Consider the following 57,671-nt stretch of genomic DNA (forward strand, 5'->3'; position numbering starts at 1 on the left):
TCTGCTGGGGTTGGTGATTTTATATGCTGCCGCTGGGCTACTGCTTAAAGCCAATCGTCAGGAACAGGTGGCGAGTCGCGCTAGCTTTGTCTTGTTTGGTGGCTTGTCGGGTTTCTTGGGGGGATTGTTTGGCATTGCGGGGCCGCCGCTTATCTATCACTACTATCGTCAGCCGCTAGAACTCATTCGTATTCGAAATACCCTGATACTGATGTTTGCCGTCACCTCGGGGTTACGTACCCTGTTTGTGGTGGGACGAGGGGAAATGAATATGGATATTCTCACGCTTACGGTTTGGGCATTCCCGGTGATAGCGGTGGCCACTTGGATTGGTCGGCATTGGCCGCCGCCATTCTCTGTAGCAACCATGCGCCGTTTGGTGTTTATAATACTGATGCTAATTGGTGTGTCACTGATCGTTGCCGGCTTATTTAGCTGATCCCAATCTGGAAAACTAACTGATCAAGGTCTTTTGCAACGAAACCCGCGAAACCCACGGAAAAATAGTAATCAGATCAGAAAGTACTTTTTATAGTAAGGACGGGTCTGGCGTTTATCTTTACGCCGTCATCCTGACGAAAGTCAGGATCTCGTTTTAGGGTTTTATACCAATTATACTAAAGATATAGTCTAATATAATTACTAGGCTTTTATCGTTATCGGTACTTAACTATGTCCGACTCTATCAAGAATACCGACTTTGTGGCGCTGGCCAAGGCAGAAACCAATGCTCGTAAACGTATGCGACTACTCGCATTAGCGCATTTCCAAGAAGGTCATTCCCGAACTGATATCGCGCGATTTCTCAAAGTTAATCGTAATAGTGTTAATCGATGGGTAGCCAATTTTCTACTTCATGGCTTAGCGGGACTCGACAGTGTTCGCCCTTCGGGCTGTCCAACTCACCTTACAACTGAACAACTATCTCAACTGAGTGACTATATCGAACAACAAAGTCGAGATACCAGTGGTGGGCGGTTACAAGGACTGGATATTCAAGCCTATATTGAGAAAGAATTTGGTGTGTCTTATCAGATAGCCAATATATATCGTCTGGTCCACCAACTCGGGTTTTCTTGGATAACCAGCCGTTCACGCCATCCTAAGGGGGATGAGTTAGCACAAGAACTTTTTAAAAAAAGTTCAAACTAGAGACCATTCTTAGCATTCCCGGCCACGTTGCACTCAGCAAAGTCGATGTTTGGTTTCAAGATGAAGCTCGATTTGGGCAGCAGAATACGACCACGCGTTTATGGGCTAAACGCGGCAGTCGACCAAGGGCCGTTCAGCAGCAACAATTTGAGTATGCGTATCTTTTTGGTGCTGTGTGTCCAGCAACGGGAGCGACAGAGGCGTTACTGAGCCCAGTCGTTAATCGAGAGATGATGAAAGTACATTTAGCGCTGATATCAGCCCGTACCGAGCCCGGTCGACATGCCGTGGTCATCATGGATGGCGCGGGGTGGCACACTGCTGAGTGCGCCAATGCGTTTCCCAATCTCACTATGATTAAGTTGCCCCCTTACTCTCCTGAACTGAATCCTATCGAACAAGTGTGGAGCTGGCTCCGGCAACATACACTGGCCAATCGTTGCTTTAATGATTACAACGACATTATTGATGCCTGCACATCAGCATGGCAGCACTTTATTACCGACGTAGAACGGGTGAAGTCGCTTTGTCATCGAAGCTGGATAAATCTGACTTAATAATTAATGTAATTGGTATTAAAGCAAAAGCAGATACCGGGACGGGCCCGGTAAGACGGTATAGGGCAGGTTCGGTGTTGGTCTTGAGCTCGGCGCTGTTGCTGTTAATACTTGTCGCACGTGAACTGCGTCCGTGACTCTCGTAAACAAAGAAGCGTGGCAAAAATGGCTCTTTAGGTTTGGCGCTATGATTTTTGGCTTAATGTAAACAGAACACATACTTACTTAGATTGGTATGACATGTAGTAAGAGTTGATAAGGGCGGAAGGGCTCCGCCCATTAGCACAGTGATATTAATTGGAGTAGTTGTTAGGGGAGTTATTAGCTGTTGGGTGACGACAGTTTCCATGCACCAGCTTTAATCGGCAGAAACGCGGCAACCGCTGCGGTAGCGATAACGTGGGTATTGTTGTTATCAGAGTCATGAACATTCAGACCACCGTGCACCGCGGTTACTTCAGCACGGCCGCGAGGCAGGGTAGCGGCAACGGTGGCGCAATCTACTTGATCGGGTCGTTGCACGCCAATCGTTACTTGCACCCGCATCTGACTGTGTTCATAGCCCAATGATTTGAAAAGCACGATTGATGAGTGGCGCAGCGCATCTTGTACCGCACGACAAGCGGCTTCAGTGTAGTCTTCTCGGTACAGCGAATTACCACTCCCCATCTCCAAAATAATGCGTTGTTCAGTCATGATTGGGCTCCATATCGAAGGAAACAATAATCGCAGCATTAGCGATGACGCAAGTACCACTGCCATCGGGTTTGTCGATATCTAACCCGCCTTTGGTCACTGTGATTTGTGGTTTGCCATAGGGAAAGATGCCCAGTAGCGCCTGAATGTCCACTTGTTCAGGTTGTTGTACGCCGAGCTCAACGTCAATCAACATGGCGTCGCGAGGAAAGCCGAAAGCGTCGGCGACATTCAGAGAGTTATGCCATAACGCATCGCGAATGGCTCGGGCGCAGGCTTCGGTGTAATCGAGGCTGCGAATGGAGGTGCCCATGCCAAACTGGTGCACTAAACGAGTCTTTGCCATCAAATGGTTCCTCTAGTAAGTCAGTATTAGATGTGTGATTGCACCGAAAATGCGCGAGCAAAGGGCTATTAACGGCGTTTACGGTGGCCAATCAACTGTACGATTTCATCAAATAGATGACTGTCTAGCGCTTGTGACATATCGGTAGCCAGACAGTGACGATAAAACGGGCTCAAATCTAGGCCCACACCTAACCCCAAAATATCAACTTCATTTTGGCGTTCGCGGCGGGCGAGCACCTCTTTCAGGTGGTTATCAAGGTAATAAGCGTCGTTGGTTAGGTTGGTAGCGCTGTCTGCCGGACTGCCATCGGAAATCACAATGAGGATTTTTCGGGCTTCACTGCACGCTAGCAAACGGTTGCAGGCCCAGTCTACAGCCTCACCATCAACACCTTCACGAAATAGATCGCCTTTGAGTAGGGCGGCAATATCACGACGAGAGCGACGCCAGCCACGATTAGCCTCCTTAAACACCAGGTGGCACGTTTCATTGAGCCGGCCGGGATAGGGTGGCCGGCCTTGGCGCATCCACTCTTTATAAGGTTTACCGCCGTTCCAAGTGTTGGTGGTAAAGCCCAGTAGTTCGCTGCTGGCACCTATCATATCTAGGGCGCGGATCAAGCAATCAGCCAGCATGGCAATGGGCTCAATCTGGTGGCGCATGGATCCTGAGCAGTCAATCAAGATGCTGACCACGCAATCGGCAACGGGTCGTTGACGCTCCTGATAGAATAGACGCCGTTCGGTGGGCGAGCTTACCAGTTGCGCCAAGCGGCGACCATCAATGCGGCCCTCTTCCTCGCCGTATAGCCAGCCATCACGTTGGGGAGTCGCTAATATCGCAGCGAGCTGGCGTGCCAGCCGCTGGATATTTACGCCCTGTTCGCTAATGCCTTTATCTAGGCGCTCTCGATATTCTTCCAGTTGCGCCGCACGTACCAAACTGGTGGCTTTTACTTCGCGGTCGTAAGCGGAGGTATATACTTGATAGCCCTGTTGGTTCTCGCCATAAGCTCTGCTGGCACCACTGCGCGCAGTGGCAAAGCCGTCACTGTCATCACCGTCCTGATCAAAATCTAATAGCAGAGCAAAGCCTGATTGTACGTCTTGGTCTTCGTCGTTGCTGTTGTCATCGTCTGTGCCTTGCTCAGCACGTTGGGCTTCTATAATACTGTCCACCAGCTCGGCAATAGCCAGCGCGTGAGGAATAAATGCCACTTGTTGATGTCGATTTCGGCGTAGCCCCGACAGCGCTGTTCCCATCGAAGAAGCCAGCGAAAAACGGGTACTTTCGATAAAATCTTCCGTTTCCTCTAGCACCTGGCGGGCATTAAGCCGTGACCAACACATTTGCGCGACCGTGTATAAAAGAATACCGCTGTTGCTCTCGGTGTGACCGGAGCGGTAAAAGTCTTGGGACCAACGCACAAAACGATCTTCCACGTTGGCGGCTATGCCAGTGAGTTGTGCAGGTACCAATGCCTCGACGCGCAATTGCTCTAGCAGCTCGAATACCAGCCGCGCAACGGGTTTGGGCGGGCAGTGCGTTCGATGTAATTTGGTATCGCTGTACATTAGACGCAAAGCCATGCCATCCGCTGCGGCACGGCAATCGGCAAAAGAAGCTACGGCGGTATCGATGCGATGATGGGGCGCATGCATGGGTAGACTGCGCTCGCCCTGATACAGCATTTTGCCACGAAAATGCAGATCCGGGTGACCACTAAGGGCTCGTATGGAGGCGGCGCACAGCTCTTCAACCCGTTGCTGGCGGCGGGCCTGTTGCTGGGCTAGATTGCTCATATGCTAAGTGACTCCCTGAACCAAGATTCGTCCAGTTCTTCATCAAAGCAGCGTTGATAATATTCGGCCACAATCTGGCGTTCGGCATCGTCGCATTTGTTTAGGAATGACAGCCTGAAGGCCACCGCTGAGTTACGGAAAATCTCACAGTTTTCGGCCCACGTAATCACGGTGCGGGGCGACATCAGCGTGGAAATGTCACCGGCGGCAAAGCCTTTGCGCGTTAAGTCCGCCACGCTCACCATCCTATCAATCAGCTTACGGCCTTGTTCGGTATTTTTTTCCGGCACCCGGGCCAGTACGATCGCCGCCTCTTCTTTGGCGCTCAGATAATCCAGTTTTGCCACAATATTCCAGCGGTCAATTTGGGCATGGTTCAGCACCTGAGTGCCTTGGTACATGCCAGACATGTTACCCAAGCCGACGGTGTTGGCGGTGGCGAATAAACGAAAACTGGGGTGTGGCTGAATGACGCGGTTTTGGTCCAGTAGCGAAAAACTGCCATCACGCTCCAGAATACGTTGAATAACAAACATAACATCAGGTCGGCCAGCGTCGTATTCATCAAAAATTAGCGCGATTGGGCGCTGCAGCGACCAAGGCACAATGCCTTCTTGGAACTCTGTGACCTGAACACCGTCTCTGACCACAATCGTATCTTTGCCAACCAGATCAAGACGACTGATATGACCGTCTAGATTGACTCGTAAGCAAGGCCAGTTTAAGCGCGCCGCGACTTGTTCGATATGAGTGGATTTACCGGTGCCGTGTAGACCCTGAACCATCACCCGGCGGTTACGGGTAAAGCCGGCGAGAATAGCCAAGGTAACGTCTGGGTTAAAGCGATAGGCCTCGTCAATATCAGGAACATACTCATTCCGCTCGCTGAAAGCCGGCACCTCTAAGTCACTGTCGATACCGAAGAGTTCACGTACCGAGCGTAGGGTGTCGGGCTGTTGGCTACCTAGCAAATCTGTCATGTGTTGCTCCTTGAGACGAACGCAGAGTTATATTTTATAAATTTAGCTTAACTTACCAGTATAAACATTAAAAGTGGAACGTTATGTTTCATTTTTAGTTAAAACTGTGTCGTTGCTTGGTTTGTTGTTATTGGTTGCGAGATTGTTAGTTTTTGGCCCAAACAATGTGTTGTAACTGGCACTAATGAATAAAAAAACGGTGACGTAGACTTGTTTGCACTCGATTTGCCACGTCTTAGGGCGCGAACAATCATTACCAATTTATTTTAAGTGGAGTTCACTATGAGCCAACCTACTGTTGCTTTTCTTCAAGCTTTCGGCGATGCCCTCAACCGTCATGATATTGATGCGCTGTTAGACATGATGACCGACGATTGTGTGTTTAACGGCGTGGCCGGCAATGAGTTGCATGGTACTAGCTTTGTGGGACCCGATGCGGTGCGCCAAGGTCTTTCTACCGCGTGGAAAAATGCGCCGGACGCCTGCTGGGTAGATGGAGAATATTATGTGATTGGTGACAAAGGATTTATGGAAACCACCTATAAAGGCACCACAGCTGACGGCTTGCGTACCGAAGCGCGCATGATCGATGTATTAACATTTCGCGATGGAAAAATAGCCATTAAGAATGCTTTCCGCAAGAATCGCCCGCCTGTTAACGCTTGAGACTCTTGCTCTAAAGCTTAACAACTCGATCATAGGGAAACGGTCATGGAAACTGTAGATTTGAACAATCAAGCCGGTGTAGATACTGAACAGCGCACCGCGCCGTTGAAGCCTTACGATCCCACTTACGATCCGCTTACCAGCGAGACGCCGGGTCAGGGGCGTGACTATGCACCAACATATTGGATTGGCACTGCAGGTGAGCCACCCGCAGATGACGGTCCGGTGCAAGGTGATATGGACGTAGATGTCGTGATTGTTGGTGCTGGCTTTACTGGGCTGACGGCTGCCATTTTCTTAGCAGAAAACTACGGCATTAAAGCCACTGTGTTGGAAGCGAATCGCACTAGTTGGGGTTGTTCTACCCGTAACGGCGGGCAAGCACAGTGTGCGACAGGCCGGCTAAAACGTTCACAGTGGATTGACCGTTATGGTTTGGATATTGCGCATAAACTGCATCAAGAATGTCTTGATGGCATGGCAAACTTTAAAGAGCTGATCAAAGATATTGATTGTGAACCGCAGCCCGGTGGCCACTTATATATAGCGCACCGCGATCGACAGATGCCAATCTTGGAAAAAGAAGCAAAACTACTGCGTGAAACCTTCAATTACGATGCGCAGATTATGGATGCCGATACGGTTAAGCGTGATTGGTTTGGCGACCAAGAAGCGGTTGGCGCCATGCATGAACCAGAGGGAATCGGTATTCACGCCGGTAAGTTGGCCTTCGGCTATCATCGTAAAGCGCGGGCTTTGGGGGTAAAAATTCACCCTGCCAGTCCGGTGCAGAGTTGGGAAACGCGCGGCGGCGTGCATTATTTGACGACGCCTGGAGGTGTGGTGAAAGCGCGTTCAGTCGGGATGGCGACCGGTGGTTACACCTCTCAAGGTTTGCACTCTCAGTTAAAAAACCGTCTGCTGCCCGTGTTATCTAATTCTATTGTGACTCGTCCACTGACCGATGAAGAAATTGCAGCTTGTAATATGCACACGCGACAGGTGATTACCGATACCCGGATCTTACGCCATTATTATCGGTTGTTACCCGACAATCGGTTGCAGATCGGCAGTCGCAGCGCCATTACCGGCCGCGATGCTCCGCAGGAAAAGTACAAGAATATGCTGATCAGCGATATGCATCGTAAATTTCCGTTGCTGCAGGGAGTGAAGATCGACTATTCGTGGTGGGGATGGGTGGATGTCAGTCACGATATGATGCCGCGAATTTTTCAACCCGATCCGAAAGAAACGGTGTATTACGCACTGGGTTACGGCGGTAACGGTGTTATGTACTCGGCGCAGGCGGGTAAGCGTTTAGCCCAGCTGATTGCGGGTGATAAAATAGACATGAGTCTGCCTATTTTCAACTCTAAACTACCTTTCCCCAATGTGAAGGAAATGGTCGAGTCTCAAGCCTTTGCGCCGTTTCGTCGATTGGGTCAGAGCGTCTTGTATCGCTGGTACAGCCACCAAGACGAGCGACCATAAATTGGCTTAGCGTTCGCGCATCGCCAGCGGTACCAATCGAGCCAAGCGTTCTAAGCCTGGCTCGATTTTTTCTGCCTGTATGGCGGAAAAACCGAGTCGTAAATGCGCACTGCATGACTTATCAAAGTGATGAATATCGCCACACTCAATCAAAATGCTCTGTTTTCGGGCTAACGCTTGTAGCTTACGAAAATCCAGACCTGCTGGCGCTTTCAGCCAGAAGCTAGTCCCCCCGATATTAGAGTGGGTACTGAACTGGGGCAGATGGGTTTGCAAAGCCTTGCTCATGCACTCCCAGCGTTGTTTAAGTGCGCGGTGGATCTGGCGCAACAAGACATCGTGATAGCCGCGTTCAATAAACAATGCCAGCGTGTGCTGATTGTTAGTGGGCGGATGACGCAGCATCAGACGCCGTATCGCACGCACTTCTCGGATCAATTTCGGATGCGCCACCATATATCCTAGACGCAGCCCAGGTGCGAGTGTCTTTGACAGACTACCCACGTAAATAACTCGCTCATGGCGGTCTAGGCTTTTAAGCGCCGGGGTAGGATTACTCTCGTAGTTTATTTCGCTGTTGTAGTCGTCTTCAATGATCAGAAAGTTATCTTTTTCTGCTAGATCCAATAGCTGCCTGCGTCGCTCTAGCGGCATGGTGACGGTAGTCGGGCTTTGGTGACTCGGTGTGACATAAACCAGTTGGCACTCAGACAAAGAGTCATCAATCTGCATTCCTTGGTCATCTACTGGCTGCAATTGGATATCTTCGGTCAACAGGCTCGCAATATTATACATGTCTACGTAGCCGGGATTTTCCATAGCAAAGCGCCGGCCAGGTTTGAGTAATAGCTGAGCCACCATCCACAGTGCTTGCTGGGTGCCAACCGTAATTAGGATTTCTTCCGGTTTAGCCCACACTCCGCGTCTTGGCAGCAGTCGGGTACGGATCTGTTCAATCAGTAACGGGTCGTCTTCATCAAAGTGATCCACTGACCAGGTGCGTATGGCCCGTACATTCATGGAATCTCGGCTGCACTCGCGCCAGTGCTGGGTCGGGAACAAAGCAGGGTCAAGCTGGCCGTACAGAAAAGGGTAGTCGTAATTATACCAGTCCTTAGGTTTGCGAATATTTTGCTGTAATGAAGGACGGACCGTTAATAGTGTCTCCCACGACATGGGCTTGGCATCAATATCGTTAAGTCGTATTTGTTTTTTTGCGTGACCTTGCAGAATGTCTGCGTTGACGAAATAACCGCTGCGACTTTTCGCAATCAGATAGCCGTCATCAAGTAACTGTTCGTAGGCCAGAACTACGGTGTTACGCGCGATTTTTAATTCATTAGCGAGTTTGCGGCTGGAGGGCAGCGCTTTATCCAGAGGGATCTGCCCGTCGAGAATGGCATTGGCTATTTTCTCGCGCAACTGGCGTTGCAGAGTTTCGGTCAGATTAGGGTCTAGATGAAAAAGGAGCATGTTGCATGGGCCCTATTCTTGTTGGATATGGTGGCGCTCAAGTATGACACAGTGATTAAGGCTAATGAAAAATAAGTACTGGGGATAAAGAGATAGATTTTTACGCTATTAGATAGGTCTGGCCCAACACATGGTTGCTGGTTGGCTCTATGGATTAAAGGCAGGAATGGGTAAAAAGGAAGTGTTAACAGTAATTAACACCGTTAAAACATTTAAAACTAATTAGTAACATAGATAGCGTAAGCGAGCTAAGGAAAGAGCAGGTGAGATAGTAGTAGAGCTAAACCCTCACAACAACAACAAGAACAGGATATATAACTATGCGTACATATAAATTAGCACTTCCTGCCATTGTTTCAGCGGCCTGTCTGGCACTAAGCGCCAATGCTATGGCTGAAACCTGGAAAATGGCCATTGGTGATTCTGCGGGTGGAACCCAGTATGAACTTGGAGAAAACTTTGCCGAGGAGATGGAGAAACGTACCGACGGTAAGATCAAAGTTAACTTATTCGCCAACAGCCAATTGGGTAGTGAGGAAGATACCATTAATAATGCCAGCATGGGATTGCTTGACCTTTCTATTTTGGCCATTAATAACATCACACCATTCTCGCCTACGGTAGGCGTTTTGACCTTACCTTACGTTATTCACGGAGCGGAAGATGCCAAACTTCTGACTCAAGGTGATGTCGGCAAAGAACTAACGGAAAACACCATTCGTGATGCTGGCGTACGTATTGTGGGCTGGGCTTACTCGGGTTGTCGCCGACTGACCAACTCGGTCAGGCCAGTGTCATCCCCAGCAGATCTCAAAGGTATGGTCATTCGAGTACCGAAGAACGAAATTATGATGTCCTCTTATCAGGCCTGGGGTGTTAACCCTAACCCGATGGCTTGGTCTGAAACCTTTACTGCATTGCAACAGGGTGTGGTACATGGCCAAGACAACCCCTACATCACCATTGATGCGATGAAGTTCTACGAAGTTCAGAAATATATTACCGATAGTTGTTACGTGTTTTCACTGGAGCCGCTAGTCATAGGTGAAGGTAAATTTCAGAGCCTGAGTCCAGACATGCAAACCACAGTGCTTGAAGCCGGTAAGGCTGCCACTGACCACAGCTATGATTATTTGCTGGCCCAAGAGGCAGGGATCAAAAAGAGTCTGGTAGAAGAGCATGGCATGACGATTACCGAGCCTGCCGATAATGAAAGCGAGTGGATTGCGAAAGCCTCTACTATTTGGCCAAAATTTTATAAGAGCATCGGCGGCAAAGACAAGTTAGATAACGTATTACAAGTTCTAGGCCGTGAGCCGGCACCGGAAAAGTAACCCAACAACTCACGCAAAATCGTTGCAGCTTCCCAAGCTGATCTATCGGATTGGCTTGGGAATTGCGACGGGAGTCTTTTCTTTAGGTGACCGCTGGTATGAAAAAAAATCTGTTCAAATTCATCGATAATATCGAGAACTATCTTTGTCAGCTGCTCTTGGTGGTCTTTGTTATTTTATTGTTCCTCCAGATTGTGCTGAGAAATATATTCAGCTATTCAATACCGTGGGGAGATGAGCTGGCGACCTATGCTTTTGTCTGGTTTGCTTATTTGGGGGCTGCGTATGCCACAAAGATGTCCGCTCATAATCGAGTTACCTTCCAATTTAAGTTTTTCCCCCCTTGGGTAGAGACTTTTTGCGGTGTACTCACTGATCTTATCTGGATTGGCTTTAACGCATTTTTTGTCTATTTAAGTTACGACTTCGTATTCAATAAAATGAATTTGTTCTGGAAGTCCCAAACCATGGGCGTTCCAATGAAATACTTCTACTTTATTCTGCCCATTGCCTTCACTGCTATGACGCTACGCATTATTCAGAATAATTATCTGCATTTTGTGAAGAAGGTAGACCTTATCGATCCTGAGGCTAAAGCCCTCGATGAGATGACCAAAAGTGAAGCCGCACGCGAAAATAACCAGTCCATGGGGGAAAAATAATCATGGAATCCACACTAATCTACGTCCTGTTCGGTGCGTTTTTCTTGCTGCTGGTGTTGGGTGCTCCCATCGCTGTCTCCTTAGCTGTGGCAGCTCTGGCAACCTATCTGGCCCTAGGTGAAAACCCACTGGCTTTTGTACAAATGGCCTTTACATCAGTGGGCGCTTTTCCATTAATGGCACTGCCTGCTTTTATTCTGGCGGGGGCCTTGATGGAAGCAGCCGGTATATCTAAACGGCTGGTGGACATCGCTGAGGCGTTTGCGGGCCCCATGACCGGTGGCCTAGGTGCGGCAACCATATTTGCCTGTATGTTCTTCGGCGCTATTTCTGGCTCCGGCCCTGCCACCACTGCTGCAGTAGGGATGCTGATGATCCCCGCGATGGCGAATCGCGGTTATAACAAAGGCTATGCGTCTGCGGTTACTGCTTCTTCGGGGGGATTGGGGGTGGTGATTCCGCCGTCAATACCGATGGTTATCTTTGGTATTTCTGGAATGGGTTTGCAGCCACCACCGGAAGCCGTGGCTTTGCACGGTAGCTTCCAGACGTTGTCTATCCCTAAATTATTTATTGCCGGTGTGGTACCGGGTATTGTTATGGCCAGTTTTCTGCTGCTCGTTAACTACGTTATTTCGCGCAAGAAAGGCTACCGAGGGCTGAGTGATAGCTGGTCCTTTAGTGACATTAAGACCGCGCTGCGCAAAGGCTTCTGGTCTATGTTGGCCCCAATTATCATTCTTGGCGGTATCTACACTGGACTGTTTACACCTACCGAGTCGGCCATTGTGGCTATTGTGTACACGCTAATTGTGGGTGTCTTCCTGCATAAAGAACTGCTGCTGAAGTCGGCGTTACGAACGTTGGAAACCACCACTTGGATTACCGGACGGGTGTTACTGATTTTGTTTACTGCGACCGTCTTTGGCCGCCTGCTGGTGGAGAACCGGATACCGGCGATCATTGCGGATTCCATGCTGGGCTTTACCGATAACACCTACCTTATCTGGGCGATGATCATCTTTTTCCTGCTCTTCGTCGGCATGTTCATGGAAACACTGGCCGCGATCATGATTTTGACCCCGGTACTGCTGCCCATTATGTACATGTTGGGTATGGATCCTGTGCATGTGGGCATTGTGGTGGTGTGCTCGTTAGCTATCGGTTTCCAGACGCCGCCATTGGGTGAAAACCTATTTGTGGCCTCGGGGATCGGGGGGGCCTCGATAGAAGAAATATCGATTAAAGCGCTCCCGTTCGCAGCAGCATCCATTACGGCGGTGTTTGTTATCGCCTACTTCCCGCAATTGTCACTGTGGTTACCTTCCCTCATGGGCTACTGAGTTAGCACCTTTAATTACACGGTTAGCGATGTTCAGCGAGTACTGAACATCGCTTAGGAGACGAACATGACGAAGAAGATCAACCGTATTTTATGCAGTATCGGCATGCGGGGTAATTGCGATAACGTCATTGAACATGGCATCAATCTCGCGTTGGCCACAGATTCCAGCCTGAATATTCTGCACGTGGTTAAATCATTGGCAGAGGATGTGATGAATACCCTGAAAGTGAATATCCGGGATCGCGATGTGCTCGGTTCACTCATGGAGCAGCGTATCGAGCAATCCCGCGACAAGTTAGCCGCGGAGCTGGAGGCCTTTTGGGTGCGATTCCCCAAGATGCGTGAGGCGATGAAGGATCGCGAGATCACGCTAACGGTCTTGGAAGGAGATCCCGCATCAGTGATCACTCATTTTGCCAATATCGGTAAGTTCGATTTGATTGTGATGGCGGCCAATAAACGCAGTTATATTGCGACGTACGCCGGCAGGGTCACCAAGGGCGTGATCAAACGAGCCAAAGTCCCAGTAGTGGTTGTTCCGGTTGCGCGGCCATAGGAGGCAAAAAATATGTCCACGATTGAAATGTCTAAGTATTCCTTTAAGCGGTTGATTGAACCAGGGCAGCGCTTGATGCCCGGCGTTATCATCTGTGTCACCATTGCCTTAGCGACCACCTTTATTGCGGATCATTATGGCGGACCTACATTACTGTATGCGCTGCTGTTTGGTATGACACTGCATTTTCTTACCGAAGAAGGGCGCTGCCTCGCCGGTGTGGAATTTACCTCGCGCACTATACTGCGGCTTGGCGTGGCGTTGTTAGGGGTGCGTATTACCCTCGATGAAGTAGCAGCACTGGGTATTGGTCCAATATTGATGGTGATCGCGGGCGTGACCTTGACCATTGCCGTCGGGGCTCTGTTAGCTCGCATTCTGGGTTTAAGTCGTGATATGGGGCTGTTGACCGGAGGCTCAGTGGCCATTTGTGGTGCGTCCGCGGCATTGGCCCTGTCGGCGGTGATGCCGCGCAATGAAACCCACGAGCGCAACACCATTATGACTGTGGTGGCGGTGACGACCCTGTCTACCGTGGCGATGATTGTCTATCCGCTGATTGTGGGCATGCTGGGGTTAAATGATAGCGAAGCGGGTATTTTTCTGGGAGGCACCATTCACGATGTAGCGCAGGTCGTGGGTGCTGGCTATATGATTTCCGAAGATGCGGGTGCTGTTGCTACCTTGGTTAAGTTATTACGGGTCGCTATGCTGGTGCCGGCGGTGGTCGTGTTTATATTCCTGTTCCGTAAAAGCCGTGCTGAGGGGAGTAGCGGCAAAGTCCCTATGCTACCGGGCTTTCTTGTCGCCTTTGTGCTGATAGTACTGATCAACAGCTTAGGCTGGATCCCCGCTATGGCAGCCGAGTTGGCCACTGATTTATCACGCTGGTGTCTGGTAGCGGCCATTGCAGGACTGGGTATTAAAACCTCGTTCCAGAAACTGGCGGTGGTGGGGTGGAAGCCGGTGATCTTAATGGTCGCAGAAACGGTATTCCTGTTAGTGTTTGTGATGGCGTGTATTTACTTCGGCTTAGGGGGTTTGTGATGGCAGTTTTATTCAATGCCAAGACCAGCGAGATGCCGATATAAAATAAACGAGACTGGCAACAGAAGCCTGCCTTTATAAGCGAACACCATTCAGTTAAGCGTGGTTAAACGCAAGGGTGTACCGAGCTTTTGATATTCGAACGGTCCTATTTAGGGGCCGTTTTCTTTTTTAGGCAGAAAATAGCGCTTCACACGCTCAGGCATGGCCCATAGTTTGTTCGGGATACTGCAGGGCGAGGCTATCGCTCATCACTTGATCCTGAATGTCTCTCAATACCCTCATAAAGCTGATCCGAAAAGTAAAAACCTCCGCTTCGTGAACGATGCGACGGATCTCCACGCGCAGCAGATTGTAGGCAAGTAAAGCTCCCAAAGCTCCTGTGTTACTCCCAGAGTTGACTGACTACGCAACTCAGTATGAGACAGTTTTACTGTGCTTGATGTAGCCGAAGTGGTCGGCTACATCAGAGGTATCGGCAGTACTAAACAGGGTTCCGTCTACAGAGGAGAGTTGCAGCCCATGCCAAGTATCCTTGCTGTCTTCTTCCTCAGCCCTGCGCGCATCCGTGAGGGGTAAACAAGGCTTCTAATGGCTTGCGGGTATTGCTTAAGAATTATCTATGATTACTTTAAGTGCCTGCTCTTTGCTAGCATTGCCAAATACCTCGTAAGCGCGCATAAAGTCGCTAAAGGCGAAGCGGTGGGTGATGAGTTCAGCCGGTCTTAATTTACCCGACTGTACGTTTTTCAGCAGCATGGCGGTGGTGTTAGTGTTTACTAAGCCGGTAGTGAGAGTGATGTTTTTAATCCACAGCTCTTGCAGCTGTAAATCCACACTGGTGCCATGTACGCCAATATTGGCGATATGCCCACCCGGGCGTACTACGCTTTGGCAGATATCGAATGTGGCAGGTATCCCAACCGCTTCCATCACCACGTCAATGCCGTCTGTGGTCATGGCCATGAGTTCGGTCACGGCATCTTGAGTCGCGCTATTGATGGTGTGGGTGGCACCAAAGGTTTTAGCCATGGCAAGGCGTGAGTCGTCTACGTCCACCATGATCAGCTGAGCCGGTGAATAAAACTGAGCCGTTAATAAGGCTGCCATCCCTATGGGGCCGGCACCAATAATGGCGACCGTATCACCCGGTTGTACAGCACCATAGAGCACACCAATCTCAAAGCCTGTGGGTAGGATATCGCTGAGCATCACTAGCGCTTCTTCGTCGGCGCCATTGGGTACATGATATAAGCTGTTATCTGCATGGGGGGTGCGTACATACTCAGCCTGAGTACCATCGATCAGGTGGCCTAAAATCCAGCCGCCATCTTCGCAATGAGCATAGAGCTGTTTTTTGCAGTAATTACACTTACCGCAGGCACTGACACAAGAGATCAGTACTCGGTCACCTTTTTTAAAGCGGGTAACGGCGCTGCCCACTTCTGCTACTACGCCGACTCCCTCATGGCCTAAAATCCGACCTTGCGTCACTGCTGGCACATCGCCTTTAAGAATATGTAAGTCGGTGCCACAAATCGTGGTTTTAACGATTTTTACGATAGCATCGGTTGGTTGCAAAATTTTGGGGGCCGCGACAGTCTCTAAAGATTTGACACCTGGGCCACCGTAGACTACGGCCTGCATTTTTTCTGGCATCATCATGACAAGTTCCTCATTTACATCCTTGTTTGAAGTTAGCCTTAGGATTCTCGTTATATAACCCACCTATATTGAGATTGAGCGGCTGGCTCGGTTAAGCTTAGTTAGTCACCTTTAATTAATAAGCAATGGGACTCGATTTTAGGATCTAGTCGATTAGCTGCTCCTTTCAGCGTCAAAAACTGCTTGGAGCTGTATTTGAAGCACACAGCCACTTCTAATTTTCTCATATGGAAAATTATTACGTTCTTACTGCTTTGAGCTAATATTAAGCTACAGGGCGAAAAATTTAATCGACTACCCTGAACCTTATTTATAGATGAAGGTGTTGGAGGCGACTCCAAGGAGATAAGTATGTTAAGCAGAATGCGCAGTTATACGCTACAAAATGGTGACTGCCACGCCAATATTATTATCAAACCTTGTGGCACGATAGAGGTAGATATTCCTGAGAAACATCAGCACCTTACTGTTGAATTAGAAAGAGTGCACTTCAAGCTGAATCAACAGGGTGTATTATTAGTATGTAGTGAAAAAGGGTGTGGTGTAATTGAGGATGTTAGCTTACAGCTATCCCGTAAAGATGCTTTTAATCTTTATGACGTGGTTGATGACGTTATTCAAGAGTACGAAAGGTTAATGTCAGACTTATAAGGTCTCCATATGGATTTAATAAGAAATTATTTATAAAAAGCACCTGCTTATGATGTTAGGTGTTTTTTTGTTTTTTATAGCAAGGTAGGAGAGGTGAGTGAGTCTGAAAATTTTAGCTATGCGGCTATATAGTCTTCTTAATATGCTCTGCTTTCCAACAATACTGATCTTGGTTATGTCTGCTTGGTGCATGTTTAACCGTCGGAAGTGTATGCACTCTTGCTGACTTATTGTGAACAAAGCCTACAGATCACGCGATGTGGGAGGTTGGAGCTGTTGGCTTGCAAGTACTTATAAATGATGTACTATTGAAAGGCTGTATAAAAAACGCTCTATTTGTTGGCAGATGTTTTATTTATTCTCTTGGAATATATCAAGAGTAAAGGAGACAACCATGTTAGCGAGAAAGTGTCGGTATTCGCTGCAAAGCGATGCTACTATTTATGCTGAGATTATAATTAAGCCCTGTTGTACTATTGTAATATCGGTTCCGAAAATGGGTCAGAGAATAAAAAGTAAGTTGGCGTTAATACATTTTACGCCGAGTGAAAAAAATGTATTGTTAGAGTGTTACGCAAAAGATACTGTTGAGTCGAAGTCTATTATTTTAGATCTTTCTTATCGCGATGCTCTTGAGCTATGCCAAACTATTGATGCAGTCAAAGAAGAACATGAAATTTTAATGTCTGATTTATGCTATTAGACTTATTTTATATTGCATGGGCCTGAGATATTCAGGCCCTTTTTTTAGTGGGATTTGGTGAGCATCAGTATTTAATCTTTGAGGGGTAGAGAAAATATAGTGGCTAGAACTAATCTTAACCTTACCTGATTACGTATGAACCTCAGCCATAATGCACCCTGTTTCGGTTTGTTCTTTGTAGCTGCCAAATTTATTCGGCAGGCCAGCTCTGCTGGCTGTTACTGAGGTTTAGATTTAAACCAAAACACCAAACCGGGCCGAATAAATTGGCCCCTACAAGGTCAAAATACCAAACTGAGCCTCATATTTTTACCGAAGAGGCAGGCACATCCTTGTAACCTAGTGAATTTATGGGTGCTGAATTCACTGAAACATGGCTGAACTTTGTGGGTAATCAGGTAACCTTAAGGCGAGCTCCAGAGGTGTGTCAGGAAGATGACCAAAATACAGCTGTCATATAAACATAGAGCCAATAACAGACGAGATGGTGTTTGGTTGTAAGTTTGTTGCTGAATTTGTATCCATTTTTACTTTTTTGTGTTTTTTACCGCTTATTTAAAGTTAGGTGTTCTCTTGGGTCCCTTTGTTTTTTTAGCATCGCCTTAGTGGGTACTGTTATACATCTGTTTTTAATTGTATTTAAATATACTTTAACTACTTAATAATACTGATTATTTTTATGAACGTCATATGGGGTACTTGTTTAATAGCAACTTTTTTTAACTTAGCTAATCTTAACTTGTGTATGAACAACAATCTATCTTGATTGTGTACAGCTGAGGACCTATTTGGCTGTCGTAAAAAGGAGTTAATGATGTTAGTCAGAAAATGCTGCTATACCTTGAAGGGCGACACCGAGCAGCTTGTTAATATCAAGGTTCATCCGTGTTGCACTGTGGAAATTGAGATACCCGCAGTGCAGCATCGTATTTACAGTGAAGTGGAGCAGCTACACTTTAAACTCACCTATGAGGGTATGTTGTTGGTGTGTGATAAGCAGGATAACGGTGATGTACCGCTGCATTTCTCACGCAAAGATGCTTTGGCATTGTGCCAGATGATTGATGATGTGATGGATGAGCACGAAGAGCTGATGTCTGATTTATGCTGAGGTTAGCCTGTGTGCTGGGTTGGCGCTGAGTACTGGTGCTGTTTAATAAAAGGCGCTTGTATAACAAGCGCCTTTTTTGGCTAAGCTTAGCGAATACAGTCGATAAAATACTGAGTTTGCCCTTCATGCTCTTCGGTCACTAAGCCGTGAATATAGGTTTCAAAGCCCGGAAAGCGCAGGTTGAATTCCCGAGCAAATTTCAGGTAGCTAATAATAGTGTCGTTAAACACCTCACCTGGGATCAACAGTGGGATCCCTGGTGGATAAGGAGCCACCATTACAGCCGTAGTGCGACCGGATAATTCGTCGATCGGTACCCTGTCCATTTCCTTATGGGCCATTTTGGCGAAGGCATCGGCAGGTTTCATCGAGGGAATTAAGTCTGACAAATACATTTCAGTGGTCAGCTTAGCCACGTCGTTTTCTTTGTAGATCTGGTGAATTTGGTCACACAGATCACGTAAACCCACGCGCTCATAGCTAGGATTGCCTTGAATAAACTTAGGCAGCACTTTCCACAAGGGCACGTTGTGGTCGTAATCGTCTTTAAACTGCTGCAGCTCGGTAACCATGCTGTTCCAACGGCCTTTGGTAATACCGATGGTAAACATAATAAAGAACGAATATAGGCCGGTTTTTTCGATAACAATACCGTGTTCAGCCAAGTACTTAGTGACCACCACTGCAGGCATACCGGTGTCGGAAAAATTGCCTTCCATATTAAGGCCGGGGGTTAATATGGTGGCCTTGATAGGGTCGAGCAAGTTAAAGCCTGGCTCCACATCACCAAAACCATGCCAACTTTCACCGGCGTGCAGCATCCAGGCATCGCGGTCATCTAAGCCATCGTCGGTTAAATCATCGGGGCCCCACACTTTAAACCACCAGTCGCTGCCGTATTCATCTCCCACCTTGCGCATGGCACGTCTAAATTCCAGCGCCTCAGATAAGGACTCTTCCACTAAGGCGGTGCCACCTGGCGCTTCCATCATGGCGGCGGCCACATCGCAAGAGGCAATAATGGCGTACTGGGGGCTAGTTGAGGTGTGCATCAAATACGCTTCGTTAAACACATCTCGGTCTAGGTGGTTGTTGGTGCCATTTTGCACCAGTATTTGTGATGCTTGCGATAATCCGGCCAGCATTTTGTGGGTCGACTGGGTAGAAAAAATCATCGACTTTTCACAGCGTGGACGGTTTTCGCCAATGGCGTGGTAATCCCCGTAAAAATCGTGGAAGGCGGCGTGGGGGATCCAAGCTTCATCGAAGTGCAGGGTTTCGATTTCGCCGTCGAGCAGGGTTTTTATCTCTTCGACGTTATACAAGATGCCATCGTAAGTGGACTGGGTAATGGTTAATACCCGAGGTTTGAGATCGGGGTTTTTGGCTAACAGTTCACGACAGAAAGGGTTAGCCAGCATTTTTTCACGAATGCGTGCAGGCTCAAATTCACTGCGTGGAATGGGACCAATAATGCCGTAGTGGTTACGGGTGGGCATTAAGAATACCGGTACCGCGCCCGTCATCATAATGGCGTGCAAAATCGACTTATGGCAGTTGCGGTCCACGACCACGATATCGCCGGGTGCGACTGTGGAGTGCCAGACGATTTTGTTAGAGGTAGAGGTGCCGTTGGTCACAAAGTACAAATGATCGGCGTTAAAGATGCGCGCCGCATTGCGCTCACTGGCGGCCACCGGGCCCGTGTGATCCAGTAACTGGCCCAGCTCGTCGACTGAGTTACAGACATCGGCGCGCAGCATGTTTTCACCAAAAAACTGGTGAAACATCTGACCAACGGGGGATTTTAAAAACGCCACGCCGCCGGAGTGACCGGGGCAATGCCAAGAATAAGAGCCATCTTGCGCATAATGGGTGAGAGCACGAAAGAAGGGCGGCGCTAGGCTGTCGAGATAGCTTTTCGCTTCACGAATAATATGGCGCGCCACAAAGTCAGGCGTGTCTTCGTGCATATGAATAAAGCCGTGCAACTCGCGCAAAATCGCATTAGGAATATGGCGTGCGGTGCGGGTTTCACCGTACAGGTAAATAGGAATATCTGGGTTGCGATGACGAATTTGTTCTACGAAGCGATGTAACTGATCGAGCACCGATTGGGCTTCTTCAGGGCTACCTGCTAATTCTTCATCATCAATTGATAGCACGAAGCCGGCAGCGCGACTTTGCTGCTGGGCAAACGAGGTTAAATCACCGTAACTGGTGTATCCCACTACATCCATGCCGGACTTTTCGATGGCGGCAGCCAGCTCTCGAATGCCTGAGCCGCTGGTGTTCTCGGTGCGAAAATCTTCATCAATAATGATGATGGGAAAATAAAATTGCATCGGGTTTCCTAGGGTTGCCAGACGTGCCGGTTCGGACATGCCGTTTTTTGGACGTGCAGTGTAGGACAGTCTGGTAAAGAAGCTCGCTAGCCGAGCGGGTACTGAGTCTATTCTACTGTTTAGTATGCGAGCTGACAAAAATGCTTACACAGACTCGCTGAGCCATGGCCCATTATGAGCCTATAGCAGAGCGCTAAACTGGAAATATAGGTACACAGTTGGCACTATGGCTAACTCTGTCACTCTCTTGGCGCCCTATATTCATGAATAAAATTATCAAAGCCACCGCTTGGTTCTTGGGCACGCTTTTGCTCACCAGTTGTGCCACTGCACCACCGCGTAATCCAGAAAATATCTGTGCGATTTTTAAAGAGCACAAAAGCTGGCATAAGTCGGTCGAGAAATCCCGTAAAAAATGGGGGGTGCCGGCGCACGTGACAATGGCGATGATGTATCAAGAAAGCAGCTTCAAACATGATGCCCAGCCACCGATGCGTTACTTTTTATTTATTCCCAGAGGTCGCGCCTCTGATGCCTATGGCTATGCGCAGGCTAAAAAAGCCACTTGGGCAGACTATCAGCGAGAAACGGGTAATGGCTGGGCCAGTCGCAGTAACTTTGATGATGCGGTGGACTTTATGGGCTGGTATATGAGTAAAACCAGTAAGATTAATGGCGTGTCTAAGTGGGATGCCTATAACCAGTATTTAAATTATCACGACGGCTGGGGTGGTTATCGCCGCGGTACCCATAACAAAAAAGGTTGGTTGTTGAAGGTATCCCGCAAAGTAGAGGGCCGCGCCAAACGTTACGCAGACCAATACTGGCAGTGTAAAGACAGTTTAAACCGTGGCTGGTTTGGATAGCGAGCAGCACCAAGCTAAACATAGGGATTGAAAGATCCAATACGAGAAATTTATTTGCCACGGAATACACTGAATAAGAGCGACAAGATAAAAGAGATGGGATCTTTACCAATAAACTTATTTTTCTTAATCACTTTTTTCCGTGATCTTCCGTGTATTCCGTGGCAGAAAGTGCTTTTAGGTTTGTGTCGTCCTATTCACCCTTTACTCTTCACAAGCGAGAGCGGCAGCTTGTGCCAAGTATTGTGCCATTTCAGCTTGGGGTACCATGCCGCCGCCGGTGGCCCATACCAAGTGATGGGCGTTCGCTAAGCGCTCAGGCGTTAATCCTAGACGCTGCAAATAGCCTTCATCCTGTAACACCCGCCACGGCCCTGGCATGCCGGCCAAGGCCGAGGGCTCGAGTTTAATACTCTCTTGCTCGTTTAATAGCCCTAGCAAGGACAACATATCCTCATCACTCAAGGTATAAAAGCCGTCGAGCATGGGCGACATTAAGCGACCGACGAAGCCAGAAGGGCGTCCCACCGCTAAGCCATCGGCGGCGGTGATATTATCTATATGCAAGTCTTGTACCGAAATTTGGTCGTGCAAGCCACTGTAGACGCCGAGTAGCATGCACGGCGAATGGGTGGGCTCGGCAAAGATGCAGTGCACCGCATCGCCAAAGGCCAGTTTTAAGCCAAAAGCCACGCCACCTGGGCCACCGCCCACGCCGCAAGGTAAGTAGACAAACAAAGGATTGGCGCGGTCGACTTTAATGTCGGCTTGCTCAAACTGCGCTTTCAACCGTTCACCGGCCACCGCATAGCCCAAAAACAACTGCAATGAATTCTCATCATCCACAAAATGGCAATACGCATCGCCTTCAGCCTGCGCGCGGCCCTCGGCAACGGCCACTGAATAGTCGCTGTCGTATTCCACTACTGTTACGCCTTGAGCGCGCAGTAACTGTTTTTTCCAGGTTCTGGCTTCTGCCGACATGTGCACGCTGGTTTGAAACCCAAGCTTGGCACCTATCATGCCGATCGATAAGCCTAGGTTACCGGTTGAGCCTACAGCCAGTCGATATTGACCGAAAAACTCACGAAATGGCTCGCTGTGCAATTTGGCATAATCATCAGTACGTTGTAATAAACCGGCTTTAAGGGCTAGCTTTTCGGCGTGCTGTAACACTTCATAAATGCCTCCCCTCGCTTTAATGGAGCCAGAAATGGGCAGTTGATTGTCCATTTTTAGCCATAACTCACCGGGCAACGATTGTTGAAATTTCGCCTCTAGCGCTTGCTGCATGCGCGCAATCGGTTGAATGGGCGACTCTAAACGCCCTTGGCTAATGGCAGTTTCTGGAAAGGCCACGCTAAAGTAGGCAGCAAAACGGTCTAAACGCTGGCTGGCATCTTGCACATCCTCAGCGGTAAGTCCTACGGCTGCGAGCGCTTGCTCGACGGGTAGGCGTTCTGGATTAAACCAAGTGACGGGGTTAAGGGCTATCAGCTGATTCAATAACGGATGGGCTTGGCAGAGCTCGCTAATGGCTTCTGCAGAATAACGGGGATGAGTATACATATCGTAGAGTCCTGAAGGTGAGCTGAACACATTACAGTATATCAGTCCTTGGTAGAAAGTGCGGCTATCAAGCAACAAGCAGGCCTAACTGCCTGCTTGTTGGGGTTACTGACCGACTACACCTGCGATATTGTGGTGTGAGTCGATGTTATGTTAGCGCTTTTTATTGAGCGCCTTTTGATCGGCGAAGTAGGCTTTGGTTAACCTAAATACCACTGGGCTTAGCAGCGCCAAGGCAATCAGGTTAGGAATGGCCATCATGGCGTTTAAGGTATCGGCCAACAGCCAAATAAATTCCAGCGATTGAGTCGCGCCTATTGGTAAGGCTAATACCCAGAGTATGCGAAACGGCAAGATAGCTTTTACGCCAAACAGGAACTGCACACATTTTTCACCGTAAAAACTCCAGCCTAAAATAGTAGTGAAGGCAAAGATAGCCAAGGCCAGCGAGACGATATATTCCCCGCCCGGTATGGACATGGAAAATGCGAGCGCGGTGAGCGAGGCACCGGTTTCACCACTGGTCCAGCTGCCGGTGACCACTATGGCTAAACCGGTAATAGAACAGACGATAATGGTGTCGATAAAGGTACCCAGCATGGCAATTAAGCCTTGGCGCACTGGGCTGTCGGTTTTTGCGGCGGCGTGTGCGATAGGCGCACTACCCAGACCGGCTTCGTTCGAGAAAATCCCACGAGCCACACCAAAGCGAATGGCCATCCATACTGCAGCACCGGCAAAACCACCTTGAGCGGCAACAGGGGTAAAGGCGTGTTCGAATATGGTGCCAAAAGCGGCCGGTAACGCAGGTGCGTTCATTCCCAAGACGACAATACCCGCCACGAAGTAGGATACCGTCATTAAAGGCACTAACTTACCTGCCACTTCTGAGATCCAGCGAATGCCGCCGATTAATACCAAGCCCACCAGCACCATTAACACTATGCCGGTGCCCGAGTGTGAGATGCCAAAAGAGCTACTTAATGCATCTGCCACCGAGTTGGCCTGTACCGTATTACCGATACCAAAGCCGGCTAAGGCACCAAATAAGGCGAATGTTACACCTAGCCACGCCCATTTCGGACCTAAGCCATTTTTGATGTAGTACATAGGGCCGCCGACGTGGTTACCCTTTGCGTCGGTTTCGCGAAAGTTAACCGCGCACACGGCTTCTGCATACTTGGTGGCCATGCCCACTAAGGCAGTCATCCACATCCAAAACAACGCACCTGGGCCGCCTAAGAAAATAGCGGTAGCCACGCCGGCAATATTACCCGTGCCTATGGTGGCCGCCAGTGACGTCATCAAGGCATTAAAGGGGGAAATTTCACCACTACCGGTTTCTGTTTTAGTGAATAATAATTTGAAGCCGGTGCCTAATTTCCGAATGGGCATAAATCCCATTCGCAATTGCAGATAGAGCCCTATGCCTAAGATACCCACGAGCATGGGTACGCCCCATACCACGCCATTTACTGCCGTTAATAGATTGGTCAACCATTCCATAGCTAGACTCCTACAATATATTTAACAGTGAGTTAACACTGTTTTCCTGTAAAAGCCTAGCTGGGATATTAAAAATTGCGCTATAGATTCATGTTTCGGATGGAACTTAAAAAAAGGCTTGCATTAACTGGCGGCACTGAGATATGGCAGTTTTATATCCGCTGAGTTGCCACTTTTTCGCAACTAAAGTCGGTTGTGCGCTTGGATCGAGCAGGGCGGACAACAGTCGTTGTTCTGAGTTTGAAAGTGGTTTCAATGGAGTATGACTTGCCACAAAGCGCGCCAAGGCCGCTTGATCGGCGCTTAAATCTCGATGATAAAAAGCAAAGTCATAAGCTATCTGTCGGTCTTGCGCTCGGGTATCGCTGGGCGGCAGCAGCGTTAACACCTGATAAATGGCGGCCCTATCTTTTTTAATTAAGTATTTGCCATCCTCAATTAAGCATGTGTCATCGTCAGTTAAGGATGAACCCGAGCTAAAGGGCGATGTGGCGCATGGATGGCTGTGCACATTGGCACTAAATTGGCCCTGCCAGAGCGGCAGCTGCAGCTTGGCGGCGGCTGAGCTTGGCCATAACATCATCACCGCCTGTAAACCACTGACCGCATCTCGGCTTTGGCCCAGACGCACCGCACTAAAACCATTGGCTTGCCAAAAGTTAATCAGCTCAGGGCTGGCGCCAAAACTGGTACCGATAAAATCACCTGTTAGTGCTGGCTTTGCGGAGGGGGAGAGGGCTGTGGGCTGCGTTTGTTGTTGCAGCCAAGAGAGTAATTGGCTGCCTAATCCGGCGTGCTGGCAATCGGGATGCACGACTATGCGCATCACTCTGTGATAACGAAACTGGCAAGCCTCACTTAAGCCGCCGTGAAAGGCCAAAGATTGTGGCAACAAGTGACCCCGCGGTCGGCGTTGGCCGCGCCAAATAGCCAGACTAAGAGCAGAGGTTAAAGGATGAGTGTGGGTTTGCCCTTCGGTGACCAATAAGGCCACGGCCACGGGGGTGGATTGGCGAAACATCACGGCTAAATGTAGCCCGGGCGCATCCAATAACTGGCGTAAATCACTGGGACTGGTTTGATAATGGGCCAAGGTCAGCAGGCCAAACAGCTGGCTTAATAACATATCATCGTCGAGCAATTGATCTTGGGTTACCCCGCGTATTGTCAGCTGGCCGTGACGATCAGGCGTGACTGCAACCGCATTGAGTGCTAATAAGCGAAACAATAACGGCTCCAATGGATCTGTACTGCTCCAACGCGCCGGCGTGCGCAGCTGAACTTTTTGGGTGCGCGGTTGCACGCGCAACAGTTGTGGCTGAAATTTTAATTGAAAGCCAAGGCCGGTGCCCTCGTAGCCGTGCTCGGTGCTGGCAAACACACAGCAATACTGACGCGCCAAACGCAGCAGTAGCGTTACCGGAATGGCGGCGGCTTCATCAATCAATAAAATATCCGCAGTGGGCCGCTCAGCGAGCAGCGCATCGGGCGCCATAAAGACTAAGGGTTGTGCACAATGGGCCAGCACTTGGCTAACGGCATGGGGGCTGGGTGCTGTGAGTAAAACCCGTAAACCGGCTTTGAGTAAACGACCTGCGGCCAAGCCCAATAAGCTGGATTTACCACGGCCCCGATCGGCGGTTAGGATCACCGGAATTCGGCGGCGAGCGCTGTGCAACAATACCGCTAAGGCGTGGCGTTGCTGGGCATTTAGGCAGCCTTGTCGGTCTGAGTCCGGTTGCCATGGCGGTGTTTCGTCTATCAATGGCAAAGCGGGAAAAGCCGCACCTTGTGGCCAATGCAATACTTGTGTGTCTTGTTGTAATACTTGAATAAAACGCCTTAAGAAACGGCTCTGTAGATCCCCTGCATGCTCCGGCTCGGCCACATAACGTACAAGATCGGGATCCGCATACTGAGGCCAGTCCGCAAGCGGTGGGCACAGCAATATCAGTACACCACCGGCCATCAAGGTGCCGGCGACGGCGGCCAAGGCATCAGGATGCAAACCGCTAAAAGCGTTCACTACTAGGGCACCGTATGCTTGGCCTAACACGGTTTTAAACTTATTGGTGGGAGTGCCAGTCTGGCTGCTAAGAGCTTGGCCTAGCCAGAGAGTATGAGGCTCAGCGCAAGTGAGCTGCTGGGCTTGTGCCATGGCCCAGTCTTGCTCTCCGGCCATAACTAATAGCCGCCGCTCCCCAGTTTGACGTAACTGCTGGCGCCACGTTTGCCACGCCAATAAATCGCCAGCTGTTAACGAGTGGTGCACTAACGGATTATCAATGAAAGAGCCGGTTGCCATGTTCGTCTATCACTCGCTTGGCTTTGGCTATCATAAGCTCGGCGGCTTGCTCGGCCGAGGGTAATAAATCGGCGCGCACCAAGTCATAACTGTGCTCGGTGCCGTCTATGACTTGAGTAATGTGGCCATTGATTCGATATTGGCCGCCTTCCGCAATCGGGCCCGGATGAATGTCGTAGCCCTGATAATTAATGGGTGCAAAGTCAGAACCGACGGGGGCAGATGGTGAGCTAAAGGCCCATTTTTTTAACCAGTTAAGCATGCGTGCAACTCTACATTAAAGGCTTAAGCGTAAGGTGCAGATGTGATGAGTAACGCATCATTATCCTGCTAGTTTTTGGTGTTTTTTGGCTGATCGTTTAAAGCCGATCGCTGCCGAAAGCGCTACTTTCTCACGCTTAATATGGCGTCTGTAATTAAAGTGACGGCGCCGTTGTATTTAGTCAGTTCTTTGATCTCGTCCATATTGGAAATGATCACCGGCGTTAAGGTGGACGTGGCTTTGGCTTCTAATAAATTTAAGTCGAATTCGAGAATCACATCACCGGCTTTCACGGCTTGGCCCTCGTGGGCGATGCGTGTAAAACCTTCGCCCTTGAGCTCCACGGTATCGATACCTACATGGATAAACAGCTCTAAACCTGAGTCACTGTTCATGGCAAAGGCATGATTGGTCTCAAAAATCTTACTGATCACCCCATCACAAGGGGCAACAACTTTATTGCCGCTGGGCTTAATGGCGATACCATCACCGATAATTTTCTCAGCAAATACCACATCTGGCACATTTTCTAACGCCACTATCTCACCGGAGAGGGGGGCCAGTAGCCGAATGTTCTGCTTACGAACGGGCTCGTCAGACACCATTTTTTTTAGTTTATTGAACAGACCCATAATCTTAGCTCCCATCAGTAATGAAGAATCACGATGATAACAGTGGCCAGAACTAAGCACCAAGCTTACCTAGAATGCCGGAGGGTAGAATATGGCATGCATAATCGCGAATAAAAAAGCGCAGGCTGTTTAATAAACAGCCTGCGCTTCGTTCACTAAGCCCACCATGGATGCTGGGCAGTGTTATTTAAGCCGGTAACTCTTGCTCAGTAAAAATACCCTGAAACAAGGCCGTGCTTAAGTAGCGCTCACCGGAGCTTGGCAAGATAACCACGATAGTCTTGTTGGCAAACTCAGGCAGCTCTGCCAAGCGGTTGGCGGCAACCACGGCGGCACCTGAACTAAAGCCGGCTAAAATACCTTCGTCTTTCATCAAGCGACGCGCCATGTCTATGGCTTCATCACTGGTGACTTGCTCCACGCGATCCACCAAAGACAAGTCTAAGTTGCCAGGAATAAAGCCAGCACCGATACCTTGAATTTTATGAGGACCAGGTTTGAGCGGCTCACCGGCCAAAGCTTGGGTAATGACTGGCGATTCAGCAGGCTCAACCGCGACCGTGATAATGGCTTTGCCTTTGGTGTTTTTAATGTAGCGAGATACACCCGTTAGCGTACCACCGGTACCCACGCCTGACACAAACACGTCAATTTCACCGTCAGTTTCATCCCACAGCTCAGGGCCAGTGGTTTTTTCATGAATTTCTGGGTTGGCAGGGTTATTAAATTGCTGCAGCAATACAAATTTTTCTGGGGCGCTGTCTCTCAGCTCCATGGCCTTTTCGATAGCCCCCTTCATGCCTTGGGCGCCTTCGGTGAGCACGATATTCGCGCCCAGTGCTTTGAGCAGTTGGCGACGCTCCATGCTCATAGTGTTTGGCATGGTCAGGGTAATAGGGTAGCCACGAGAAGCCGCCACAAAGGCCAAAGCGATACCGGTGTTGCCACTAGTGGGCTCAATCAACTCTTTACCGGCGACCAATTCACCGCGCTTTTCTGCATCCCAAATCATGTTGGCACCGATGCGGCACTTCACACTGAAGCTGGGGTTGCGGCTTTCTATTTTAGCCAGTACGCGACCTTTACTAACGCGGTTCAATCTTACCAAAGGAGTGTTTCCAATGGTCAGCGAGTTATCTTCAAAAATTTTGCTCATGTGACTATTCCCGTAGTTCGCTAGCATCCAGTTCGCTAACATCATGATTATTGATATGCAGCCAGCTTAACCATTCTATTTAGAATGAGAAATGACAAATTAGAATGAGAAGTGACAAATTGTTATAACCATAGGTTATTACATGCTCGAATCATATGCATTTATGGCAGCAAGATAAACAGCAGAATAAATGGAGCTTTCACCGTAAATTTGTTATCAAGGTGCCAGTGTGCAAGGTTTTGTCGTGCAACCAGTGAAGAGTCGTTTTTTTATTAAAGCCAGTCAGCAGTGTGATTCAAGGAATGGGTGGACATTTATATGATAGGCAGTAAATGGGTAACAAAATGTCGTGCCGCAGGCGGACTTTGGCTATTAGTGTCGCTAACCATGGGCAGTGCCAATGCCGCAGGTTGGCAAGACGAGCCCAAGGCTCGCGAGCAATTGCATCAACTGGGCTTAGAGCTGGCCTTGGCGGATGTGCACCCCAATATTACACTGTGGTGGCAACAGGCGGTGTCAACCGACACGGCGTCAGATCAAGCCGATGACCGCTTGCTACTGGGATTACAGAGCTTTTGGCGCCATTGGTCGGGCTTATCTTTTTATGATCGCCAGTATTTGCGTACTCACAAAGTCAACTTATCATTCTCTGACGTCGATAAAACCAATTTACGTTTGGCCAATGAGTTAGGCAGCCGTGAACAATTAGTTGCACGACTCACGCCGGGTTATGGGGATCATAAGCAGTTAGCACTACAGCTGACTCGCCTGCTTGCGCTGAACGATCAGCCTTGGCCGACTTTGCGCGGTGCCACCCTAAAGCCTAACGAGTATAATGCACAGGTGATCGGCATTCGCCAACGGCTGCAATTGTTGGGTGATATGCCTGAATCGACGCTTATAGATTTGCCAGCGGTGCCGAGTCTCAATCTTGTCTCAAAGAATGAGTTAGACAAGGTGCTGGATAATAGCGGAGTGCTGGATGATAGTAATGTGCTGGACAATAACGGTGTGCCCGAGGGAGTGAGCTTAGCGGCAACCGAGGTCGCCGACCCAGAGTTAACCCATCCCGGACTCCTCACTCCTGAATTAAGCGAGCTTGACCTCACTGAAGCTGATTTAATTGCGGCCGGCGTGGTTGAAGGCGACTTAGGGGTCACTGAACAGGATATCGAACTGCCGAGCCTTGCGAGTGCTCGCCCTGAGATGGATGTGTTATCGGGCTTAAACAATAGCCCTGTGGCCGCGTCTGTGTTTCTCGATATGGAGCACTACGATGCAGACTTGGTTGCTGGCGTAAAACGTTTTCAAGCGCGTCATGGCTTAACCGTTGATGGCGTGATTGGCCCGCAAACCTATGCTTGGCTAGATACCTCACCGTTAAAGCGCGCCCAATTGTTGATGCGTAGCATGATGCGCACCTTGATCAGCGATGAATTACCGCCTTCTTATCTGTTGGTCAATATCCCCGAATATCATTTACGCCTCTACAAGAATCAAGTCTTGGTATTAGAGAGCAATGTGATAGTAGGACAAAATCAGCGTAAAACGCCAATCATGGCCAGCAAAATCACCAGTGTGGTGTTTAATCCACCTTGGAATGTGCCGCGCTCCATTCTGACGAAAGATATCTTGCCTAAGCTGCATCGAGATCCGGACTATCTGGATCGCCAAGGATTTGAAGTGCTGGACAGCTCTGGCACCCAAGTGATTTCTCGGCATGAATGGCAAACTCGGCTGGAAGAGGGGGGTGGCTTTCCTTATCGGTTACGCCAGCGCCCAGGTCGCGGTAATGCGCTAGGAGCCTTTAAATTTCATCTGCCCAATAGTGATGCTATTTATTTGCACGACACCCCAGGTCGCGGCTTATTTGCCCGTGACAGCCGCGCGCTGAGCTCGGGTTGTGTGCGCGTTGAAGGTGCGGAGCAACTGGCCGACTGGTTAGTGGCAAGCCAGATGAACGGAAGTCGCTTAGCCGCGCTAAAGGCCAAACCAGAGACTCGCTGGATCAAAGTCAACGAGCCGCTACCCTTATTTATGGTGTATTGGCCCAGCTGGCTGGGTGCCGATGGCAAACCGCATTTTCGTAATGATATTTACGGTTTTGATACCAGCCTAACCAGCCCTTTTAGCGCCGGCTAACCCGCTTACAGACTGATGCTCAGCGCTATTTAAGCCTGTGGGCTGAGCATCGAATAGAAATATTTCAGGTAGTTTGTGTTGGTTATTTAGACGTTTGTGGCGTATTTTATATACACATTTTAGGGTTAAAACCCATATTTTAACCCTAATCAGATGAAAACCAGCAGTAATGAAAAGTAGTGACCGTAAAATGTAAAGCCCCCAGTAGCACAGCCCTTAGCTGCGCCGCTTGTTGTTAACTACCAGCCAGTCGAACACCACCTTTACCGGTGGGTTCGACTTTTGTTTTGTGATTTATGGTTTCTGGAGTGGATAACAAGCGCCGATCTATCGGCTGCTGCATGTTTATTGTTTAAAAAATGAGTTTAGAACTATGTTTGACTTCAAAAGAGAAAAACAGGCCATCGATCAGCAACACGCCGCATTGACACAGGGTGCGTCCACCTTGGGCGTAAATCGCCGTCGTTTTTTGCAAGGGTTAGGAGGACTCGGCGCAGTGGCCATGTTACCCATGCCTGCCTTAGCCAGTCGGTCGGCACCGGTGCGCAAGCTCAGCCTGCACAGCATTAATACCGGCGAGCAAGTGACGGCCAGTTTTTGGGAAGAGGGGCGCTACCTCAAGGAAGGTTTAAATACCTTGAATCGCATCATGCGCGATTACCGAGCAGAGGAGCAGTCTGAGATAGACCCTAAGTTGTATGATCAGTTGTATTTACTGCAACATCGTTTGGGCAAAGTCGGTGAAATTCAAATTATTTCTGGCTACCGCTCGCCCAGCACCAATGCCATGTTGCGCCGCACTAGCAGCGGCGTGGCGAAAAAGAGCTATCACATGAAAGGCCAAGCCATTGACTTGCGCCTACCGGGTGTTCCGCTTGCTCAGCTGCGCCAAGCCGCCTTAAATCTAAAAGTGGGCGGCGTGGGTTATTATCCAAGCTCCAACTTCGTTCACCTAGATACGGGTCCGGTACGCAGCTGGGTGTAATGATCCACCCACAGCGCCGTAGCACCACAAATAGCCACCGGTATGATCAATAGATTGATCAGCGGTATGCTGGAGCATACGGCCACGCTGGCGCCAAAACTTAAGTTGAGTTGGCGCTTTTGAGCAAGGGCACGACGCATCACAGCAAAATCAATTTTGTGGTTATCAAACGGATAATCACAATATTGGATGGCCATCATCCAGGCACTAAAAACGAACCACAGCACAGGTGCTAAGGTTTGTCCTACCAGCGGTATCAGAAATAACAGCAAGCAGCCCAAAGCGCGCGGCAGATAATACATTATTTTATGTATTTCTCTGGCCAGCATGCGCGGCGTGTCTTTTACTAATCCTTTCCAGCCATCATCCGGTAGCGGTTGTCCCGTGAGCTTTAGCTCTACTCGCTCGGCCAGCAAGCCATTAAAAGGCGCAGCTATTAGGTTCGCCACACTGGTAAACAGCAGCGAAAATACCACCAGCATCACAATAATGGCCAATGGCCACAGTACAAACCTAAGCCACTGTAAGTAACTGGGAATGCTCTCGTTAAACCAAGCAAACAGGGTATCCAGTTGCAAAAACAAAAAGTAAAAGGCTCCACCAAATAACAGCAGATTGACCGCTAATGGGATCAACACAAACAGGCGTAAGTCTGGCTCCACAATCAGCGACAGGCCTCTGAGTATATAATGCGGACCACTGGCCAAATGAGCCGGTGCAGACGAGGGGGCGGGCATATTAGGCTTCCTTACAAATAAAACGGCATGTTAGAGAGCAATCGATCCGCTGCCAAGTGCTTATTGCTAAGCTGAGTCCTATGCTTAGATGCTCGAGTGGCGAGCAGTAGGGTGTCGGATTCGCCTTTGAGGGGCATCATTAGACATTATTGAGTCTGGTGATGGGTAACTAGCGCACTTTAGCGCCGTAATTTTGTACAGTTTTATTGCGACTTTAACCCGTTGACGACAATAAAGGCCGCTAGCACATCTAAAAACCGTCAAAATGTAGGCTTTTCTCTATTCCTCACCCAGATGACACTTGTCAAACCTTGATGGTAAACATACCCTTGTCCTTGTCTTCAATAACATTGCGGCGCAAGGCGGTCTATTTTTCCTTGCCACAGCGACATGGTTTAACGTAAGCAAAAATATTTAGAGAAACGATAATGCAGGATTTGCGAATTATCTTGATCATTCTAGGCGCGGTAGCAATAGCTGCCTTACTGATCCACGGTTTGTGGACCAGCCAGAAAGGACGACAAAAACCCATGCGCGATAAGCCCCTTAGTAAAGTGGCGAATCAGGCACCGGAAAATACTGACGACCAACTCGATGAGTTTGATAGCGACGGTATTGGCAGGGTCAGAGTGGCGGGCCACCACCAAGCTGCGTCTTTGTCTCGGGATCACGAGATAGACGATGATTGGCAAATTAGTCCGCATTTTTCGGCCATGAGCGATGATGACTCCGATGAGCCGAGCTTAGGCATGCCCCCCACTTTGTCGACCAGCGTGTTTGCAGAAGATCCCAATGACGAGCATAACGAGGCTCCTGATTTTGTGTCTCAGCCTGCTAGTCGCAGTGCCTCGCCCAGAGAGACCGCTGCCGAGTTGCGCGCCCGTCAATACCGCCAAGGTGAGATAGACCCTCTTTTTGATAATCATGAGCCTGATAGCCGTGCGCGTGCTAATAAAGCAACGGAATCCCAAGCAACGGAACCCCCAGCTGCAGCATTGCGTCACCCCGCAGCGCCAATCGTTAATCCGGAGCCTGCAGTAGCGCCGACGCCTAGCGCACCAGCACCTAAAGTGACGCGGGATCCCGTTTACTCAGAAGAAGTGGCGGAGCCTGCTCCTGCAGTAGAAACCGTCGTTGAGCCGGTGGTTGCCGCGCCCATCACCAAAACCTGGCAAGACGTATATGTGGTCAATCTGATGGCCAAGCCCAATCAAACCATAGCGGGCATAGATTTAATACGTGCCGTGACGCAAGTGGGCTTTGTTTTTGGTGACATGGATATTTTCCACCGTTATCAAGGCAGCAGCACTCAAGGCGAAGCCTTGTTTAGCTTAGCGAATATGGTTAAACCGGGCACCTTTACCCCTGAAGCCATGAGAGACTTTACCACGCCGGGAGTATCTATCTTTATGCAGCTGCCTAAGCCTGGTATGGCGAAAAATCACTTTAATATGATGATCCAAGCGGCAGACAACATGGCCGAAGACTTAGATGCGATACTGCTAGATGGCCAGCGCCACCCCTTGGCGCTTGATTACCTAGTGCGTTGTCGGGCCCAGCTCAGTGACTTCGACAGCCAAGTTCAGTAATTTCGTCTCTTATTATGTGAAACTAACGTGCGGCCGCTGGCCGCATTTTTTATTTAAGAGATAGCTTAAAATACCGTGAAGGGTGAGGCGTAAAGAGTGAAGGGTTAAAACCTAGCGCCCTGCTAGAGTCGAGCATCCCTCCTTTGTCACTAAGCCCTCGGAACATTAAGCTTCATCCTTGCGTAAAGCTTACCGCTATATTTACACCGAATTACTTAAGTGGACACTGCTCGATGAATGATGCCAAAGCTCAGATTCACGCTCTGCGTGAGCAACTCGAACGTTATAACCAGCAATACTATGTGATTGATGCGCCCACGGTGCCGGATGCGGAATATGACCGCGTGATGCGCGAGCTGATAGCCCTAGAGCAAGCGCACCCTGAGCTGTTAGATGCAGACTCACCCAGTCAAAAAGTGGGCGGTGCGCCGATCTCGGCCTTTACACCGGTTGAGCATGCGCAGCCCATGTTGTCGTTAGATAATGTGTTTAGCCTTGATGAGCTGGCCGCCTTTGAAAAGCGCGTGCTGACGCGTTTAAATCGCAACCAAGCGGTAGAGTATTGCTGTGAGCCTAAGCTGGATGGCTTAGCGGTCAGCCTTATGTATGAGCAGGGGCGCTTAGTGCAGGCGGCCACCCGTGGCGATGGTCGCACTGGTGAGGGCATTACCGAGAACGTGCGCACCATTAAAAGCATTCCGCTCACCTTAAGCGGCAGCGGCTGGCCGGCACGGTTTGAAGTGCGTGGCGAAGTCTTTATGCCAAGTGCGGGCTTTGCGGCCATGAACGACGCTGCCCGCGAACGTGGCGAGAAAATATTTGCCAACCCACGCAATGCCGCCGCCGGCAGCTTACGCCAGCTGGACTCGCGCATTACCGCTAAACGTCCACTGGCGTTTTACTGCTATGGCGTAGGGCTAGTGGAGGGCGAACCGCTGGCAGCGAGCCACTATGACACCTTACAACGGCTAAAAAGCTGGGGCTTACCGGTTAGTCCTGAGGTGAAACTCATGACGGGGCAGGCGGGCTGTGAGCAATATCATGACGATATCTTGAGCCGCCGTGAACAGTTGCCCTATGAGATTGACGGCGTCGTCTATAAAGTCGATGACTTAGGCTTGCAAGCTCAGCTTGGTTTTGTGGCGCGCGCACCACGTTGGGCCACTGCTCATAAGTTTCCGGCCCAAGAAGAGCTCACGCAGCTCCTGAATGTCGAGTTTCAAGTGGGGCGCACCGGTGCCATTACGCCGGTAGCCAAATTGTCGCCAGTGCAAGTGGCTGGGGTTATCGTCTCCAACGCCACTTTGCACAATGCGGATGAGATAGCTCGCTTGGGCGTGATGATTGGCGATACGGTGATTATTCGCCGCGCCGGTGATGTGATTCCGCAAGTAGCGGCTGTGGTGTTAGAAAAACGCCCCAGTGATGCCCAGCACATAGTGTTCCCCAGCGAATGCCCTGTGTGTGGCGCCGAGGTTGAGCGCATCGAAGGTGAAGTGGTAGCGCGCTGCAGTGGCGGTTTATTTTGTGCCGCTCAGCGTAAAGAAGCCATCAAGCATTTCTCATCGCGCAAGGCGCTGGATATTGACGGACTCGGCACCAAGATCATCGATCAATTGGTGGATGCTGAATTAGTGAAAACCCCAGCGGATTTGTTTACGCTCACCCAAGGGCAATTATTGGGTTTAGAGCGCATGGGTGAGAAGTCGGCCAGCAAGCTGTTAGCTGCGCTGGATGTGGCGCGAGCTACCAGCTTGGCGCGTTTTTTATATGCGTTAGGCATACGTGAAGTGGGTGAAGCCACGGCCAATAACTTGGCACAGCATTTTTTAACGCTGGATGCGGTAATGAGCGCCGAGGTGGAATCACTGCTTAAGGTGGCCGATGTGGGCGACATAGTAGCCAAGCACGTTTATTACTTCTTTCGCCAAGCGGATAACCAAGCAGTGGTGCACTCTTTGGTTACTCCAGCCGAGGAGGGCGGTTGTGGTCTGCATTGGCCAGAAATTATAGCGCTGGCTGTTGAAGAGCAACCGTTGGCAGGCCAAACCTTCGTGCTGACAGGTACCTTAAGCCAATTATCACGCAGTGACGCCAAAGCGGCCTTACAAGCGCTGGGCGCTAAGGTGGCGGGATCAGTATCGGCAAAAACCAGCTGCGTAGTGGCCGGCGAGGCTGCCGGCTCTAAGTTAGTCAAAGCCCAAGAGTTAGGGCTAACCATCTTGGACGAAGACGGCTTGATCACATTATTAGCAGAGCACCAGTAAAGCGCGAAGCCTGAAACAATGAGAAATGGTAAGGGGAGAGGGGCGTAAGCTGTAAACACCTCACGCCTCACCCTTTACGCCTCACTCTCTAAGGCGTCGTCACCACGGCGAACTCTTGGCCCATGCGCCGAAAGGCGTTCAACAGCAGGCCTTTATCGTTCACTTCCAGATAATGCAATTGGCCCTCTTTATTGACGACTAGAGTCAAGTCGTGGCCGGCGCGCAAGTTGCTGAGCGGTTTGTAAGAGGGCTCAGCACGCACTAAGGCAATGAGATCACTGCCTGGTAGTTTCCATTGGCGAAACAAGGCGGCTAGGGTTTCACCTTGGGCCATGGTGTGATCGAGCTTTTTGCCACCCACAGGTATGTCTATCTCTCGGCTGACGGTGGGCGCCAATGATAAGCTCAAGCTCCCGGTGACGGGCGCTGCCGCTTGCTGAGGCGCCGGCTGCCACATTAATAACAATAACCACAGCGGCGTTAAAATAGCCAAGCCCAGCTTATGTTTGTTCGGCACCTGTCGCCAGCTTTGCAGGCTGCGGCCTATGCCTTGGCGCACCGGCAAGGTGACATTATTCATCTTGCCGGCAAAAGATTCTGGTTGATTTCGCTTCATTTGTTTTCTTCTGGACATAAATAACCACCTCGTGGCTCTCAGTGTATCTGCGGCCAACAGACTCGACAAGGTATGTGATGACGGCTCTGGGAGTTGATGACCACTTTTGTCTGCTCTTATGCCAAGATCATTCACCGACAAAGCGTTTAACCTGTTGGCTACGGGTGGTAAAATGGCGGCACTTTTTTATAAAAGCTGTGTTTGTGAGCACAGTTTGATCCAAATACGGATGGCCCTTGACCCCCTGTGGTAAAGTGCCCTAAACGTTTTGGACCTTGACCCAAACACACTTGGCCTTCAGTCCAAGTCAGTTGGGCTTTATTTATCAGCTAAGGCAGAAAGAATGACAGTTAAAACGCGGTTTGCTCCTAGCCCTACCGGCTTTCTTCATGTTGGTGGTGCCCGTACTGCCCTGTATTCCTGGCTTTATGCCCGTCACCTACAGGGTGAATTTGTATTGCGTATTGAAGATACGGATCTGGAACGTTCTACCCAAGAAGCCATTGATGCCATCATAGAAGGCATGAATTGGTTGGGACTGAACTGGGAAGAGGGTCCGTATTATCAAACCCAGCGTTTTGATCGTTACAACGTGCTTATCGACCAGTTACTGAGCGAAGATAAAGCCTATAAGTGTTACTGCTCTCGTGAGCGCTTAGATGCCCTGCGCGAACAGCAGATGACGGCCGGTGAAAAGCCGCGCTATGACGGCCATTGCCGCCACAGTCGCGAGCAACAGGCGGCGGATGCGCCTTGCGTGATCCGTTTTAAAAATCCTACTGAAGGTTCAGTGGTGTTTGTGGATCACGTGCGCGGTCGTATTGAAACCGGCAACGATCAGCTCGATGACTTGATTATTCGCCGTACCGATGGCGCGCCTACTTATAATTTCTGCGTCGTGGTTGATGACTGGGACATGGAAATTACCCATGTGGTACGCGGTGAAGACCATATCAACAACACGCCACGCCAAATTAATATTTATCAGGCATTAGGCGCGCCCGTGCCAGAGTTTGCCCATGTGTCGATGATTTTGGGTGATGATGGTGCCAAGTTATCTAAGCGCCACGGTGCCGTGAGCGTGATGCAATATCGTGACGACGGTTATTTGCCACAAGCTTTATTGAATTACCTGGTGCGCTTGGGTTGGTCTCATGGGGATCAAGAAATTTTCTCCCGTGAGCAAATGATTGAGCTGTTTTCCTTAGATGCCATCGGTAAGTCGGCGTCGGCTTTTAACACCGACAAGTTGCTCTGGCTGAACCAGCACTATATGAAAACCTCACCCGCTACCGAAGTCGCGGGGTACTTGGTTTGGCACATGCAGGATCAAGGCATTGATACCAGCCACGGCCCCGCATTGGCGGATGTGGTTAGCCTGTATGCCGAGCGTTGCCACACCCTTAAAGAGATGGCCGAGCAGAGCCGTTACTTGTTTGAAGACTTCAGTGAGTTTGAAGCGAACGCGGCCAAGAAGCACTTACGCCCGGTTGCTGCCGAGCCACTGGCCTTGGTGCGTAGTAAATTAGCTGAGCTCAACACTTGGCAAGCCGAGGCGATTCATGAGCAAATTAACGCCGCCGCGGCCGAGCTAGAGCTAGGCATGGGCAAAGTGGGCATGCCACTGCGGGTGGCCGTTACGGGTACCGGTCAATCGCCAGGCATAGATGGCGTGATTGCCTTGCTCAGCAAAGAGCAGACACTGGCCCGCATCGACATGGCGTTGGCCTTTATTAGCGAGCGCGCTAACGGTTAAAAGAAAGCTTAAGGCGTAAGCGATAAATAATAAACGGGGCTATTGAGTAGCCCCATTTTTTGGCCGCATGTGACCCGTGAAGGTCATAGTTGATGGTAAATTGTTCAATCCGACTGAAAAATGACTGCTTGCATGACTTTGGCTAGTTTTTGGTTGACAGAAAAATTCTGCCTGACTATCATGCGCATCGCCTCAACAGTCTTAGACTGTTGAGGGTGATAAGCGGGGCTATAGCTCAGCTGGGAGAGCGCTTGCATGGCATGCAAGAGGTCCGCGGTTCGATCCCGCGTAGCTCCACCACTTATCTGAAGTAGTAAAAAGTAATAGCACAGTAATATCTGCCGATTGGGGCTATAGCTCAGCTGGGAGAGCGCTTGCATGGCATGCAAGAGGTCCGCGGTTCGATCCCGCGTAGCTCCACCAATTTTTGGCAGTTTACTAGAGATTATTAGCAGCAAATACCAGTAAGAATGCATTGTTTGGGGTTATAGCTCAGCTGGGAGAGCGCTTGCATGGCATGCAAGAGGTCCGCGGTTCGATCCCGCGTAGCTCCACCACTTCTTAAGCAATAAAAAGTGGCATAAAACAAGCACACCAAATTTCGGGGTTATAGCTCAGCTGGGAGAGCGCTTGCATGGCATGCAAGAGGTCCGCGGTTCGATCCCGCGTAGCTCCACCACTTATTAGAAATAAAAAGCTGTAATAAAATTTGTGGAATACAAAAAAGCCGCTGCATAATTGCAGCGGCTTTTTTACGTCTGCATGTTGGTGAACAGTAAAAGACAAAGGGCAAAGGGCTACACAGTATCTGTCTTTTGTAGGCGAACACTTGTTCTCGCATTTCGCCGCAGGCGTAAACCTTTAACACTCTCCTTCATGGCTACCTCATTATTCTTCACACATAACGCTTTTTCTGATCCTTTAGTATTCAGAATTACCCATTCCCACGCAGCGCGGTATTATGGTGCATAAATAAATTCCAATGAGACATCTGCTATGGAGCATTTTGATACCATCTTTCAGCGGGCCAGTGAACGCCACGGTGGGGCGGCGAAGCTAAAAGCCTTGATTGCTACGCCTGTCGCCACGCCGGAATTGCTGGCGGCGATGGGTGATGATCGTTGGCTCTCCTCTTTTACCATGAGTTTGTTCCAATCGGGCTTTGTATGGAAAATTATCAGAAATAAATGGCCAGATTTTGAACGAGCGTTTTTTGGTTTTGATCCAGAAAAAATGTTGATGCTGGATGAGGGGCATTTTGAGCGCTTAAATAACGACACCGGCATTGTGCGCCACGCCAGAAAAATTGCCGCAGTACCCGCCAATGCACGCATGATCTTAGAGCTGGGTAAGCCTTACGGCGGCTTTGGTGCTTTTGTGGCGCAATGGCCAACAGATGATATTACTGGCTTGTGGCAGGTGATCAAAAAACATGGCCAGATGCTGGGTGGTAATATCGGGCCCTATGCTTTGCGTCGCTTAGGCGTAGACACCTTCGTGTTTACCAATGATGTAAGTGCGTATTTGCGACATCATCAAGTGGTCGACGCTGGGCTTGGCAGTCAAAAGGGGCAGCGCCAAGCACAAGCCGCCTTTAATGAATGGCAGCAGCAAAGCGGCTTTAGCTATTCTGAAATCAGCAAAACCCTCGCCCATTCGATTGGCTAAGGTAGAAGCGAGAGGGGAAGAATAAAATATTTTCTCGCCTCACTCATCTTCACCCCTCACGGTTTTAGGTAAGGTGTTAAAAACCCATGCACTTGCTGGACGATGGCGTCTTGGGCAAGGGCGGTGGGGTGAATACCGTCGTCCATCATCATGCCGGCTTTGCCAATTAAGGGCGCCACGAAAAACGGCAATAGCGGCAATTGATGCCGCTCAGCTAAATCGCTAAAGATACCTCCAAACTGTTGCAGATAACGGCGGCCATAATTGGGCGGTAGCTGAATATCGGTCAAAATCACCTTGGCGCCACTTTGTTGCGCTAAATTAATCATCTGCGCTAAGTTTTTTTCGATAAGCGGGGGTGGCAAACCCCGCAAGCCGTCGTTGCCGCCCAGCTCCAGCAACACTAAGCTCGGTTGATGCTTCTTAAGTAACGGCACCAAGCGCTGCAAGCCACCTTGAGTGGTGTCGCCACTGACACTGGCGTTAATCAATTCTACCGCTACCGCTTCTTGCTGCCAGCGCTTGGCTAATAACTGTGGCCAAGCTTGCTGTGCATTCATACGATAACCTGCGCTCAAGCTGTCACCCAAGATCAGTATGGTGTTAGCATGGGTAACAGATGACACCAATATTAGCAGTAGTAAAAGGACGCGCGGCATGAAAATTTCTCCCGTTATCAAGGTGGTTGGGCTGAGCCATAAAGTGCAGCTGAACGCCCAGACGCTTACTATCCTTGAGGGGATAGACTTTGAAGTCAAGGCTGGTGAAAGCGTAGCCTTGGTCGGCGCTTCGGGCTCTGGCAAGTCGACCTTACTGGGACTGCTAGCCGGATTAGATACGGCAAGCCGCGGCGATATCCTGATTAACGACAAGTCTCTTATGACACTTGATGAAGAGCAGCGCGCGCGCTTACGCGGCCAGCATATTGGCTTTGTGTTTCAGTCGTTTTTACTGCTGCCAACGTTGACGGCCCTAGAAAACGTTATGCTGCCTGCTGAATTACAAGGCCAGAAAAACAGCGCCGACCGTGCCCGCGAGCTATTAGCACAAGTGGGTTTAAGTGAGCGACTGCGCCACTTCCCCAGCCAGCTATCCGGCGGCGAGCAACAACGGGTGGCCATAGCGCGCGCTTTTATGACCCAGCCCGATATTTTATTGGCCGATGAGCCGACTGGTAATCTGGACACGCACACAGGCGCACAAATTATCGAATTACTGTTTGAGCTAAATCGCACTCACGGTACTACGTTACTGATGGTCACCCACGATGAAGCCTTAGCCGCGCGCTGTGAACGCCGCTTGGTGATGACTGCCGGTCGGTTGGAGGAGCGCAATGCCTAGTCTGGAATTTGGCCTAAATGTGGGCTTGGGTTTTGGCTTAGTATGGCGTGAAATAGGGCGCGGCCCCTTGCGGCTGTTTGTATTGGCGCTGGCCTTGAGCGTAGCCAGTATTCTGAGCGTCACTTTAGTGGCAGACCGCCTTAATCAGGCGTTATCGGTATCGGGGCGAGATTATATCGCCGCCGATCGGGTTATCTCCGCCAGTCGTGCACTGGATGAACGTTGGCTGACCGAGGCCAAAGGCCGAGGGCTTGAGCTGTCGCGTACTCAGTCTTTTCAAAGTGTGCTGTTTGCCAACGATGAACTACAGTTGGCCAGCGTGCGCGCGGTGGATAATGCTTTTCCTTTTTACGGGGATTTGCAGTTAGCACCTGCGCAAGCGGTCACCTCAGGCAATATCTGGCTGTCGGCGCGCTTACTGACCTTACTCAAGCTAGAGCTGGGCGACCAAGTAGAGCTGGGTAATCTGGAATTACAGGTGGCGGGCGAGCTGGTGTCTGAGCCGGACCAAGGGTTCTCGCCGGCGTTACTGGCGCCACGCGCGCTTATTCATTTAGATGATGTGGCGGCTACCGGCATTCAAATGGCCGGCAGCCGAGTCAGTTATCGCTATTTATTTAAAGGTACGACCGAGCAATTAGACGCTTATGCGGCTTGGGTTAAACCGCAATTACAAGCGGGTCAACAATGGTTGAGCCCAGATAATGCAGACACCCCTGTGGCTCGCTCACTGACGCGCGCCGAGCAGTTTTTTCGCTTAGCCTCCTTAATCGGTGTACTGCTGGGTATTTTAGCTATGGCCATCGCGCTGGGCTATTTCTCGCGGCGTGAGCAAGACCGCATCGCCTTACTCAAAACCTTAGGTGCTGGGCGACGCGCCTTATTGGTGTGGCTGACCAAGTTACTGGCCAGTCTCTTAATAGTGGGATCTGTGCTGGGCGGCGTGGTGGGCTATGGCTTACATAAACTGATTTTATTGAGCTTAGGCGAGGCCTTGGCCATACCTTTGCCTCCACCTTCTTGGCAACCCTTTGCACTAGCGCTGGGCTTAGCCTTACTCACCACCTTGATGCTCTCTGTAGTGCCTATGCTGCGCCTATTAAAGGTGCCGCCGCTGCGGGTACTGCGCAACGAGGCTCAGGCCCGCATTCCTGCTTGGTGGAGTGCCGGTATTTTATTGAGTGGCACTTTTGTACTGAGCTGGTTGTTTGCCGGCGATCTTGCCTTAGCCGGCGGTTTGTTATTGGGCTTATTGGCGCTAATGGCCATCTTGGGCGGCGTGTGCGGATTAATGCTGGCCATGGCTAAGCGCAGCGGCGGCAGCATTGCCTTTCGTCTGGCGTTAAGCCGCTTGGATCGGGCGCGGTTAACCACCTTGTTGCAGTTTGGTGGCGTGGCACTGGCGTTATTTTTGGGCTGCTTATTATGGGTGGTGCGCGGCGAATTAGTGGACGGCTTCTTGGCTAATTTGCCTGCAGAGGCGCCCAATCGCTTCGTGATTAATATTGCGGATCATGAGCTGCAGCCTTTGCAGCAAAAGCTGGACGCGGCGGGGCTTGAGCGCTCGGTATTTTACCCCATAGTGCGCGGTCGCTTGAGTGCCATTAACGATCAACCCACGGTATCTGATGTAGACAATGCGAATGATGGCAATAGCGATGGCGGCATAGGCCGCGAGCTCAATCTCACCTATAGCAAGGTGCTACCTACGGGCAATCGTATTCTAAGCGGTGATTGGAGCCAAGCGCCCGACAGTGTATCTGTGGAGTCCGGCTTAGCTGAGCGCTTAGGGCTGATTTTGGGCGATAGGGTGACGCTGGATTTAGCTGGCGAGCAAGTCTCAGCTGAGGTCAAAAATATTCGTGAGGTAGATTGGGATAGCATGAAGCCCAATTTCTATTTTATTTTTAGCCCCGATGTCTTGGCCTCGTACCCGGCCACTTGGCTGGCCAGCTTTTACTTACCGGCCGAGCAAAAAGCACTAGAGGTTGAACTGATCCGTGCCTTTCCTACCGTCACTATTTTGGACGTAGAAGCGCTATTGCAGCAGTTGCGCCAAGTATTAGCTCAGGTCAGTCAAGCGTTATTGGTGATCATGGGATTAGTGATAGTGGCCAGTATCTTAGTGTTATTGGCGCAACTAGAAACCACACTCGAAAGCCGGCGTCGCGAATTAGTCTTGCTGCGTACGCTAGGTGCCAGTGAGCGCTTAATGCAGGCATCGTTGCGTTGGGAGTGGTTGGCGGCGGGTATTGCGGCGGGTCTCGCTGCTGCATTAGGTGTAGAGCTGTGTGTGGCTATTCTTTTACCCTACTGGTTAGGCTTGCCTTGGCAGCCGCATCCCCTATTGTGGGTAGCGCTGCCCGCCTTGGGAGCTGGCTTATTATTGCTGACCGGGCGCATCGGTGGCATTACCCGTGACACCCTGATGAACCGCTTGCGGCAGTGGTGAATTTAGATCGTGAGGCGTAAATGGTGAGGGGGGAGGAGTAAACCCCTCTCACTTCTCAGCTCGCATTTTCCCTTCACTCTTCACCCCTCACGGTGTTGCAGTGTTTCTTTTAACGCTTTCTCAAGGGTGGGGTAGCGAAAGTGGAAGCCGGCGCATTGTAAGCGCACCGGCATTACGCGCTGTCCGGTTAATAATAAATCGGACATTTCTCCCAGAGCTAAGCGCATTACCCAAGCGGGGACTCGAGCAAAGTGCGGCTTATTTAATACCAGTGCCAAGGTGGTACTGAATTGCTGATTAGTAACCGGCTCGGGCGCCGCTGCATTAAAGGCACCTTGGCACTCTTCATGCTCCAGCAAGAACAACAGCAGACTCACCACGTCATCGATGTGGATCCACGACATATACTGTTTTCCCGAGCCAATAGGCCCGCCTAATCCTAAGCGATAACTGGGCAGCATTTTCTTTAAGGCACCCCCTTCAGCGCCTAATACTACAGCCAAACGTATGCAGCATACCCGCGTCTGCTCACTGGCGGCGGCTTGAGCGAGCTGCTCCCATTGGGCGCACACTTTATGGCTAAATTCTGGATGCGGGCTTGAGTCTTCATCCACTAACGCAGTACCTTGGCGGCCGTAATAGCCCACGGCGGATCCGCTGATCAACACCTTGGGTGGCTGAGTACCCGCCTTGAGCTTATCGACTAACTGCTCGGTTAACTGCCAGCGGCTCTGGCAAATACGCTCTTTTTGCGCCGCACTCCAGCGTTTGTCGGCGATGGGCTCGCCCGCCAGATTGATCACCGCATCGAATTGATCCAGATTATCAAGATCATCCAGTGAGGCGAGGGCATGCACGTCGTGGCCCAATCGTTGGTGAACTTTGTTGAGGGTGCGACTCAGCACTGTCACTTGATGATGGGGTCGCAAATGGTGCATTAAACGACGACCAATAAAGCCGGTGCCGCCGGTGATCAATATGTTCATGATTGCCTTCCTTTATCTCTGCCAAGCGGGCTCGCAAGCTACGCCGCACAAATGGGAGTTATTGCTTCCAATATTAGCAGCATCAGGGGCCGGGCATTGTGATCCCAGTTAGAACAAGGAGTTAGGCATGTTTGAGCAAGGGGAGTAAAACTATTGAAACAAACGGTGATGCACAGACTCAATACCAGAGGGCACAGCAGCAGAGTAAAGGGGGAAACGAAGAAGGTGAGTAGGTTGAATAAACAGCAACATCTGGGGATAAAAACCGAGGTTATCCACAGTTTCTGTGAATAAGTCTGCAGATTACCTCGGGTACTAAAGCTAGCTTGTTGATTTTACATCAAAATAACCAACTGGATACTGATCAAGCAGGCTTATGCCAGGGCAGCAATAGCGGCGTCGTAGGCTGGCTCTTCAGTCAACTCAGCTACACGCTCGGTGTAAACTACTTTGCCTTGCTCATCGATGCACACTACTGCACGAGCAGCTAAGCCACGCAGTGGGCCATCGCTTAATGCTACGCCGTACGCGTTTAAGAATTCAGCATTACGGAAAGCTGAAGCAGACTGTACGTTTTCGATACCTTCTGCACCACAAAAACGACCCAAGGCGAACGGCAGGTCCATAGACACACAGATTACTTTGGTGTTGCTCAGGGCTGCGGCTTTTTCGTTAAAGGTACGTACGCTGGTCGCGCAGGTGCCAGTGTCAACGCTTGGGAAAATGTTCAGCAGCACTTTTTGGCCTTTGAAATCTGCCAATTTAATATCGTTCAGATCGCCATCAGTCAGCGTAAAATCAGCGGCCGCTTGGCCTGCTTGTGGAAACTGACCTGATACTGCAACTGGATTGCCCTGAAACGTCACTGTAGACATATTTTTAGCTCCTTGATTAAGCTGGGTGTTTAAGACTAAGTGAAAAAATTATATTGTAGCCGATAACTTACCAGTTTTAGGCATAAGGAAAAGGTTTTTATTTTTACGCTCAGCCCTTGAAAGCCGAAAACACAGCGTTAAGCACAATCAAAATCACCGCGGCCAAGGCTATGCTTTAGCAGTGCAATGTGTGAGTAACAACATCTCAACGCCGATATTTCATATACCGTTGCATTTCGTTGAATATATAAAGCTATTCGGTATCACATATAAACCTATGCACCAGAGCCTGCGTTGCAGGTTTTCGCGGCTAAAGCCGCGACTACCTTCGTGCAGTATGTAGTCGCGGCGCTATTGGCCTTACGCCTCACAATTTTTTATTCGCCGCCTCCATTTGTCCGCTTTGAATGGCGGTGAGCGCTATGGTGTACACGATATCGTCCACCAGTGCGCCGCGCGACAAGTCGTTTACGGGCTTGCGCATGCCTTGCAGCATGGGGCCAATAGACACTAACTGCGCCGAGCGCTGTACCGCCTTGTAAGTGGTGTTGCCGGTATTTAAGTCCGGAAAGATAAATACCGTCGCTTTACCGGCTACGGGCGAGTTGGGCGCCTTAGACTTAGCCACGTTTTCCATGATGGCCGCATCGTATTGCAACGGGCCATCTATGATGAGGTCGGGCCGCTTTTCTTTGGCCAGACGCGTGGCTTCACGTACCTTTTCTACATCGGCACCGGTGCCGGAATCGCCGGTAGAATAAGAAATCATGGCCACGCGGGGCTCAATGCCAAAGGCTAAGGCTGAGTCGGCGGATTGAATGGCAATTTCTGCTAATTGCTCGGCGTTAGGGTCTGGGTTGATGGCACAGTCGCCATACACCAAAACCTGATCCGGCAGCAGCATGAAAAACACCGAGGAAACCAATGATGATCCGGGTGCGGTTCTAATGATCTGCAGCGGCGGGCGTATGGTATTGGCGGTGGTGTTAATGGCACCGGATACCAAACCATCTACTTCATCGGCATCCAACATCATGGTGCCCAGTACCACGTTATCTTTTAATTGCTCACGGGCGACGATGTCGGTTAAGCCTTTGGACTTTCGTAACTCAACCAAGCGGGCGACATAATGCTCACGCACCAATTCAGGATCTTGAATTTCAACCCTGTCATCTAAGACCACGCCTTGCTGTGAGGCAACCCGTAATATTTCTTCTCTATTACCGAGTAACACTGGGTGGGCAATGCCCCGCTCGGCACAGATCATAGCGGCTTTAATGGTGCGCGGCTCTTCGCCTTCGGGCAATACCACCCGCTTATTGGCATGGCGTGCCAGTTCAGTTAACTGATAACGGAAGGCTGGTGGGCTTAACAAACGACGGCGTACTGATTTAGCGGTTAATGACTCAATCCAGTGTTTATCGATATGGCCGGCCACATAATCTTGTACCAGCTCGATGCGCTCGAGATCATCCAGCGGGATTTCCAGATTAAAATCTTGCAGGGTAACCGCAGTCTGCCAGGTGTTGGTATTGACCATCAGGATCGGTAGGCCCGTTTTCATTGCCTGCTGGCACAAGTCCATAATCTGCGGTTCGGGTTGGTAATTGCCATTCAGCACCAAAGCACCAATTTTAACGCCGTTCATCGCAGCCAAGCAGACTGCCGCAATCACATCGGCTCTGTCGCCTGAGGCCACCAGTAAGCTGCCGGGCCGGTATAATTTGGTTTGATTATGTAAAGCACTGGCGCAGAACACCACAGTGGTTAGGCGTCGGCTTTGCAACTCACCTTCGTTAAGAATAGTGGCATTTAAATGCCGCGCTAAATCGAGCGCGCGGGGAGAAACAAGCTCGGTATTCCAGGGTGCGCAGCCTAAAATAGGCAGGGCTGACTTGCTTAATACCGATAATATTTCGTGCTCCGCTGTGGGCAGGCTTTGATGGTCGGGATTAAATATTTCGCTAAGATCGGGGCGTAGTTTGCCTTGATCATCTAATGGCGCACCCACTTTATTGATGATGCAGCCGACAAGACGTTTGTTGGTCATGCCACCAAAGCTGGAAGCTGCCAGTTCAATACGATCTTTGAGCTGCTGACTGGTTTCGTTGGTGGGCTGAGCCACAAATACTATGTCGGCATCTAATGCTTTGGCGATATTGTAGTTGAGGTTGCTGGTAAAAGAGTGGCTATCGGTGGGGACTAAGCCCTCGATGACCATGACTTCGGCCCCACTCTGTGTCACATGCTTTTCTACTTTTTCAACAATCTGTTCTAGTAAAATATCTAACTTGTCTTGTGAGATCATGCTTTCTGCATCACTGAGTGCTAACGGCTCGGCTGGCTTAATATTTGAGCTGTGAGCAATCATTACCGTGGTGTGATCTTCTTGTTTATTGGGATGGCGTGGTTGGGCAACCGGCTTGAAAAAGCTGACGTCAATCCCTTTACGCTCCATTGCCCGTACTACGCCCAGGCTGACTGACGTAATACCCACGCCTCCACTGATAGGGATTAGCATTATCATTCTTGCCATGATATTTCCTTATGCTTTGACAGTTTTTACAATAGCGGCAGTATCAGCTGTTGTAGATATTAATGGCTCAATATGAGATTTTTTTTGCTCAGCTTTGGCGCTGGATAATGCCAGCGCATCTTGAGCAATCACCCATTCTTCATTGGTCGGGATCACCCAAGCCGGTACACTATCGGCGGTGGTAATACAGGTTTGCTTACCAAAACGAGCGGCTTTATTTGCTGCTACGTCCAGCTTCAACCCTAACAGATTTAACTTTGACAAGGTTATTTCTCGTACTAATACCGAATTCTCACCGATGCCACCGGTAAAGACAATGGCGTCTAGACGACCATCTAATGCACAGCTATAGCTGGCAATATACTTAGCCAAGCGATAGCAAAAAATATCCATGGCACGCTTGGCTGCAGGCTCTACATCGTAATGTTCTTCAATATAACGACAATCACTGGTTTTTTCGGTTAAACCTAGCAGCCCAGACTCTTTGGTGAGCATGGTATTAATACGCTCCACGCTATAGCCCAAGCTATCATGCAAATGAAAAATGATGGCCGGATCGATATCGCCGCAGCGGGTGCCCATCACTAAGCCTTCGAGGGGGGTCATGCCCATGGAGGTATCTACCGACTGGCCATTTTTAATGGCACACACAGAAGCCCCGTTACCCAAATGGCAGCTGATAATGTTCAGTTGCTCTAGCGGCTTGTTAAGCTGCTTGGCCGCTTGTACGGCAACAAAATAATGGCTGGTGCCATGCATGCCGTAGCGGCGAATATGATGGTCTTTATACAAATGATAAGGCAGGGCATACAGGTAAGCTGACTCGGGCATGGTCTGATGTAATGCGGTATCAAACACCGCCACTTGCGGTAAATCTGGGAAAGAACGCTGGGCTGAGGCGATGCCAATTAAATGCGCTGGATTATGCAGTGGCGCTAGGCGGGCGCAATCTCTAATGCCCTTGATGACATCGTTATCTATAAGTACCGACTGTGTAAAATGCTCGCCACCGTGTACCACTCTGTGCCCGATGGCACAGATCTGCTTCATAAGCTGAGGATAAGGCGTGAGCAGGGTATCAACAATAAAATCTAATGCCTGCTGGTGCGCACTACCGGCTGTTAAAGAGGCGCTATTTTTTTCGCCCTTAAACACCCAGCTAATACGAGTGTTGGGCAGATAGAAGCACTCTGCTAAGCCAGACAGTTTCTCGTCTCCAGTTTCGGCATTAAGAATGGCAAATTTAAGCGACGAGCTGCCGCAGTTAAGTACCAGAACCAGCTTGCTAGTCATTAATAAACCTTGTGTCAGAGAAATCATCTTGCTCAAGCATGAAGCGCGAGCAGTCATTAATGATACCATTTCAGGGCTCGTTGCCGGTTGCCTGCCAGGCCTTAGGCTAGCGCAATCAAGGGTGGCAGGCGCTAACTGCAGTCTTAAGTGCTGCTTTAAGCCATGGGCTGAAACGGTCAAATTATAAATACAGGGGATAATACCCACTCAGTGGCGTAAAATAACATAAAGAGAGGGTGGTTCTATGATGTGGGTCTAGTAAAGCGCCTAACCTCACCCTTAATTATTCTGCTCAGGAGGCATAATGACAACATTGACGCATACCTTACACAGGGGCAGCGCTTATTTGGCGGTGTGGCCTAAAGAGCGCCAGCTGGCGGCCTTGTTTCCTGAGTACCGCATGACCACGGCCACGCGTTTGGCTTTGCGCACCATTCCCGCACTTATGGTATTGAGCCTGTTGGTGCAGTTTCAATTAGGCGACCCTCGTTATTGGCCGGGCGTGGTGACCTCAGTACTCTTTTTGGCCAGCCTGCCGTTGCAAGGGCTGTTTTGGTTAGGTAAGCGCGCCGATACCCCATTACCCCCCACTCTGGTGACCTGGTATCAACAAATTTATCAGAAGATGGCTGAAGCTGGGGTGACAGTCACTCAGCCGGTGGCGCGTCCGCGTTATTTTGAGCTCGGAGAAACCCTCAATTTAGCCTTTAAACAATTGGATAAATCTTTTATTCGCGATCTATAACTAACCTTGCGCAGTCGCGGGTTGCAAAGGCCATTCTTTTTGGCGAGGGTGAGGCTTGTCTTCGTCACTTTTATCTTTGCAACCTTATGTCTTTGCAAACAGGTGCCCGCGTATGAATTTCTTATCCCAAACTATCGCTAACAAGCCTGATCCAAACTGGTCACAGGTACAAGTCATCCCCATTATTGAAAGCCAAGACCCGTTAGTGCCGTTAGGGTTAGTCAATTCTCCGTTGCGATCTTATCCGGCTTACTTTCATCAAGGGGTGCCCGGGGCGTTAAACGAGAGCTATGTGCGCCGTAGTGTGTTGTTTCGTTTATATAAAGCCGCCCGTTTATTGCCTACCGGCATCGAGATGGTGGTACTAGATGGCTGGCGCCCATTATCGGTGCAGCAATATTTGTATGACACCCTGCATACCGTTATGACCGCCCATGACACCAACCAAAATGAGACCGAACTGCTCGCCCACCTGCGCCAATTTGTGTCCCCACCCAGTGATAATCCCGCAGCTCCCAGCCCACACTTAACCGGCGGATCGGTCGATGTAGCCTTATGTGATGTAGAAGGCTTACTACTCGATATGGGCACCGAATTTGATGATATTAGCTTCTGGTCGGCCAGTGCCGCCTTTGAAACCATTACTAAGCCCAACGCCCGTGAATCAGAAGTCATTGAAAACCGCCGTTTATTGCACAGCGTAATGCTGCAAGCGGGCTTTACCAATCTGCCCAGTGAGTGGTGGCACTTTGATTATGGCAACCAAGCGTGGGCTTGGGCCGCACAGCAACCCCAAGCTCAGTTTGGCGTGACAGAGCGGCTAACCTTAGCTCAGCGCTGGTTAAAATCGGTGACGAATGAAGTGTAAAGCGTGAGGGTTAAGGCGCGATGAAACTGCAGGCGGTGTTTTATCTGACTGAAAACTGCAGTGTGCTGCCTTTGCCTTGGGTGACAGAGCGAGAGCGACTGCCATTTTTTTCTACGGTTAGTGTTAATTGCCCCGCATTTAACAGCGTGACTGTGCCGCTAATGGCGTCGCCGTTATAGCTAAGTTTGGCGGGCACTTGGCCGTGCTCTTGATGATACTCATGCGTTTTTCCGGCATTTTCTACCCGCCAATGAGCCGAATAAGCGGTACCGGTCGTGCCGCTAATTTCAATGTTGATGGGGTTCATCGCGTGCACCTTTGCTGATTGGGTTATCATGGGTGCTGTTAGCAGCACTAAGCTGCATAAACCTGCTGCTCTCCAGTATCCGCGCCTGATTACTTGGCTTTGCATACCGCCTCCTGCTTCACGTTATCCATAAATGTTATTTCAGTATAGAGTCGCCAGTATCATTAATAGGCTAATTTTTAATCATTACTGTACCTGATACAGCTTCGGATTTTGAAGGTACTAGCACTCTTGCATTTGAATCCTGTTTCCTCACAAAGCCCTTTAATTTTACGTTAGACTCGTACAGAACATGCTGGCTGTAACCGTGGAAGATGGAAGAGCACGATGACGACTTAAATAACGACAGTGACGAGCAGCCCGCAGGCACAGAACTGAGTGATAAACCCTTATAACGGTAGGCTAGATGACCCGTTAGTTGGCTAATCACTAACGGGTAAAAATGAAAATGGCGTGGATAACCACGCCATTTTTTTGCTTTTTATTCAGCACTGATACCCATTTAAGGCAGAGGATCAAACGCTTACTGAGCGTTCACTTTCTTGGTTGCTGTGGTGGTTTCAATATTCAGGCCGGCTTTGTTTTCGAGCTGCACTTTGGTTTTTACCTCAGTTTTAACGTCAGTTTTTACCTCAGTTTCTACGTCAGTTTTCACCTTCGCTTTAACCGCAGCTTTATTACTGGCTTCAAGTGCAGCCTTGCTTTGCAGAGCCTTAATTTGCGCTTGCACCGACTGCAACTCGGCTTGGTCTTGCAGTGCCTTTAACTGCGCTTGTGCCGCTTTTAGCTGTTGTTCTGTGTCAGTGAGCCCAGCCACCGCGGTGCTTTGGCCGCTAAACGAGGCTTTAGCGGCGCCCTTTTTGGTCGGGGCCACCAGTGTTTGTAAGGTTTTCGGCCACACCACAGGCACAGTGCTATTAGGCTCATTAAATAGCTTGGTCTCTTGTCCGTCGTTGACGATAGCCGACATTTTATTGGTTTGCGCGTTCCACACTAAACCGGCCGCCTGTGCTTCGCCGTCTTCGGTGGGGGAGGCCAGATAAAACAAGGCACCTTCTTGCTGTAACTTAGGCGCGGTACGTAGCAGCGCCAGCGTCTCTTCGTAATCTTCGCCTAACAGGGCCGTCATACGGTTTTTGATCATCGGCTTTTCAAATAGCTGAGAACTACTGGGGTCTAAGCCCACAAAAGGTTTGATAAATGCCCACATCAGCTGGCTAGGGCCCACCGCCAACATAGGCGCGAAACAACCGCTGAGCATAGTGCACAGTGCCAGCACCAGTAGGCTATTGGTCTTTTTCACGGGTGATGAGGCAAACAAGTGTAATAAACGCATTTTATATCCCATATTTTGTGTCTCATGAGACGGGTCTGATAACGCAGGCACGCATAACGAAGGCTTGATGAATAAGTGCTTCATTACCGGCGTCAATAGCATTATCTAAAAGGTGCAGCACATTAGCACAATTGGCTGAAAAAGCAGCCAGACTAGCATGAGACTTTTTAAGGCTGGCAGACGGATTAATTCACCGTAATGGAGGCGTGCAACTAAGCTTAACTACTTGGCCTAAGAGTAAAAGTTAGGTGCACAGGCGTGTTTGCGGCCAACGTTTTTGCCCGCCAATAAAGCCGGTGCTGAGTGACAGATCACATGATATTGACGACACTTTCTGGCATTCTTAAGGCTATCAGCTTCAGGAGAGAACAATTTATGCGACGACTAAAAATCGGTTTATTGTCGTTAGCGGTGTTATTGCTAAGCGCTTGTGGTGACGCTACTTCCCGCGATGTGCACCTGTTAAGCGGTGCCGCACCCGCCGAGCTGGCGCGCACTCACTTGGCGGCGGCCGCGCTCAAACAGCAAAACTTCAATGTGACTATCGAAGAGGCCCGGCTTGGCCAAATATGGCAGCGGCTGTGGGCGGGCAAGGCAGATGCCAGTGTCACCGTTTGGTTACCGCAAGCCTCAGCGCCTTTTGTGGAGCGATTTTTTGATAGGCTCGACGATTTAGGACCCAAAGATGGAAGGCTCGCCGCTGAAGCGGATTTATGGCCGGCCAAGGATAAGCCGCATACCTTAGTACGCCGCTCGCTCGCACAAGATGCGCCCCAAGCGGTGGCGCTGCTTAAAGACTTACAATGGCAGCCCGCAGATATCGAACAAATTATTGAGCGCTGGCAGCAAAGCCAAAACTGGACTCTAGCGGCAGAAAGCTGGCTGGCTGAGCAAGCGTCCTCTTCGGTCGACGTTCGTCAGGAGTGAAGCTAACGCCTCACACCTTACTCCTCTCAATTTATAATGGCTGCTGCGTTAAGCGGCACACTTTTACAGGGATATAAACATGACCATGATAGGAACGCCGCTCTCAGCGACGGCCAAGCGGGTATTAATGTGTGGCGGCGGTGAGCTGGGTAAAGAAGTGGTAATCGAGCTACAGCGCTTAGGCGTAGAAGTGATAGTAGTGGATCGTTATGCTAACTCGCCTGCCATGCAAGTGGCCCATCGTAGTCATGTAATTTCCATGCTGGATGGGGCAGCCCTCAGAGCCGTGATTGAGCTGGAGCAGCCGCATTTTATCGTGCCGGAAATAGAAGCCATTGCCACCGACACCTTGGTGGAGCTGGAGCAAGAAGGCTATACGGTGATCCCCACGGCGCGCGCCACTCAGCTCACCATGAACCGCGAAGGCATTCGCAGCTTAGCGGCAGAAGAATTAGGCTTGGCAACCTCGCATTATCGTTTTGCAGGCAGTTTGGAAGAGTTTAAAGACGGTATTGCTGAGATTGGCATGCCCTGCGTGGTCAAACCCATCATGAGCTCGTCGGGCAAAGGCCAAAGCACTGTGCATAACGAAGGCGATATTGAGTCCGCTTGGGCTTATGCCCAAGAAGGCGGTCGCGCCGGTGGTGGCCGTGTGATCATCGAAGGTTTCGTGAAATTTGATTATGAAATCACCTTGCTCACGGTGCGCCACGCCAACGGCACTAGCTTTTGTGAGCCCATCGGCCACTTACAAGAAGACGGCGACTATCGCACTTCGTGGCAGCCGCAAGCCATGAGTGCTGCGGCATTGGCTGCCTCACAAAAAATGGCCGAGCAAGTCACTCAAGCCTTAGGTGGTTATGGCGTATTTGGTGTGGAGCTGTTTATTCGCGGTGACGAAGTGTTGTTTAGCGAAGTGTCACCGCGGCCCCACGATACCGGCCTGGTCACCTTGATCTCGCAAAATTTGTCGGAATTTGCCCTGCATGCCCGCGCCATTTTAGGCTTGCCGATCCCGCTGATCCGCCAATATGGCCCTGCCGCATCTGCGGTGATTTTGCCCAGTGGCAAGTCCAGCCAAACTACCTTTAGCGGTCTTAATTTAGCGCTGGCCGAGCCCGATACTGAGCTGCGTTTATTTGGTAAACCGGAAATCGACGGTCGCCGCCGCATGGGCGTGGCCTTGGCCTTGGCCGATACCATTGATGCCGCCAAAGCCAAAGCCAGCCACAGTGCCGCTCAAGTGAAAGTCGAGTTCTAAAGACTAAAAATTTCTCGCCACGGAATACACGGAAAACACGGAAGAACACGGAAAAATAGTGATTAGAGCGAAAATTTCTAAGGGCAGGTCTTACAATATATAGTCCATTTTTCATTAGTTCTTCGTCCGTGTATTCCGTGGCAAAAATAGCTCTTGTTCTGTCATTCTGTTTTACCCTCAAGGTACGCACACCATGTCACGCACTATCTATTTATTACGCCATGGCCAAACACAGTTTAATGCCGAGCTGCGCTTACAAGGGCACTGTAATTCGGATCTCACCGAGTTGGGTTTAGCGCAAGCGCACGCCATGGGGAACACTTTGGCTGGCTTATTAGATAAGCCAACAGACTGGGCGCTGTATTCCAGCCCGCTGGGGCGTGCGCAACAAACTGCACAGATCATTAGCGAGCGCCTGCAATTATCGCCTCAGCATATTCGTTTGGATGAGCGACTAATGGAAGTGGGCTTAGGTGAGTGGGAGCAGCAACGTGCACCGGACCTTCAAGCCGACATTCCGCACCTGATTTAAGAATAAATAGTGAGGTAGTGTTCCCCGAGAGCGTTAACGATAGTCTGCTGCGGAGGCTGAAGGTTCACAACGAGGGGTGGCGCTTCTCCTACACCAAGCTCATGAATGCCACCGAAGCACTGAAATACCCAGCGAGCAGTAGGGTTTTGACTCGGCTTATTTTTCATGTCGGGGAAAGTCAGGTCTTTCTGCCGCAGAGACTGGCGGATCCGGTGCTCTAACGCAGCGTAAACCATCAGACTACAGGTCATGATCATCAACAATGCCTCGATGCGCTCTGGCTTTTTCAGAAACAGAGAAGAGACCATAAAGTCAGGGCTTTTCAAGAATCGGAAGCCGCGCTCAACAGTCTGTTGAGACTTATAGGCGGCAAGCAGCTCAGCCATATCAAGATCATCGCTCATGTCGTTGGTGGCTAAGATAAAAATGCCTGATTGCTCGTTGGCCTTAGCGACTTTTTTGAGACAAGTCACGGCCTGTCCGGTAAGAAGGTAATCGATACTATCCGGAGCTTGACCTTTTTTAGGTCGGCCTTTGCCACTAAAGGCTGGGCGGGCTATTGATGCGCCATCTTCTATCCGTAACACACTGAGCCCGTTGCAAAAGTCAGTCAATGCTTGTTCGGCATCTTGCTGGCAGGCAAAGACTTTTTTACATAGCTTTTGGAACTGCTTGAGCTCTTGAGTACCCGTTTTAAGCAGGTTCTTGATAACGGTCTTTTGTTCCTGATGCGTTGCCTGCTCACTACGCACCATCAACCAACGTTGGGGAACGCCGGCATAGTCAGCCTCGAGCCAGTAGCCATAATAGCCCTCTCCCAGCGCTGCCAGCTGGTCTGTTTTGAGGGACGAGACGGCGTGCTTTGAGTCTTTTAAAGTCATTGGCACACGGGTAACAAACAATTGATTTTGCTGATGTAACGCTAAGATAGACTCCGCGGTATACAAGGCGGCATCACCGATAAAGTAACGGCTTTGTTGAGCCGACTTTAAAGACTGGACGTGGTGGCGAATGACGTCAGAAAAGGCCCTCTGATCATTGGTATTCCCGCTCATCGCCTGCATATACACGGGGATTCCGGCTATATTTTCGCAAATGAGCTCCAGCACCACTTGGTTCAGCTCGGGCCGATGATCACGACTGTAGCCTTTAACGAGCTGGATACCTGCTGCATCTTCATCCTGAGCATAAGTCCCATCCACATGAAAACTGGTGATATCAAGGTGAACGGCGCTGCTCTTCAAACCCAACTGTGTGACGACTTGTTCGGCCATGGCTTGATAGAGCAGGGAAACATCGGCATCAAACAGCGCATCAAGGCACCGGCCTAGCGCATCATCATTAAGGTGTTCAGGTAATATCCCCGGACGCAGTAGGCGCTCGGTAGGCTTGTCGGCGAAAAACTGGGGCACCATGTGTAAGGTGCGACTATGAAAGCCTAAGCCATTGATTATCATGGCAACAAGGGCTTCGCCATGGGTGACATAATGCTCCGCCTGCTTCGGCAGGATAGCGTCAACCATCCGTGCCAGCCCGAGCTCACGGCACATTCCAGCCACTAGGCCTAGATG

General features: G+C 50.0%; 48 protein-coding genes, 4 tRNA genes and 1 pseudogene (2 of these 53 running past the window's edge). 30 read left to right on the forward strand and 23 right to left on the reverse strand.

Features of this window, described 5'->3' with window-relative positions; translation table 11 throughout:
* Together R0134_RS03595 and R0134_RS03600 are read left to right on the forward strand one after the other, a co-directional pair.
* Positions 1–439: the 3' portion of a sulfite exporter TauE/SafE family protein gene (locus R0134_RS03595; RefSeq protein ID WP_319783505.1), read on the forward strand. The gene continues 329 nt to the left of window position 1, outside the view; 439 of the gene's 768 nt are visible here — the last part of the coding sequence; its start codon lies beyond the left edge, outside the window; the stop codon is at positions 437–439.
* Positions 440–684: 245 nt separating this feature from the next.
* Positions 685–1,709 (forward strand): IS630 family transposase gene (locus R0134_RS03600; RefSeq protein ID WP_413641447.1). Its coding sequence is split into 2 segments (ribosomal slippage): positions 685–1,134 and positions 1,137–1,709, totalling 1,023 coding nucleotides; the frame shifts between segments, so codons are not numbered across the junction.
* Positions 1,710–2,030: 321 nt separating this feature from the next.
* Here R0134_RS03600 and R0134_RS03605 read toward each other — a convergent pair.
* The 4 genes from R0134_RS03605 to R0134_RS03620 all read right to left on the reverse strand — a co-directional run bounded on the left by R0134_RS03605 (position 2,031) and on the right by R0134_RS03620 (position 5,536).
* Positions 2,031–2,405, reverse strand: coding sequence for a Lin0512 family protein (locus tag R0134_RS03605; RefSeq protein WP_319783507.1), 375 nt, complete (start codon positions 2,403–2,405; stop codon positions 2,031–2,033).
* Positions 2,398–2,751: a Lin0512 family protein gene (locus tag R0134_RS03610; RefSeq protein WP_319783508.1), complete on the reverse strand. Its 354-nt coding sequence runs from the start codon at positions 2,749–2,751 to the stop codon at positions 2,398–2,400. Before R0134_RS03610 ends, R0134_RS03605 begins: the two co-directional genes overlap by 8 nt.
* Before the next feature lie 68 nt (positions 2,752–2,819).
* Positions 2,820–4,556: a cobaltochelatase CobT-related protein gene (locus R0134_RS03615; protein ID WP_319783509.1), complete on the reverse strand. Its 1,737-nt coding sequence runs from the start codon at positions 4,554–4,556 to the stop codon at positions 2,820–2,822.
* Positions 4,553–5,536, reverse strand: coding sequence for an AAA family ATPase (locus R0134_RS03620; protein WP_087037350.1), 984 nt, complete (start codon positions 5,534–5,536; stop codon positions 4,553–4,555). The genes R0134_RS03615 and R0134_RS03620 overlap by 4 nt, the downstream gene beginning before the upstream one ends.
* Positions 5,537–5,818: 282 nt before the next feature.
* Between R0134_RS03620 and R0134_RS03625 the strand changes: the two genes are divergently transcribed.
* Positions 5,819–6,202 (forward strand): nuclear transport factor 2 family protein, encoded by a 384-nt coding sequence (locus R0134_RS03625; protein WP_319783510.1) that lies wholly within the window; start codon positions 5,819–5,821, stop codon positions 6,200–6,202.
* 45 nt (positions 6,203–6,247) lie between these two features.
* A complete protein-coding gene (locus R0134_RS03630; protein ID WP_319783511.1) occupies positions 6,248–7,693 on the forward strand; it encodes an FAD-binding oxidoreductase in 1,446 nt (481 codons plus the stop codon).
* Positions 7,694–7,699: 6 nt separating this feature from the next.
* Here the strand turns inward: R0134_RS03630 and R0134_RS03635 are convergent, their stop codons facing one another.
* The gene (locus R0134_RS03635) at positions 7,700–9,166 is read right to left on the reverse strand and encodes a PLP-dependent aminotransferase family protein (RefSeq protein WP_319783512.1); all 1,467 of its coding nucleotides are present in this window, start codon (positions 9,164–9,166) and stop codon (positions 7,700–7,702) included.
* Between the two features lie 320 nt (positions 9,167–9,486).
* Between R0134_RS03635 and R0134_RS03640 the strand changes: the two genes are divergently transcribed.
* The 5 genes from R0134_RS03640 to R0134_RS03660 all read left to right on the forward strand — a co-directional run bounded on the left by R0134_RS03640 (position 9,487) and on the right by R0134_RS03660 (position 14,110).
* Positions 9,487–10,500 carry a TRAP transporter substrate-binding protein gene (locus tag R0134_RS03640; protein WP_319783513.1) on the forward strand — a complete coding sequence of 338 codons (1,014 nt, stop codon included), beginning with the start codon at positions 9,487–9,489 and terminating at the stop codon, positions 10,498–10,500.
* Between the two features lie 98 nt (positions 10,501–10,598).
* A complete protein-coding gene (locus R0134_RS03645; protein WP_319783514.1) occupies positions 10,599–11,162 on the forward strand; it encodes a TRAP transporter small permease in 564 nt (187 codons plus the stop codon).
* A gap of 2 nt (positions 11,163–11,164) precedes the next feature.
* Entirely contained in the window at positions 11,165–12,505 is a 1,341-nt protein-coding gene (locus tag R0134_RS03650) for a TRAP transporter large permease (RefSeq protein WP_319783515.1), read from the forward strand.
* A gap of 66 nt (positions 12,506–12,571) precedes the next feature.
* Entirely contained in the window at positions 12,572–13,063 is a 492-nt protein-coding gene (locus tag R0134_RS03655) for a universal stress protein (RefSeq protein ID WP_087037363.1), read from the forward strand.
* A 12-nt stretch (positions 13,064–13,075) separates the two neighbouring features.
* A complete protein-coding gene (locus R0134_RS03660; protein ID WP_319783516.1) occupies positions 13,076–14,110 on the forward strand; it encodes a YeiH family protein in 1,035 nt (344 codons plus the stop codon).
* A 609-nt stretch (positions 14,111–14,719) separates the two neighbouring features.
* Here R0134_RS03660 and R0134_RS03665 read toward each other — a convergent pair.
* The gene (locus R0134_RS03665; RefSeq protein ID WP_413641421.1) at positions 14,720–15,775 is read right to left on the reverse strand and encodes a zinc-dependent alcohol dehydrogenase family protein; all 1,056 of its coding nucleotides are present in this window, start codon (positions 15,773–15,775) and stop codon (positions 14,720–14,722) included.
* 351 nt (positions 15,776–16,126) lie between these two features.
* Between R0134_RS03665 and R0134_RS03670 the strand changes: the two genes are divergently transcribed.
* The 3 genes from R0134_RS03670 to R0134_RS03680 all read left to right on the forward strand — a co-directional run bounded on the left by R0134_RS03670 (position 16,127) and on the right by R0134_RS03680 (position 18,240).
* The gene (locus R0134_RS03670; protein WP_319783517.1) at positions 16,127–16,426 is read left to right on the forward strand and encodes a hypothetical protein; all 300 of its coding nucleotides are present in this window, start codon (positions 16,127–16,129) and stop codon (positions 16,424–16,426) included.
* A 394-nt stretch (positions 16,427–16,820) separates the two neighbouring features.
* The gene (locus tag R0134_RS03675; protein WP_319783518.1) at positions 16,821–17,129 is read left to right on the forward strand and encodes a hypothetical protein; all 309 of its coding nucleotides are present in this window, start codon (positions 16,821–16,823) and stop codon (positions 17,127–17,129) included.
* Between the two features lie 811 nt (positions 17,130–17,940).
* Positions 17,941–18,240, forward strand: coding sequence for a hypothetical protein (locus R0134_RS03680; RefSeq protein WP_319783519.1), 300 nt, complete (start codon positions 17,941–17,943; stop codon positions 18,238–18,240).
* Positions 18,241–18,326: 86 nt separating this feature from the next.
* Here R0134_RS03680 and R0134_RS03685 read toward each other — a convergent pair whose 3' ends face one another.
* Complete coding sequence (locus R0134_RS03685; RefSeq protein ID WP_319783520.1) at positions 18,327–20,585, reverse strand: arginine/lysine/ornithine decarboxylase; 2,259 nt, start codon at positions 20,583–20,585, stop codon at positions 18,327–18,329.
* Positions 20,586–20,848: 263 nt separating this feature from the next.
* On the opposite strand from R0134_RS03685, the gene R0134_RS03690 reads away from it, so the two are divergent.
* Positions 20,849–21,451 (forward strand): transglycosylase SLT domain-containing protein, encoded by a 603-nt coding sequence (locus R0134_RS03690; RefSeq protein ID WP_319783521.1) that lies wholly within the window; start codon positions 20,849–20,851, stop codon positions 21,449–21,451.
* 204 nt (positions 21,452–21,655) lie between these two features.
* On the opposite strand, the gene R0134_RS03695 is transcribed toward R0134_RS03690, so the two are convergent.
* The 6 genes from R0134_RS03695 to cysK form a co-directional block, all read right to left on the reverse strand.
* A complete protein-coding gene (locus R0134_RS03695; protein ID WP_319783522.1) occupies positions 21,656–23,020 on the reverse strand; it encodes a D-serine ammonia-lyase in 1,365 nt (454 codons plus the stop codon).
* A 153-nt stretch (positions 23,021–23,173) separates the two neighbouring features.
* Complete coding sequence (locus R0134_RS03700; RefSeq protein WP_319783523.1) at positions 23,174–24,526, reverse strand: sodium:alanine symporter family protein; 1,353 nt, start codon at positions 24,524–24,526, stop codon at positions 23,174–23,176.
* Between the two features lie 106 nt (positions 24,527–24,632).
* Entirely contained in the window at positions 24,633–26,831 is a 2,199-nt protein-coding gene (locus R0134_RS03705; RefSeq protein WP_319783524.1) for a tRNA(Met) cytidine acetyltransferase TmcA, read from the reverse strand.
* Complete coding sequence (locus R0134_RS03710) at positions 26,809–27,093, reverse strand: HlyU family transcriptional regulator (protein ID WP_319783525.1); 285 nt, start codon at positions 27,091–27,093, stop codon at positions 26,809–26,811. The genes R0134_RS03705 and R0134_RS03710 overlap by 23 nt, the downstream gene beginning before the upstream one ends.
* A gap of 122 nt (positions 27,094–27,215) precedes the next feature.
* Positions 27,216–27,725 carry a PTS glucose transporter subunit IIA gene (gene crr / locus R0134_RS03715; protein WP_319783526.1) on the reverse strand — a complete coding sequence of 170 codons (510 nt, stop codon included), beginning with the start codon at positions 27,723–27,725 and terminating at the stop codon, positions 27,216–27,218.
* A gap of 187 nt (positions 27,726–27,912) precedes the next feature.
* The gene (gene cysK / locus R0134_RS03720; protein ID WP_319783527.1) at positions 27,913–28,881 is read right to left on the reverse strand and encodes a cysteine synthase A; all 969 of its coding nucleotides are present in this window, start codon (positions 28,879–28,881) and stop codon (positions 27,913–27,915) included.
* A 306-nt stretch (positions 28,882–29,187) separates the two neighbouring features.
* On the opposite strand from cysK, the gene R0134_RS03725 reads away from it, so the two are divergent.
* Positions 29,188–31,023 carry a L,D-transpeptidase family protein gene (locus R0134_RS03725; RefSeq protein ID WP_319783528.1) on the forward strand — a complete coding sequence of 612 codons (1,836 nt, stop codon included), beginning with the start codon at positions 29,188–29,190 and terminating at the stop codon, positions 31,021–31,023.
* A gap of 373 nt (positions 31,024–31,396) precedes the next feature.
* A complete protein-coding gene (locus tag R0134_RS03730) occupies positions 31,397–32,008 on the forward strand; it encodes a YcbK family protein (RefSeq protein ID WP_319783529.1) in 612 nt (203 codons plus the stop codon).
* Here the strand turns inward: R0134_RS03730 and cysZ are convergent.
* The gene (gene cysZ / locus R0134_RS03735) at positions 31,972–32,745 is read right to left on the reverse strand and encodes a sulfate transporter CysZ (RefSeq protein ID WP_319783530.1); all 774 of its coding nucleotides are present in this window, start codon (positions 32,743–32,745) and stop codon (positions 31,972–31,974) included. The two genes, R0134_RS03730 and cysZ, sit on opposite strands and share 37 nt — an antisense overlap.
* A gap of 428 nt (positions 32,746–33,173) precedes the next feature.
* Here cysZ and zipA point away from each other — a divergent pair, with 428 nt between their 5' ends.
* Positions 33,174–34,334: a cell division protein ZipA gene (gene zipA / locus R0134_RS03740; RefSeq protein ID WP_319783531.1), complete on the forward strand. Its 1,161-nt coding sequence runs from the start codon at positions 33,174–33,176 to the stop codon at positions 34,332–34,334.
* Positions 34,335–34,567: 233 nt separating this feature from the next.
* The gene (gene ligA, locus R0134_RS03745; RefSeq protein ID WP_319783532.1) at positions 34,568–36,601 is read left to right on the forward strand and encodes an NAD-dependent DNA ligase LigA; all 2,034 of its coding nucleotides are present in this window, start codon (positions 34,568–34,570) and stop codon (positions 36,599–36,601) included.
* An 88-nt stretch (positions 36,602–36,689) separates the two neighbouring features.
* On the opposite strand, the gene R0134_RS03750 is transcribed toward ligA, so the two are convergent.
* Positions 36,690–37,217: a LysM-like peptidoglycan-binding domain-containing protein gene (locus tag R0134_RS03750; RefSeq protein WP_319783533.1), complete on the reverse strand. Its 528-nt coding sequence runs from the start codon at positions 37,215–37,217 to the stop codon at positions 36,690–36,692.
* Positions 37,218–37,560: 343 nt separating this feature from the next.
* On the opposite strand from R0134_RS03750, the gene gltX reads away from it, so the two are divergent.
* The 6 genes from gltX to R0134_RS03780 all read left to right on the forward strand — a co-directional run bounded on the left by gltX (position 37,561) and on the right by R0134_RS03780 (position 40,641).
* Positions 37,561–38,973: a glutamate--tRNA ligase gene (gene gltX / locus R0134_RS03755; protein ID WP_319783534.1), complete on the forward strand. Its 1,413-nt coding sequence runs from the start codon at positions 37,561–37,563 to the stop codon at positions 38,971–38,973.
* 224 nt (positions 38,974–39,197) lie between these two features.
* A tRNA-Ala gene (locus R0134_RS03760) sits at positions 39,198–39,273 on the forward strand.
* Positions 39,274–39,320: 47 nt separating this feature from the next.
* A tRNA-Ala gene (locus R0134_RS03765) sits at positions 39,321–39,396 on the forward strand.
* Between the two features lie 58 nt (positions 39,397–39,454).
* A tRNA-Ala gene (locus R0134_RS03770) sits at positions 39,455–39,530 on the forward strand.
* Positions 39,531–39,576: 46 nt separating this feature from the next.
* A tRNA-Ala gene (locus R0134_RS03775) sits at positions 39,577–39,652 on the forward strand.
* A 317-nt stretch (positions 39,653–39,969) separates the two neighbouring features.
* Entirely contained in the window at positions 39,970–40,641 is a 672-nt protein-coding gene (locus tag R0134_RS03780) for a DNA-3-methyladenine glycosylase I (protein WP_319783535.1), read from the forward strand.
* A gap of 56 nt (positions 40,642–40,697) precedes the next feature.
* On the opposite strand, the gene R0134_RS03785 is transcribed toward R0134_RS03780, so the two are convergent.
* The gene (locus tag R0134_RS03785) at positions 40,698–41,300 is read right to left on the reverse strand and encodes an arylesterase (RefSeq protein WP_319783536.1); all 603 of its coding nucleotides are present in this window, start codon (positions 41,298–41,300) and stop codon (positions 40,698–40,700) included.
* Here R0134_RS03785 and R0134_RS03790 point away from each other — a divergent pair.
* Together R0134_RS03790 and R0134_RS03795 are read left to right on the forward strand one after the other, a co-directional pair.
* The gene (locus R0134_RS03790; protein WP_319783537.1) at positions 41,299–41,982 is read left to right on the forward strand and encodes an ABC transporter ATP-binding protein; all 684 of its coding nucleotides are present in this window, start codon (positions 41,299–41,301) and stop codon (positions 41,980–41,982) included. The two genes, R0134_RS03785 and R0134_RS03790, sit on opposite strands and share 2 nt — an antisense overlap.
* Complete coding sequence (locus tag R0134_RS03795; protein WP_319783538.1) at positions 41,975–44,434, forward strand: ABC transporter permease; 2,460 nt, start codon at positions 41,975–41,977, stop codon at positions 44,432–44,434. The genes R0134_RS03790 and R0134_RS03795 overlap by 8 nt, the downstream gene beginning before the upstream one ends.
* A gap of 80 nt (positions 44,435–44,514) precedes the next feature.
* Here R0134_RS03795 and R0134_RS03800 read toward each other — a convergent pair whose 3' ends face one another.
* The 4 genes and pseudogenes from R0134_RS03800 to R0134_RS03815 all read right to left on the reverse strand — a co-directional run.
* Positions 44,515–45,420, reverse strand: coding sequence for a TIGR01777 family oxidoreductase (locus R0134_RS03800; protein ID WP_319783539.1), 906 nt, complete (start codon positions 45,418–45,420; stop codon positions 44,515–44,517).
* 374 nt (positions 45,421–45,794) lie between these two features.
* On the reverse strand, positions 45,795–46,295 hold the full coding sequence (gene tpx / locus R0134_RS03805; RefSeq protein WP_319783540.1) for a thiol peroxidase: 501 nt from the start codon (positions 46,293–46,295) through the stop codon (positions 45,795–45,797).
* 367 nt (positions 46,296–46,662) lie between these two features.
* Positions 46,663–48,831, reverse strand: a complete 2,169-nt coding sequence (pta, locus tag R0134_RS03810; RefSeq protein WP_319783541.1) for a phosphate acetyltransferase — start codon at positions 48,829–48,831, stop codon at positions 46,663–46,665.
* A gap of 96 nt (positions 48,832–48,927) precedes the next feature.
* Positions 48,928–50,124, reverse strand: a pseudogene (locus tag R0134_RS03815) (acetate kinase); the annotation flags it as partial.
* Positions 50,125–50,428: 304 nt separating this feature from the next.
* Between R0134_RS03815 and yfbV the strand changes: the two are divergent.
* A complete protein-coding gene (yfbV, locus tag R0134_RS03820) occupies positions 50,429–50,869 on the forward strand; it encodes a terminus macrodomain insulation protein YfbV (protein WP_319783542.1) in 441 nt (146 codons plus the stop codon).
* Positions 50,870–50,981: 112 nt separating this feature from the next.
* Positions 50,982–51,737, forward strand: coding sequence for a M15 family metallopeptidase (locus R0134_RS03825; RefSeq protein WP_319783543.1), 756 nt, complete (start codon positions 50,982–50,984; stop codon positions 51,735–51,737).
* Positions 51,738–51,777: 40 nt separating this feature from the next.
* On the opposite strand, the gene R0134_RS03830 is transcribed toward R0134_RS03825, so the two are convergent.
* Positions 51,778–52,044: a hypothetical protein gene (locus R0134_RS03830; protein ID WP_319783544.1), complete on the reverse strand. Its 267-nt coding sequence runs from the start codon at positions 52,042–52,044 to the stop codon at positions 51,778–51,780.
* Positions 52,045–52,567: 523 nt separating this feature from the next.
* Positions 52,568–53,380: a hypothetical protein gene (locus R0134_RS03835; protein WP_319783545.1), complete on the reverse strand. Its 813-nt coding sequence runs from the start codon at positions 53,378–53,380 to the stop codon at positions 52,568–52,570.
* 375 nt (positions 53,381–53,755) lie between these two features.
* Here R0134_RS03835 and R0134_RS03840 point away from each other — a divergent pair, with 375 nt between their 5' ends.
* From R0134_RS03840 to R0134_RS03850, 3 genes are all read left to right on the forward strand, one after another.
* Positions 53,756–54,307, forward strand: coding sequence for a glycine betaine ABC transporter substrate-binding protein (locus tag R0134_RS03840; RefSeq protein WP_319783546.1), 552 nt, complete (start codon positions 53,756–53,758; stop codon positions 54,305–54,307).
* Positions 54,308–54,392: 85 nt separating this feature from the next.
* A complete protein-coding gene (purT, locus tag R0134_RS03845) occupies positions 54,393–55,568 on the forward strand; it encodes a formate-dependent phosphoribosylglycinamide formyltransferase (protein WP_413641448.1) in 1,176 nt (391 codons plus the stop codon).
* A gap of 193 nt (positions 55,569–55,761) precedes the next feature.
* Positions 55,762–56,100 (forward strand): histidine phosphatase family protein, encoded by a 339-nt coding sequence (locus R0134_RS03850; protein ID WP_413641422.1) that lies wholly within the window; start codon positions 55,762–55,764, stop codon positions 56,098–56,100.
* Here R0134_RS03850 and R0134_RS03855 read toward each other — a convergent pair.
* Positions 56,097–57,671, reverse strand: partial view of an IS1634 family transposase gene (locus tag R0134_RS03855; protein ID WP_319783217.1) — the 3' portion only. 36 nt of this gene lie beyond the right edge of the window; the window shows 1,575 of its 1,611 coding nt (coding positions 37–1,611); the start codon falls outside the window, past its right edge; the stop codon is at positions 56,097–56,099. The genes R0134_RS03850 and R0134_RS03855 overlap by 4 nt on opposite strands.

It is taken from the genome of Oceanisphaera sp. IT1-181, assembly GCF_033807535.1.
Taxonomy (GTDB): Bacteria; Pseudomonadota; Gammaproteobacteria; order Enterobacterales; family Aeromonadaceae; genus Oceanimonas.

Bases quoted from the DNA above. Each gene is read 5' to 3' on its own strand.
- R0134_RS03605 (WP_319783507.1), bottom strand. From the start codon at position 2,405: ATGACTGAACAACGCATTATTTTGGAGATGGGGAGTGGTAATTCGCTG.
- R0134_RS03610 (WP_319783508.1), bottom strand. From the start codon at position 2,751: ATGGCAAAGACTCGTTTAGTGCACCAGTTTGGCATGGGCACCTCCATT.
- R0134_RS03615 (WP_319783509.1), bottom strand. From the start codon at position 4,556: ATGAGCAATCTAGCCCAGCAACAGGCCCGCCGCCAGCAACGGGTTGAA.
- R0134_RS03620 (WP_087037350.1), bottom strand. From the start codon at position 5,536: ATGACAGATTTGCTAGGTAGCCAACAGCCCGACACCCTACGCTCGGTA.
- R0134_RS03625 (WP_319783510.1), top strand. From the start codon at position 5,819: ATGAGCCAACCTACTGTTGCTTTTCTTCAAGCTTTCGGCGATGCCCTC.
- R0134_RS03630 (WP_319783511.1), top strand. From the start codon at position 6,248: ATGGAAACTGTAGATTTGAACAATCAAGCCGGTGTAGATACTGAACAG.
- R0134_RS03635 (WP_319783512.1), bottom strand. From the start codon at position 9,166: ATGCTCCTTTTTCATCTAGACCCTAATCTGACCGAAACTCTGCAACGC.
- R0134_RS03640 (WP_319783513.1), top strand. From the start codon at position 9,487: ATGCGTACATATAAATTAGCACTTCCTGCCATTGTTTCAGCGGCCTGT.
- R0134_RS03645 (WP_319783514.1), top strand. From the start codon at position 10,599: ATGAAAAAAAATCTGTTCAAATTCATCGATAATATCGAGAACTATCTT.
- R0134_RS03650 (WP_319783515.1), top strand. From the start codon at position 11,165: ATGGAATCCACACTAATCTACGTCCTGTTCGGTGCGTTTTTCTTGCTG.
- R0134_RS03655 (WP_087037363.1), top strand. From the start codon at position 12,572: ATGACGAAGAAGATCAACCGTATTTTATGCAGTATCGGCATGCGGGGT.
- R0134_RS03660 (WP_319783516.1), top strand. From the start codon at position 13,076: ATGTCCACGATTGAAATGTCTAAGTATTCCTTTAAGCGGTTGATTGAA.
- R0134_RS03665 (WP_413641421.1), bottom strand. From the start codon at position 15,775: ATGATGATGCCAGAAAAAATGCAGGCCGTAGTCTACGGTGGCCCAGGT.
- R0134_RS03670 (WP_319783517.1), top strand. From the start codon at position 16,127: ATGTTAAGCAGAATGCGCAGTTATACGCTACAAAATGGTGACTGCCAC.
- R0134_RS03675 (WP_319783518.1), top strand. From the start codon at position 16,821: ATGTTAGCGAGAAAGTGTCGGTATTCGCTGCAAAGCGATGCTACTATT.
- R0134_RS03680 (WP_319783519.1), top strand. From the start codon at position 17,941: ATGATGTTAGTCAGAAAATGCTGCTATACCTTGAAGGGCGACACCGAG.
- R0134_RS03685 (WP_319783520.1), bottom strand. From the start codon at position 20,585: ATGCAATTTTATTTTCCCATCATCATTATTGATGAAGATTTTCGCACC.
- R0134_RS03690 (WP_319783521.1), top strand. From the start codon at position 20,849: ATGAATAAAATTATCAAAGCCACCGCTTGGTTCTTGGGCACGCTTTTG.
- R0134_RS03695 (WP_319783522.1), bottom strand. From the start codon at position 23,020: ATGTATACTCATCCCCGTTATTCTGCAGAAGCCATTAGCGAGCTCTGC.
- R0134_RS03700 (WP_319783523.1), bottom strand. From the start codon at position 24,526: ATGGAATGGTTGACCAATCTATTAACGGCAGTAAATGGCGTGGTATGG.
- R0134_RS03705 (WP_319783524.1), bottom strand. From the start codon at position 26,831: ATGGCAACCGGCTCTTTCATTGATAATCCGTTAGTGCACCACTCGTTA.
- R0134_RS03710 (WP_319783525.1), bottom strand. From the start codon at position 27,093: ATGCTTAACTGGTTAAAAAAATGGGCCTTTAGCTCACCATCTGCCCCC.
- crr (WP_319783526.1), bottom strand. From the start codon at position 27,725: ATGGGTCTGTTCAATAAACTAAAAAAAATGGTGTCTGACGAGCCCGTT.
- cysK (WP_319783527.1), bottom strand. From the start codon at position 28,881: ATGAGCAAAATTTTTGAAGATAACTCGCTGACCATTGGAAACACTCCT.
- R0134_RS03730 (WP_319783529.1), top strand. From the start codon at position 31,397: ATGTTTGACTTCAAAAGAGAAAAACAGGCCATCGATCAGCAACACGCC.
- cysZ (WP_319783530.1), bottom strand. From the start codon at position 32,745: ATGCCCGCCCCCTCGTCTGCACCGGCTCATTTGGCCAGTGGTCCGCAT.
- zipA (WP_319783531.1), top strand. From the start codon at position 33,174: ATGCAGGATTTGCGAATTATCTTGATCATTCTAGGCGCGGTAGCAATA.
- ligA (WP_319783532.1), top strand. From the start codon at position 34,568: ATGAATGATGCCAAAGCTCAGATTCACGCTCTGCGTGAGCAACTCGAA.
- R0134_RS03750 (WP_319783533.1), bottom strand. From the start codon at position 37,217: ATGAAGCGAAATCAACCAGAATCTTTTGCCGGCAAGATGAATAATGTC.
- gltX (WP_319783534.1), top strand. From the start codon at position 37,561: ATGACAGTTAAAACGCGGTTTGCTCCTAGCCCTACCGGCTTTCTTCAT.
- R0134_RS03780 (WP_319783535.1), top strand. From the start codon at position 39,970: ATGGAGCATTTTGATACCATCTTTCAGCGGGCCAGTGAACGCCACGGT.
- R0134_RS03790 (WP_319783537.1), top strand. From the start codon at position 41,299: ATGAAAATTTCTCCCGTTATCAAGGTGGTTGGGCTGAGCCATAAAGTG.
- R0134_RS03785 (WP_319783536.1), bottom strand. From the start codon at position 41,300: ATGCCGCGCGTCCTTTTACTACTGCTAATATTGGTGTCATCTGTTACC.
- R0134_RS03795 (WP_319783538.1), top strand. From the start codon at position 41,975: ATGCCTAGTCTGGAATTTGGCCTAAATGTGGGCTTGGGTTTTGGCTTA.
- R0134_RS03800 (WP_319783539.1), bottom strand. From the start codon at position 45,420: ATGAACATATTGATCACCGGCGGCACCGGCTTTATTGGTCGTCGTTTA.
- tpx (WP_319783540.1), bottom strand. From the start codon at position 46,295: ATGTCTACAGTGACGTTTCAGGGCAATCCAGTTGCAGTATCAGGTCAG.
- pta (WP_319783541.1), bottom strand. From the start codon at position 48,831: ATGGCAAGAATGATAATGCTAATCCCTATCAGTGGAGGCGTGGGTATT.
- yfbV (WP_319783542.1), top strand. From the start codon at position 50,429: ATGACAACATTGACGCATACCTTACACAGGGGCAGCGCTTATTTGGCG.
- R0134_RS03825 (WP_319783543.1), top strand. From the start codon at position 50,982: ATGAATTTCTTATCCCAAACTATCGCTAACAAGCCTGATCCAAACTGG.
- R0134_RS03830 (WP_319783544.1), bottom strand. From the start codon at position 52,044: ATGAACCCCATCAACATTGAAATTAGCGGCACGACCGGTACCGCTTAT.
- R0134_RS03835 (WP_319783545.1), bottom strand. From the start codon at position 53,380: ATGCGTTTATTACACTTGTTTGCCTCATCACCCGTGAAAAAGACCAAT.
- R0134_RS03840 (WP_319783546.1), top strand. From the start codon at position 53,756: ATGCGACGACTAAAAATCGGTTTATTGTCGTTAGCGGTGTTATTGCTA.
- purT (WP_413641448.1), top strand. From the start codon at position 54,393: ATGATAGGAACGCCGCTCTCAGCGACGGCCAAGCGGGTATTAATGTGT.
- R0134_RS03850 (WP_413641422.1), top strand. From the start codon at position 55,762: ATGTCACGCACTATCTATTTATTACGCCATGGCCAAACACAGTTTAAT.